40 protein-coding genes and 1 other annotated feature (2 of these 41 running past the window's edge) are annotated in these 57,671 nt (G+C 54.6%); of the genes, 10 read left to right on the forward strand and 30 right to left on the reverse strand.

Features of this window, described 5'->3' with window-relative positions; genetic code table 11:
- The 5 genes from mfd to spoVG all read right to left on the reverse strand — a co-directional run.
- Nucleotides 1-514 carry the start of a transcription-repair coupling factor gene (gene mfd, locus HMPREF0721_RS05335; RefSeq protein ID WP_006598583.1) on the reverse strand. It extends 2,921 nt beyond the left edge of the window, so the window shows 514 of its 3,435 coding nt (coding positions 1-514); the start codon lies at nt 512-514; its stop codon lies beyond the left edge, outside the window.
- Between the two features lie 25 nt (nt 515-539).
- Entirely contained in the window at nt 540-1,106 is a 567-nt protein-coding gene (pth, locus tag HMPREF0721_RS05340) for an aminoacyl-tRNA hydrolase (protein ID WP_006598584.1), read from the reverse strand.
- Complete coding sequence (locus HMPREF0721_RS05345) at nt 1,106-2,065, reverse strand: ribose-phosphate diphosphokinase (protein ID WP_040639934.1); 960 nt, start codon at nt 2,063-2,065, stop codon at nt 1,106-1,108. The genes pth and HMPREF0721_RS05345 overlap by 1 nt, the downstream gene beginning before the upstream one ends.
- Nucleotides 2,066-2,134: 69 nt before the next feature.
- Complete coding sequence (locus HMPREF0721_RS05350; RefSeq protein WP_050786966.1) at nt 2,135-3,136, reverse strand: bifunctional UDP-N-acetylglucosamine diphosphorylase/glucosamine-1-phosphate N-acetyltransferase GlmU; 1,002 nt, start codon at nt 3,134-3,136, stop codon at nt 2,135-2,137.
- Nucleotides 3,137-3,364: 228 nt separating this feature from the next.
- On the reverse strand, nt 3,365-3,697 hold the full coding sequence (gene spoVG, locus HMPREF0721_RS05355; protein WP_006598588.1) for a septation regulator SpoVG: 333 nt from the start codon (nt 3,695-3,697) through the stop codon (nt 3,365-3,367).
- A gap of 202 nt (nt 3,698-3,899) precedes the next feature.
- Here spoVG and murC point away from each other — a divergent pair, with 202 nt between their 5' ends.
- Both murC and HMPREF0721_RS05365 read left to right on the forward strand, forming a co-directional pair.
- Nucleotides 3,900-5,363, forward strand: coding sequence for a UDP-N-acetylmuramate--L-alanine ligase (gene murC / locus HMPREF0721_RS05360; RefSeq protein WP_242821856.1), 1,464 nt, complete (start codon nt 3,900-3,902; stop codon nt 5,361-5,363).
- The gene (locus HMPREF0721_RS05365) at nt 5,363-6,622 is read left to right on the forward strand and encodes a patatin-like phospholipase family protein (RefSeq protein WP_006598591.1); all 1,260 of its coding nucleotides are present in this window, start codon (nt 5,363-5,365) and stop codon (nt 6,620-6,622) included. Before murC ends, HMPREF0721_RS05365 begins: the two co-directional genes overlap by 1 nt.
- A gap of 95 nt (nt 6,623-6,717) precedes the next feature.
- Here the strand turns inward: HMPREF0721_RS05365 and addA are convergent, their stop codons facing one another.
- Nucleotides 6,718-10,254: a helicase-exonuclease AddAB subunit AddA gene (addA, locus tag HMPREF0721_RS05370; protein ID WP_006598592.1), complete on the reverse strand. Its 3,537-nt coding sequence runs from the start codon at nt 10,252-10,254 to the stop codon at nt 6,718-6,720.
- Nucleotides 10,238-13,597, reverse strand: a complete 3,360-nt coding sequence (locus HMPREF0721_RS05375) for a PD-(D/E)XK nuclease family protein (RefSeq protein ID WP_169310214.1) — start codon at nt 13,595-13,597, stop codon at nt 10,238-10,240. The genes addA and HMPREF0721_RS05375 overlap by 17 nt, the downstream gene beginning before the upstream one ends.
- Before the next feature lie 397 nt (nt 13,598-13,994).
- Here HMPREF0721_RS05375 and HMPREF0721_RS05380 point away from each other — a divergent pair, with 397 nt between their 5' ends.
- Nucleotides 13,995-14,708, forward strand: coding sequence for an MIP/aquaporin family protein (locus HMPREF0721_RS05380; protein WP_006598594.1), 714 nt, complete (start codon nt 13,995-13,997; stop codon nt 14,706-14,708).
- Nucleotides 14,709-14,987: 279 nt separating this feature from the next.
- Here the strand turns inward: HMPREF0721_RS05380 and HMPREF0721_RS05385 are convergent, their stop codons facing one another.
- The 4 genes from HMPREF0721_RS05385 to HMPREF0721_RS05400 form a co-directional block, all read right to left on the reverse strand.
- Nucleotides 14,988-15,854 carry a sugar phosphate isomerase/epimerase family protein gene (locus HMPREF0721_RS05385; protein ID WP_006598596.1) on the reverse strand — a complete coding sequence of 289 codons (867 nt, stop codon included), beginning with the start codon at nt 15,852-15,854 and terminating at the stop codon, nt 14,988-14,990.
- The gene (mtnA, locus tag HMPREF0721_RS05390; protein WP_006598597.1) at nt 15,844-16,872 is read right to left on the reverse strand and encodes an S-methyl-5-thioribose-1-phosphate isomerase; all 1,029 of its coding nucleotides are present in this window, start codon (nt 16,870-16,872) and stop codon (nt 15,844-15,846) included. Before mtnA ends, HMPREF0721_RS05385 begins: the two co-directional genes overlap by 11 nt.
- Nucleotides 16,872-17,630 carry an MTAP family purine nucleoside phosphorylase gene (locus HMPREF0721_RS05395; RefSeq protein ID WP_040639935.1) on the reverse strand — a complete coding sequence of 253 codons (759 nt, stop codon included), beginning with the start codon at nt 17,628-17,630 and terminating at the stop codon, nt 16,872-16,874. The genes mtnA and HMPREF0721_RS05395 overlap by 1 nt, the downstream gene beginning before the upstream one ends.
- An 82-nt stretch (nt 17,631-17,712) precedes the next feature.
- On the reverse strand, nt 17,713-19,632 hold the full coding sequence (locus HMPREF0721_RS05400) for a DUF2284 domain-containing protein (RefSeq protein WP_040639936.1): 1,920 nt from the start codon (nt 19,630-19,632) through the stop codon (nt 17,713-17,715).
- Between the two features lie 376 nt (nt 19,633-20,008).
- On the opposite strand from HMPREF0721_RS05400, the gene HMPREF0721_RS05405 reads away from it, so the two are divergent.
- Together HMPREF0721_RS05405 and HMPREF0721_RS05410 are read left to right on the forward strand one after the other, a co-directional pair.
- Nucleotides 20,009-20,701, forward strand: a complete 693-nt coding sequence (locus tag HMPREF0721_RS05405) for an iron-sulfur cluster assembly scaffold protein (RefSeq protein WP_006598600.1) — start codon at nt 20,009-20,011, stop codon at nt 20,699-20,701.
- Nucleotides 20,702-20,712: 11 nt separating this feature from the next.
- Nucleotides 20,713-21,711 carry a GGGtGRT protein gene (locus HMPREF0721_RS05410; RefSeq protein ID WP_006598601.1) on the forward strand — a complete coding sequence of 333 codons (999 nt, stop codon included), beginning with the start codon at nt 20,713-20,715 and terminating at the stop codon, nt 21,709-21,711.
- 164 nt (nt 21,712-21,875) lie between these two features.
- Here HMPREF0721_RS05410 and HMPREF0721_RS05420 read toward each other — a convergent pair whose 3' ends face one another.
- The 3 genes from HMPREF0721_RS05420 to HMPREF0721_RS05430 form a co-directional block, all read right to left on the reverse strand.
- Entirely contained in the window at nt 21,876-22,607 is a 732-nt protein-coding gene (locus tag HMPREF0721_RS05420) for a prolipoprotein diacylglyceryl transferase family protein (RefSeq protein ID WP_169310215.1), read from the reverse strand.
- 12 nt (nt 22,608-22,619) lie between these two features.
- Nucleotides 22,620-22,991: a hypothetical protein gene (locus tag HMPREF0721_RS05425; RefSeq protein ID WP_006598604.1), complete on the reverse strand. Its 372-nt coding sequence runs from the start codon at nt 22,989-22,991 to the stop codon at nt 22,620-22,622.
- A 464-nt stretch (nt 22,992-23,455) separates the two neighbouring features.
- Nucleotides 23,456-24,823, reverse strand: coding sequence for a B12-binding domain-containing radical SAM protein (locus tag HMPREF0721_RS05430; RefSeq protein ID WP_006598607.1), 1,368 nt, complete (start codon nt 24,821-24,823; stop codon nt 23,456-23,458).
- A gap of 133 nt (nt 24,824-24,956) precedes the next feature.
- Between HMPREF0721_RS05430 and HMPREF0721_RS05435 the strand changes: the two genes are divergently transcribed.
- Nucleotides 24,957-25,538 carry a TetR/AcrR family transcriptional regulator gene (locus tag HMPREF0721_RS05435; protein ID WP_006598608.1) on the forward strand — a complete coding sequence of 194 codons (582 nt, stop codon included), beginning with the start codon at nt 24,957-24,959 and terminating at the stop codon, nt 25,536-25,538.
- Between the two features lie 103 nt (nt 25,539-25,641).
- Here HMPREF0721_RS05435 and cysK read toward each other — a convergent pair whose 3' ends face one another.
- From cysK to rny, 8 genes are all read right to left on the reverse strand, one after another.
- Complete coding sequence (gene cysK / locus HMPREF0721_RS05440; protein ID WP_006598609.1) at nt 25,642-26,562, reverse strand: cysteine synthase A; 921 nt, start codon at nt 26,560-26,562, stop codon at nt 25,642-25,644.
- Nucleotides 26,563-26,612: 50 nt separating this feature from the next.
- The gene (locus tag HMPREF0721_RS05445) at nt 26,613-27,893 is read right to left on the reverse strand and encodes an O-acetylhomoserine aminocarboxypropyltransferase/cysteine synthase family protein (RefSeq protein WP_006598610.1); all 1,281 of its coding nucleotides are present in this window, start codon (nt 27,891-27,893) and stop codon (nt 26,613-26,615) included.
- 487 nt (nt 27,894-28,380) lie between these two features.
- On the reverse strand, nt 28,381-29,079 hold the full coding sequence (locus tag HMPREF0721_RS05450) for a flavodoxin family protein (protein ID WP_040639938.1): 699 nt from the start codon (nt 29,077-29,079) through the stop codon (nt 28,381-28,383).
- Nucleotides 29,080-29,169: 90 nt separating this feature from the next.
- On the reverse strand, nt 29,170-30,603 hold the full coding sequence (gene purB, locus HMPREF0721_RS05455) for an adenylosuccinate lyase (RefSeq protein WP_040639939.1): 1,434 nt from the start codon (nt 30,601-30,603) through the stop codon (nt 29,170-29,172).
- A gap of 22 nt (nt 30,604-30,625) precedes the next feature.
- Nucleotides 30,626-31,300, reverse strand: coding sequence for a uracil phosphoribosyltransferase (upp, locus tag HMPREF0721_RS05460; protein ID WP_156788702.1), 675 nt, complete (start codon nt 31,298-31,300; stop codon nt 30,626-30,628).
- 77 nt (nt 31,301-31,377) lie between these two features.
- The gene (locus HMPREF0721_RS05465; protein WP_006598615.1) at nt 31,378-32,586 is read right to left on the reverse strand and encodes a pyridoxal phosphate-dependent aminotransferase; all 1,209 of its coding nucleotides are present in this window, start codon (nt 32,584-32,586) and stop codon (nt 31,378-31,380) included.
- Complete coding sequence (locus HMPREF0721_RS05470) at nt 32,583-33,389, reverse strand: TIGR00282 family metallophosphoesterase (RefSeq protein ID WP_006598616.1); 807 nt, start codon at nt 33,387-33,389, stop codon at nt 32,583-32,585. Before HMPREF0721_RS05470 ends, HMPREF0721_RS05465 begins: the two co-directional genes overlap by 4 nt.
- Before the next feature lie 54 nt (nt 33,390-33,443).
- A complete protein-coding gene (rny, locus tag HMPREF0721_RS05475; protein ID WP_006598617.1) occupies nt 33,444-34,976 on the reverse strand; it encodes a ribonuclease Y in 1,533 nt (510 codons plus the stop codon).
- A gap of 426 nt (nt 34,977-35,402) precedes the next feature.
- Here rny and HMPREF0721_RS05480 point away from each other — a divergent pair, with 426 nt between their 5' ends.
- The gene (locus HMPREF0721_RS05480; RefSeq protein WP_006598619.1) at nt 35,403-36,320 is read left to right on the forward strand and encodes a DMT family transporter; all 918 of its coding nucleotides are present in this window, start codon (nt 35,403-35,405) and stop codon (nt 36,318-36,320) included.
- Between the two features lie 53 nt (nt 36,321-36,373).
- Nucleotides 36,374-37,021 carry a hypothetical protein gene (locus HMPREF0721_RS05485; protein ID WP_006598620.1) on the forward strand — a complete coding sequence of 216 codons (648 nt, stop codon included), beginning with the start codon at nt 36,374-36,376 and terminating at the stop codon, nt 37,019-37,021.
- Here HMPREF0721_RS05485 and HMPREF0721_RS05490 read toward each other — a convergent pair.
- The 3 genes from HMPREF0721_RS05490 to HMPREF0721_RS05500 are packed head-to-tail and all read right to left on the reverse strand — an operon-like array spanning nt 36,975 to nt 39,347.
- Nucleotides 36,975-37,430, reverse strand: coding sequence for an acyl-CoA thioesterase (locus HMPREF0721_RS05490; protein WP_006598621.1), 456 nt, complete (start codon nt 37,428-37,430; stop codon nt 36,975-36,977). The two genes, HMPREF0721_RS05485 and HMPREF0721_RS05490, sit on opposite strands and share 47 nt — an antisense overlap.
- On the reverse strand, nt 37,427-37,942 hold the full coding sequence (locus HMPREF0721_RS05495) for a pyridoxamine 5'-phosphate oxidase family protein (RefSeq protein ID WP_006598622.1): 516 nt from the start codon (nt 37,940-37,942) through the stop codon (nt 37,427-37,429). Before HMPREF0721_RS05495 ends, HMPREF0721_RS05490 begins: the two co-directional genes overlap by 4 nt.
- Nucleotide 37,943: 1 nt before the next feature.
- Nucleotides 37,944-39,347 carry an AMMECR1 domain-containing protein gene (locus HMPREF0721_RS05500; RefSeq protein WP_006598623.1) on the reverse strand — a complete coding sequence of 468 codons (1,404 nt, stop codon included), beginning with the start codon at nt 39,345-39,347 and terminating at the stop codon, nt 37,944-37,946.
- 172 nt (nt 39,348-39,519) lie between these two features.
- On the opposite strand from HMPREF0721_RS05500, the gene HMPREF0721_RS05505 reads away from it, so the two are divergent.
- Both HMPREF0721_RS05505 and msrB read left to right on the forward strand, forming a co-directional pair.
- Entirely contained in the window at nt 39,520-40,536 is a 1,017-nt protein-coding gene (locus HMPREF0721_RS05505) for a zinc dependent phospholipase C family protein (RefSeq protein ID WP_006598624.1), read from the forward strand.
- A 47-nt stretch (nt 40,537-40,583) separates the two neighbouring features.
- A complete protein-coding gene (msrB, locus tag HMPREF0721_RS05510) occupies nt 40,584-41,528 on the forward strand; it encodes a peptide-methionine (R)-S-oxide reductase MsrB (RefSeq protein WP_006598625.1) in 945 nt (314 codons plus the stop codon).
- Nucleotides 41,529-41,651: 123 nt separating this feature from the next.
- Here msrB and HMPREF0721_RS05515 read toward each other — a convergent pair whose 3' ends face one another.
- The 5 genes from HMPREF0721_RS05515 to HMPREF0721_RS05535 form a co-directional block, all read right to left on the reverse strand.
- Nucleotides 41,652-42,887 carry a phenylacetate--CoA ligase family protein gene (locus HMPREF0721_RS05515; RefSeq protein ID WP_040640308.1) on the reverse strand — a complete coding sequence of 412 codons (1,236 nt, stop codon included), beginning with the start codon at nt 42,885-42,887 and terminating at the stop codon, nt 41,652-41,654.
- Nucleotides 42,888-42,936: 49 nt separating this feature from the next.
- Nucleotides 42,937-43,161: a binding site (T-box leader), on the reverse strand.
- A gap of 310 nt (nt 43,162-43,471) precedes the next feature.
- Nucleotides 43,472-44,983 carry an AMP-binding protein gene (locus HMPREF0721_RS05520; protein WP_040639940.1) on the reverse strand — a complete coding sequence of 504 codons (1,512 nt, stop codon included), beginning with the start codon at nt 44,981-44,983 and terminating at the stop codon, nt 43,472-43,474.
- 60 nt (nt 44,984-45,043) lie between these two features.
- A complete protein-coding gene (locus HMPREF0721_RS05525) occupies nt 45,044-47,290 on the reverse strand; it encodes an ABC transporter permease (protein WP_006598630.1) in 2,247 nt (748 codons plus the stop codon).
- 18 nt (nt 47,291-47,308) lie between these two features.
- Nucleotides 47,309-48,007, reverse strand: coding sequence for an ABC transporter ATP-binding protein (locus HMPREF0721_RS05530; protein WP_006598631.1), 699 nt, complete (start codon nt 48,005-48,007; stop codon nt 47,309-47,311).
- Nucleotides 48,008-48,070: 63 nt separating this feature from the next.
- Nucleotides 48,071-57,671: the 3' portion of a non-ribosomal peptide synthetase gene (locus HMPREF0721_RS05535; RefSeq protein WP_006598632.1), read on the reverse strand. 77 nt of this gene lie beyond the right edge of the window; only the last 9,601 of its 9,678 coding nucleotides appear in the window; its start codon lies off the right edge, out of view; its stop codon occupies nt 48,071-48,073.

A 57,671-nucleotide genomic window follows, 5' to 3' on the forward strand; every position in this document is an offset into this window, starting at 1 on the left:
ATTGGCCGGCGCTTTCCACCTGGCTGACCCGGATATAGCCCCGATCCGACAGCTGCGCCGCCAAATCGTCGGGCTCCAGCGTCATCCCCGGTTTGAGCGTTAAAAACCGCTTCCTGAGCGCCCGGCTTGCCGGCATTTTTTTTAGCAGGTTGCTCACAGAGGTGCAAATCACGTATTTGCGGCGTCCCAGGAGCTGCTCGAGCACCTGCATCCGCTTTTCGGTGATCTCCCGGCTGTGCACGTCCGAAAAATAATCGTGAATCGGCTCCTCGGGAAAGTAGAGCACGTTATCCGGCGCCCATTGGGCCAGCCGCTCCGCCTTGGCCAGCGCCTCGCGGTCCGTCGCCGTGATATAAAGCAGATGGCCCTTGGTCGCTTCCCGCAAATACAACGCCAAAAAACCTTTCAAACCGTCCTTGACGTTTGAAAGGTTAACCGATGCCCCCGCGCGCAGCCGTTTGACGATGCGGTGACTTTTCGTGGTGTCAAAAAAATCAAAAATTTTGCGATTCATATTGGTTCCGTTCTTCTGCCGATGGTCATCTGCGCACGTTCATGCGGTTCATCGCGAGATCCACGCCGTCGCTGACGATCATCGCCGCGGCTTTGGCCGCCTGCCCGACCGCCGTCCTCACCGCCTCGCCGTCATCCCCGAAAAGATGGCCCAGCACATAATCGGCCAAATCCCATCCCCGGGGGCTTTCGCCGATGCCGATGCGCACCCGGGGAAAATCCGTCGTCCCCAGATGCCCGACCACCGAACGCATGCCGTTATGGGTGCCGGCACCGCCTTTTGGGCGAATCCGCAGCTGACCGGGCGCGAGGTCCACATCATCGTAAATCACAACGATCTGTTCGGAAGGCACTTTGTAGTAATCTGCCAGCGCGCGGACGCATCGCCCGCTCTCGTTCATAAAAGTCTGGGGCAAAACCAGCTTAATCCGCTCGGCGCCCTCGCGATAATCGCCCGTCAGTCCAAAATGCTCCGCCTTGTTCAGCAGCACCTGTTTGGCTTTGGCCAAAGCGTCAACCGCCATAAAGCCCACGTTATGCCTGGTGTCGGCATAGCGTGGGCCCGGATTTCCTAAACCAACGATTAAAAACATCAGGAGTAGCTCCCGGTGAACAGGCGGCTGAGCGGTCTGCCCAGATGGATATAGTCGATGGCCCGCCCGAAGGTTGCGCCGGTAGACAGAATCTTAAGCTTGCCAATGCGTTTTTTTTCGGGGATTTCAATGGTGTCCAGCGTCACCAGCTCTTCCAGAGCGGATTTCTCGATGCGCTCCATGGCCGGACCGGAGAACACCCCATGGGTGCAGCCGGCGCGCACCGATTTCGCGCCCAATTCCATAATGGCATTGGCCCCGGTGGTGATGGTTCCCGCCGTGTCGATCATATCGTCAATCATGATGCAGTTCTTGCCTTTGACATCCCCAATGACGCCCATAACCGCCGTTTCGTTCGGCTTGGGTCTTTCCTTATCGATGATGGCAAAAGGCACCCCCAGGGCCCTCGCCAGTTTGCGCGTCCGCTTAACAGAGCCGGCATCCGGCGCCACCACAGCCATATCGTCCAGATTCTTCGATGCAAAATAATCGGCAATAATGCTGCCGCCGGCCAGATGATCCAGCGGGATATCAAAAAATCCCTGAATCTGATTGGAGTGAAGATCCATGGTCAGCACCCGGTCTGCCCCCGCCGTGGTGATGAGATTGGCCACCAGTTTAGCGGTGATCGGATCTCGGGATTTGGCCTTGCGATCCTGTCTGGCATAGCCGAAATAGGGCATCACGGCTGTGATGCGCCCGGCGGAGGCCCGCTTCAGGGCATCGATTAAAATCAGCAGCTCCATCAAATTGTCGTTGCAGGGATTGCTGGTCGATTGAATCACAAAGACATCCGCCCCGCGAACCGATTCATGAATATTCAGACCGATCTCCCCGTCGCTGAAGTGCATCACTTCCGCGTTGCACAAGGACACTTCCAAATAGGCTGCAATATCCCGGGCCAACGGCTGATTGCCATTCCCCGTAATCACTTTAATGCCGCTAAAATTGCCGTCCATCTTCTTTTTTACCTCCAAAACAATTTGCTGTTTTTTACGTATTTCTAACGATTTGTATGCTTCCTCGCTTTATTCCCGGATCACTGCATAGGGGCCGATGTGTTCTCCCGGTGCAATCGCTGCGTGACTGACCGTCGACAGCATCACAACGGCGCCCTCGCCGATCACCGCTTCCGTCAGGCAGCTGCCGCTGCCAATCAGCGCATCCTCGCCGATGATCACCCTGCCCTCGGTGACCACGCCGGGCTCAATCACCGCGTCCCGTCCGATTTGGGTGTCGCAGCTCAAATAGGTGTTTGCCGGATCCACAATCAGCGCCCCGGCCGCCAGCCAATAGGCATTGATCCGCCGCCGCATGATGGCCGCCGCCTCTGCAAGCTGCCCTTTTGAATTGACGGCCACGATGTCCTCAAAATCCGGTGTCGGATAAGACCCCACGGTTTTGCCGGCCCGCCGCAGGATTTCGATGCTGTCCGTTAAATAATATTCACCCTGGGCGTTGTTCGGTTGAATCGCTGCCAGTGCTTCGCGCAGCGCCGCCGCGTCGAAGCAGTACATCCCCGAGTTGATCTCAGTGATGGCCCGCTCTGCCGCGGATGCGTCCCTTTCCTCCACAATTTTCCGGAGCGCACCGCCGTCTTTGACGATGCGGCCGTAGCCCGTCGGATCGTCAAAATGCGCCGTCAGCACCGTCGCGGCAAAGCCGCCGGCCTCGTGCGCCTCGATAAGTCCCCTCAGGGTTTCCGGGCGCACCAGGGGGGCGTCTCCCACCAAAATCAGCACATTGCCGTCAAAATCTTCGATAAACGGCAGGGCCTGCGCCACCGCGTGACCGGTGCCCAACTGCTCGGCCTGTTCAAACGTTTCAATTGCATCCGGCAGCGCATCCCGCACGGCCTGCGCCTGATAGCCGACAATCACGGCAATCGCTTCAATCCCCGCCTGATGATTGGCGCGAATCACATGGTCCACCAAAGATTTGCCGCAGATACGGTGCAGCACCTTCGCGTGCTTAGAGCGCATGCGCGTGCCCTTGCCCGCCGCGAGAATAATGGTTTTTGTCTCTTTCATTGCCACCGACCTTCTCCTGAATTTAACGCTCTTTCATATCGTAAAAACGTTTCGTCCATAGCATCATACCGTTAAATCGCGCTCCTGTCCATAGGGTGAAGATGCAATTTTTGTTTTATCCCCCAACTGAGCGATTGGATATCCGCGATAAAAAAGGGAAGAGCTTTTGCCCTTCCCTAAAATCAGACTTCTGATTTCTGATTGCACACCGCCATCGCCTTAACGTTCCTAAAATGACGAGGTGTCATCCTCATAATCCACTTCCAATTCGATATCGTCGTCTTCAACTTCCGCTGCTTCCTGGTCGCGTACCGCTTGTTGATAGGCTTCAAGCACCGCATCCTGCAATTCTTTTCGCATTTCGGATTTGATGGGATGGCAGATGTCTTTAAACTCCCCATCCGGCGTCTTCCGGCTTGGCATCGCAATAAAGAAACCGTTTTGTCCTTCAATCACCTTGATATCGTGCACAACAAACAGATCATCAAAGGTCACCGAGATGATACCACGCATTTTGCCATCTGGATAAATTTTTCGTACTCTAACGTCTGTAATCTCCATGATAATGTCTCCCCCTTTGGTCTTGGCAGTCTGTGATGCTGTTGAATATAGTTTAACATAAACCTTTACACTTTGAAATACTTTTCATCATTTTTTTGTGAATGATCGCCGCAGCCGACAGCAACTGCGATTTGCTTTCAACTTTTATCACTGCTATAATGATTTCATCCATTTATTTGAAACTTAAAGGAGCATTTTCAAGTTGGAACACAAAAAATTAGATATGAAAGCTCATTTGAAAGAAAAATTTGGCCGCCCGATCCAAAAAATTTATTTTATCGGCATTGGCGGCAGCAGCATGAGCGGGCTCGCGCTTATCGCCATCGATCAGGGATTTGATGTGGCCGGATCCGACATCGTCTCCTCGAAGTATACCGAAAAACTCGCCGGCAAGGGCGCGACCATCCACATTGGCCAAAGGGCGGAAAACATCGGCGACGACATCGACATGGCCGTCTTTACCGCCGCGGTTCACGAAGATAATCCGGAAATGATCCGCGCGAACGCACTCGATATTCCCCTCGTCGAACGCTCAGACTATCTGGGCCTGCTATCCCAGGTCTTTCCCAAAACCATCGGGGTTGCCGGCACCCACGGCAAAACCACGACATCATCCATGATCGCCACCCTGCTGCACTGCGCCGAAATGGATCCCTCCGTGAGCATCGGCGGCAATATCGGCGTCATCGGCGGCAACGCCACTTTGGGCAAGAGCGATTACCTGGTGATCGAATCCTGTGAATACGTCGATTCCTTCCTCAAAACGGAGCATTTCATCGGCGTTATCACCAACATTGAAGAAGACCATCTCGATTATTTCAAGGGCGGCCTCAAGCAGATCAAACACTCCTTCCACGATTTCGGCAGCATTTTGCCGCCCGACGGTCTGATGATCGCCTACGGGGATTCTGACGACGTATTGGATGTGGTCAGCGATCTGGCCTGTCAGGTGATCACCTACGGCCTCAGCGACAAAAACGAATGGGTCGCCAGAAACATCACCTATAACGACGAAGGCAATCCCTTCTTCGACGCTTATCACAACGGCACGCTTTACGGGCGCTTTGCCCTGCGCATTCCGGGGCAGCACAATGTGCTTAACGCCATGGCCTGCATCGCCTGTGCCGATTACTTAAATATTCAGAAAGAAACGGTCGAGGAGGCGCTCGATCACTTCGGCGGTGCCAAGCGTCGGTTCGAATTTCGCGGCGCCGTTGGCGGTATCAACGTCTACGAAGACTATGCCCACCATCCGACGGAATTAAAGGTTGTGATTGACGCCTGCCTCAACCACGCCCACAATAAGCTGTGGGTGGTTTATCAGCCCCATTCCTACTCCCGGATTTATTATCTTTTCGACGAATTTGTCAAGTCCTTTGAGAAAGTGGACAAACTCGTCATCAGCGAGATTTATTCCAACCGGGAAACCAACGACTGGGATATTTTCCCAGAAGACCTGGCCAAGCGCATCAAACAAAATTACCAGGTGCCCGCCGTGGTGATTTCCGAGTTTGCCGATATCGTCAAATTCCTGACCGACAATGTGGAAGCCGACGATCTGGTGTTGGTGGCCGGCGCCGGCGACATCAACAAAGTGGCTTATATGCTCGTCGATGCCCTGCGTGAAAAATATCCCGACGCACCCTATAAAGCGGCGCAATCCTGATGGCTGCCACTCCAGAGAAAGAGGCGATCTGCCTCGTGTTAAGCGGCGATGCCCAGGGACCCTACACCATGGGCGTCGCCCGGGCCATCCGCAGCAAAAATCTGCCTTTGGCCCGGGTCATCGGCTCGGGAGCCGGCACTTTGGCCGCGGCTTTTATCGCCCAGGGGAAAGAAGACCTGGCCCGGAATTTCTGGTGCAGCCCGCTGGCAGGAGCTATTATTCACGCGGCGGAGACCATGGCCAAACGCTATGTTCTGGAATGGGCGGCCCTTGATTTTGATGTGTTCCGCCAGGCCTATATCCGCGCCTGCCACAGCATCGAAATCAACACCCTGCGCCAGCAGCTGTCAATCTATCTTTCCGAAGAACGGCTGCGGCGGTCGCCGGTCGCGCTTTCCTTTGTCACCGTACATCCCGAAACCCTCCTGCCGGTGTCTTGTGAACTATCGGCTGTTCCCGAAGGGCAATTCCTTAACTACCTATGGGCCGGTTTATTGATCCCGGTTTTTAAAACGCTTCCCGACGGCCGCCGGACTTATCTTGAAGCCGGATTTTTGAGCGTCATGCCGGCAACGCTGGCCTTAAAAGCGCCCGAGCCCCACCTTGTCGCCGTTGACTTCGCAAACGCGGACTTTCGTCAGAATCCGCACCATCGGCTGACGCTGATTCAGCACTCGGTTTATCTGGCGCTTTCGCCTGATCATGACACCGAGCGCTTCGCCCAGCAGGAAAATTGGGGCAACACCGACGCGTTAAAGGCCCTCTATTATCTTCTCGGCAATTTTTACAGCATCGACGCGGCCGGCGACCATCGTTTTTTCGACGCACTCACGGCTTTTCTCGGAACCCTGCCCGAAGATCCGACTTTAAGGCGTGGCCTCATAGCGGTTTTATCCCCTGCGGGCGCCAGTCGGGAGGCTATCGTCGGCGCACTGATGGCTGAACTGAATCACTCTGCCCTGCGGCGCGCCCCTCAGAAGATGGTTGCCCTGCTTGAGCTCACCGCCCGGGTGCTCGCCGTGCCGACGGCGCCTATCTACGCACCGGACGCTTTGATCCTCGCGATTTTGAATGCTCTGAACACCGCCGTGCGCCGCGCAGCGGATTCCTTCGCAACTAAAAGCTTCGGCGCTTTTTACACCCGGCTTTTGCAGGCGCCGGATGCCATATCGGCCGGCGATCTCACCCCGGAGATGCGCATCGCCGCCGTCATGGCCCTTTCGATTCAGGCCACCGCCGACCGAATGCGTGCATCCTAAAACCACACCGTGCAAAGGCGTGGTTTTTTAATGCCCTTTTTCGCCCAAGCTTCCCACGCAAAAAAGCAGCCGTTTTTACGCGGCTGCTTTTTAATTTAAATTGTTTTTTCGGCCGGCGACAGCCTCACCGCCTCGCCCATGGTGATAAAAAGCAGGTATTTTTCGGCCACGGGCCGGCCGGTAATCGCCGCCAGCGCCTGCTCATAAAAATCAATCTGTATCTGATAACGGGCGATCAAACGATCGCGGGCTTCCTGAGAATGCCAGCGGTCGGTTTTGTAATCCAACAAAATCCATCGGTCGTCTTCGATAAAGCAGCAGTCGATCATCCCCTGAAGCAGCACCGTCTCTTCACCGTAGATCGGATTGATGCGCCGCCCCGGCACCGCGAGGTTAAAGGGCAGCTCCCGCCTGCAGGTGACCGCCTGGAGCAGCCGTTTGCCGATGGGCGAGCCCATCAGCCGCACCACCGGCCGCAGATCCAGCGCCTTAACGAGCGCCGCTTCCAAAATGCCAAGCTCGGCCAGCCGCGCCGCTTCTGCCCGCACCGCATCCGCGATTTGCGCCGTGTCGCCGCCACAGGCCCTGATCCCGTCCAGGTCGATGCGCTGCAACAGGGTGTGAATGCCCGAGCCCAATTCGCTGGGCTGCCAATGCCGGAGACCCGCCGCTTCCATAAAAGCCGGCTTAGCCATCCGCTCGGGAATTTCAATTAAGGCGTCAGCTCCACGGTCCGGATTTTCCCGAAGATGTTCCACCTGGGTAACGGAAAGTTTGGACGGCGCCGGACGCCCCGCCGATTGATAATGCCAGCTTAGCCGCCGCTTGATTTCTTGAAGCTGTTTGGATGAAAGCTCCAGCTGCTGAATCGGCCGTTCCTGAGTCACAGCTTCACGAGTTGTCTCTTCTTCAATTTTAATTTTTAACGCCGGCGAAACGCTATTTTGAGCTGCTCCCGGACGATAACACGCCATCATCAGCCAATCCAAATAAGAGACGCCAGAACCTTGCCTGCCTTTTTTGAGATTACCAACCATGCAGGGTTTTTCCCATCGTTCTTTTTCTTTTTCCAAATCGGTGACGCTTCCAACCATGATGAGTTTCGCCATGGCCCGGGTCATCGCCACATAAAGCAATCGTATCTCTTCCGAAAGGCTCTCAGTTTTGACCTGCTCCTGCACGAGGGTTGTCGCCAGGGTATCGTGATAAAGTTTCGCGCTGGGATCAATCCATTTGGGACAAATCCCAAGCTTTTGATGAAAATGCACTTTCCCTGTGGCGTTCTTCAAATTGGCGCCTTTGCCACAGTCGGCCAGAAAAACAACCGGAAATTCCAAACCCTTGCTTTTATGGATCGTCATGATCCGGACAACATCGTCATTCTCGCTGAGGATGCTCGGAGTCATCACATCCCCCTGACGACGCTTTGTTAAAGGCTGCGCATAATCTGGAAATTGAAATACGCCATGAAGTGTCGCCGTCTGATAATCAGAAGCTCTTTGAAGCAAAACCCGCAAATTTTTCTGACGCTGTTCCCCGCCGGGCAGAGCACCCACCGCCGTATAATAGCCCGTCTCCAGATAAAGCCGCCAAAGAAAATCCGCTACGGATTGGGTGTAGGCAAACTTGCGCCAGCGTTCCAGATGATCTAAAAACATCCGGGCCTTTTGACCCAATGCCGTTTTGGTTTCAGCTGCAGCTTCAAGGCTTTGATAGAAAGGACGATTTTTCGCTCCAATTCGAATCGCCGCCAACTCTTCATCACTGAAACGGCCGATCGGCGAACGCATCACCGATAGCAGCGGCAGATCTTGCTGATAATTATCAATAACCCGAATAAGATTCAAAAAGACAATGATCTCAATCGATTGATAATACGAGGCACCGGCATCAAAATAGGTGGGAATCCCCGCGTCGGCCAAAATCCGAGCCACGGTCTCTCCCTTGCTGCTGACGCTGCGCATCAGCACACCGATATCCCGATAACGCAGAGGGCGGCTGACGCCTTCTTTGGCGATCCATTGTTCCTTGCCGACCATTTCATGAATCCGACCGGCGATGTATCGCGCCTCAGCTTCAATATGATTCGATGCCGAAGCCTGAAGGACGTGGAGTTCCGCCGGTTCCGCAGGATGCGTTGAATCCGCCAGGCCGCAGATCAGCGCAGCCTCGTCGTCGTAGGCAATTTCTCCCAGTTCCGGAGACATGATCCGGGAAAACACGTCATTTACGCAATCGATAATTCCCTGATTGCTTCGAAAGTTTTGGCCAAGGGTGATGAGGCGATCCGCCGCCCTTCCCTGTTTTTGAAACCGCTGATATTTTTCGATAAAAATCGTCGGGTCGGCCTGTCGGAAACGGTAGATGCTCTGCTTCACGTCCCCGACCATAAAATAATTATCGGCCCGGCGCACCCGGGATAAAATCGCTTCCTGAACGGCGTTGGTGTCCTGATATTCGTCGATAAAAACCTGGATGTAGCGTTTTTGAAGGGTTACGGCGATGGTATCGTTCGCCAAGATCGCCTGCGCGTAGCGTTCGATGTCGTGAAAGTCGAGCATTTCCCGTTCTTTTTTGAGCCGTGCAAATTCGGTATCAAATGCTTTTGTCAGATCAATCAGCGCCGTCATAGGCGCCGCCATTGCTTGAAGATCTTCCAACATCTCAGGCAGTGGCCTTTTAAATTGTTTCACTAAATCTTTGATCGGTTTAATCGTGGCAGTGCGCAAATCTTTAATTTTATTGCTTGTCTCTTTATCCTCTTTGCTCCCACTGTAGCTGTCAAATTTAAAAGTTTGGAGCGCTTGCTGAAATACCTGCCACTCATCTGCGAGATGATTTTTTAAATCCAAAAGCTTATCCAGATCCTTTTGCAGGCTGCTCATTGGTTTTTCAAAACCCGGATAGTCTGCAATCATCGATTGTATTTGTGTGATCTCCTGGCAAACAGATTCAATGAGAGATCGAATTGATGCTTTTTGGGCTTCCCCCCAGGCTGACTCTTCAAAACTTTCCGGCGCCACTTTTAACTGGTCAATCGCCTTCTGGCACCAGCTGTCGGGATCTTTCAGTGTTCCCAGAAAACGCCATAGATCTAAAACGAGCGTTCTTAAATCTTCGTCTCCTTTACTGTCGCCATAGGCATCCACCAATTTTGAAAATGCCGTTTCCCCGTCTTCGGGAATTTCCAGGTAACGTTCTTCAAAAACCGCCGTCATCGCCTCGTCTTGAAGGCGATCCAACTCGACGTCATCCCCGATACGGTCATTCGGATCGGCGTCGACTTCCTGAAAAAATTCCCGGACCAAATCACCACAAAAAGCGTGAATGGTTTCGATTGAAGCGCCGGACAAACGCCGCAGCTGATTGGAAAGGCGGCGTCTTTTGTCCGCATCGGTGCAGGCCATCAACGCTTCGCTTAACGCTGTGCTTAGACGCTCCCGCATTTCGCCCGCAGCCGCCCGGGTGAAGGTCAGTACCAACAGGGAGTCCACATCGACGTCTTCATCAACCACCAACCGCCGAATCCGCTCAATCAACAGAGCGGTTTTGCCGGAACCGGCCGCAGCTGAGACCAAAAGATTTTGATGGCGGCTGCTGATCGCCGCTTCTTGTTCAGTCGTCCATTGCATTATCTTGCTCCTTTTGATCCTCTGCTGCTTCGGTTGTTAGGGCCGTCGCTTTTTCGATTAACGTTTCCCGTTTTACCTTCTCAAATTGACGACAGGCCTGGCGATCAATTTGGGCATCGTAACCGCAAATCCCCCGATAATCACAAAATGTGCAGGAAGAATCATTGCCCAGTTTGTAAGGCCGCACGCCAATATCGCCGGCCAGTATTGCTTTAGCGCCTTCTGTAACATGATGCTCCGCAAAATGAATCAAAGCTTCAAAATCCTGTTCTGAAAGTTTACGGTCGGCTCCCGAATTAAAAACTTGTGACGCCCTACCAATGTCATCGTCTAAGGCATTGATTACTCGTATATCATTTAAAAAATAGCCTTGCAGTTTCAATTCAGAAATTTGTTTCTTAAGGATTTCATCTTTACTTATTGAATTTTCTTCCACCATCGGGTCGTCCATTTTAAAATAAAAGGCGGCGCCCGGCAGGGCTGCTTTTTCCTTTTCGCCGCAAACCTTTAAACCGATTCCCATATAAATGAGGAGCTGAAGGGACAAGCCGTAATAAATTTCCGCCGCGTCCAAATCGTGAGCGCTGCTTTTATAGTCGATGACCTTGACAAAGGTATCCTCGCCGTCGGAAAAGCTATCGATGCGATCCACAAAGCCGCGAAGCTCAGCCGCCTTCCCATCGCCGCCGATCGTCAACGGCTCTTTGAAAAAGTGCTCACTGTCCCGATAGACAAAGGTTCCCTTGGCCAATTGTGCGCTGAGGGCGGCCAGAGTCGTTTCGCCAATGCGCCGCAGTTGTCTTCCCCGGTAGCGAAATTGTCCGCTGCTGTCAAAAACCGCATCGTGGGTGTTCTGAATCAAATCGTTAAGAAACGTTTGGATCAAAGCCCCCCGCTCTTCTGCGCTTAGAGTGTCCAGTGTTTGATCATAGGTCTCCGTCCATTTAAAAATGCGTTCAATCAGTGTGTGCATAATATTCCCCATATCCGGTGCCGTGACTTCGTAAGGAATCACAAGCTGGGGGCGCAGACCAAAGGCGACAAATTGTGCAAAGGGGCAGGCGTTAAACTTTTCAACCCGGGAGACACTCAAATGCAGGGGCTTTTCATAAAGGGTTGTCGCTGTCGCCGGCGATAAGGACGCGTCCGTTTCGAAAAACCCAGGCGTGCTCAAAGACGGATCCAAAACCGAGGCTACTGCCGCGCTCACTGGATCGTTATCTTTGGATCGCAAGCACAACGTATTAATCGTTGCCGGGGTGCCGGTGATCCAATCCAAATCCCATTCATCCTGGCGGACAGACGACCGCACCTCAAGATTCGGAAAAACTTTCATTAAAGTCCTCACCAAAGATGACCGGCGGATCGCCTTGCCATCCGCATCATTCATGCTATAAGAGCAATAAAGTCGTTCCGTCACCCGGGACACTTGCATATACAGCACGGTTAATTCGCGATTTTGCAAATAGGCACGATTGTTTTGCAGTGCCAGTCCGGCATCCTTGATTCGGGTTCGTTCCCAATCTGTCAGCACAGGAAATTGATTCTGTTCCGCCGGCAGAATACCTTCGTTGGCACCAAGAATCATAAGGATTTTCGTTCCATCGCTCCGGCTGCGAAGAGCATCGGTGATTGCCACCGTATCCCGCTGTTTTGGCAAAACACCGATATGATACGTTTCAATCCCGCTACGCAAAATATCAATAAAAGCAGGGAAATCATCGTCCGCTTCACCAAGTGCTATGTTGATTTGGTCAAACACGCCCATAAGGATATTCCAGATTTGATTATTAACCGCCGCCCGTTGATAGTCCCCGTTGTCCATCGCCTCCGCTGCCATCGTATCCAGTTGAACCGGAATATTCGTCATTTCCAAAAAATGCACCAAGGTTTCGATCCGCTCCCGATGACAGCCAGCTTCCTGCATTTCTTTTTTAAGGGACATCAGCGGCGAAAGTAATCGATCTTTTACCTGATTCAGGCTATCCAAATCCCAAAGATAACGCTTATCTTTTTGACCGTTTCGCCCGTCCCGAAAGCGATTTTTCTGAAAAGGTTTTTGCCAACGCCAGCCTTTAATCCCAAAAGTCTGGGCATAATTATCCAAAGCCATAACCTGTTCCGGCGTCAATCCCGAAAACGCAGTCTTGGCGTAAGCCATCACTGAATCGCCGCCCAAGTGGATGCGTACTGCATCTAAAGCCGCAAAAAGAAAAGCCACAAGGGGATGATTCATGACCGGCTCAAGTCGATCGACAAAACTGGGAATATTGTACATCGCCAACGCCCGGGCAATCTCACTTCCCATCGTTTCCGGGCTGCCAACCAGAATCATAAAATCCTCATATCGATAGCCTTCGTCTCTCGTTAACCGGATAATCGTCCGGGCCGCACACTCGGCCTCATCCCATAAATCACTGCAAACGTGAAGATCTATGTGCTCCGGCACTTTTTCCCAGGGCTGCGGCGTCAAAGAAAACCATTCGTATTCAAGCCAAGTCAGTTCAGGATCTAATGGCGACTCCGGATCAACCGCCATCATTTTCAGTTCACTTCCCGCGGCTTTAGTCCTTTCCGATAAATCGGCAAACGTCTGCCGAACAATTGCAAAGACGTCTTCATCCGCAGCGGTCGGGTCTTCATCCAGAGGCAATGTGATCGTCAGCTTTTGGGCGCGGTCGGCAATGGCACCGACAATTTCAAAATCATTTTTTGAAAAAGTATAAAATTGATCCATCCAGACCTGAGCATCTTTTAGAAAATTAGCCTGCCGAATTTTTTCACTCAAAAGCCGGGAGCGGTCGGTCTCGTCTAAACGATCGTTCCCCAATGATGCTTCGTAGGCATCCAAGATCAATTCCGTATCTTTCAGCTTTCGCGTCAGCAAACTGCCTTCAGGCATTTCAGACAAAACCGCCTGCAGATCATCGTGGGTAAAACCATTTTCCCGGAGTTCCCCAACAAAGGCCTCCATATCGTTAACGAACCCCCGCCGGCCGACACTCTTCCCGTAAATCTGCAGTTCGTCGCGACTGCTCAGAATGCTTTTGGTCAGCAGCATGCGCCGGCCGTGATCGTCGATAAAATGGGCGGTCGCCCCGCCGACCTCCGAAAAGACACGGGCGGCCAGCCGATCCAGGCTCATCACCTCCACGCCCATCAGGCCGCGCATGCCCGTCGCTTCGATCAGCCCGCGCTCCGCGCTGTAGGTAAAGGATTCCGGCACAATTAAAAAACAGCGGTCCGCGCCGGCTTTCAGCGCGTGGTAAATCTGCCGATAAACAATCTGCGTCTTTCGCCGGGCCGAACCGGCTCCCCGTCCCGTTATGAGTCGTATGGTCATCAAAACGCCCCCTATTTTTGTGCTTGTCAACATGCGCGCCGCCTTCTTAAACGAGGCGTCGCATCTTTGTCTCGTGTTTTTTATTTATTATAGCATAAGACGCCGATGGCCATCGGCTATCCGGCGCGCGTCAAACGGCCGGCGGAACGTCATTCTATCGCCTATGCGCCAAATCCGGCCTATACGATTCAACCCTGAAACGCTGGTTTTTTCCTGATTTGCGCCAAATTATTATCTCTATTTCAATTGAAAAGGCTTTACATTTACAAATGCTTAATGTATAATTAAGAGCGTGAAAGGGAATCGCAAACGACGTGCAACACGCCCTGGGAGGGAACGTGCTGCAGGGACAATGCAATTCTATTTTAACATCATTATTTTATAAGGGGGATGGACAATGATTCCATATTTATCCGAATTTATCGGTACCGCCATGCTCGTTCTCTTAGGGGACGGCGTTTGCTGCGGTCAAAATCTTGAAGGAACAAACTGGAAGGGCGCAGGCTCTGTTCATACGATCATCGGCTGGGGTCTCGCCGTTGGTCTGCCGGCTATGGCCTTTGGCGCACAGTCCGGTGCTCATTTCAACCCTGCTGTTACTCTCGGAATGGCCTGCATCGGCAACTTTGAATGGTCTATGGTTCCGGGTTACATCGTTTGCCAGATGCTCGGCGGCTTCGTCGGCGCCATCATCCTGTGGCTCTATTACAAACCGCAGTTCGATGCGACCACCGATCCGGGTACTATCAAGGGTTGCTTCTGCACAGCTCCGCACATCAAGAACACGTTCTTTAACTTCTTGTCCGAATTTATCGCGACGTTCTTCCTGCTGTTCTTCATCCTGACGATTCCTGCCTCTGTCGGCGCTGCCGGTGCTTCCGCTTTCGTCGTCGACCTGATCATCATGTGCGTCGGCTATTCGCTGGGGGCCACCACCGGGTTCTCCATGAACGCAGCGCGTGACTTTTCGCCGCGTCTGGCCCATGCCATTCTGCCGATTCCGAACAAAGGCGATTCCGATTTCAGTTATGCCTGGAACGCAGCCATCACCCCGATCCTCGGCGGTATCTGCGGCGCTTTTGTCGGCCAGATGGTCGTTGGCTGGCTCTAAAGCCAACCTGCTAGGTTTAATCGCTGTCTTATCGGCTTTCGGTAAAACTTTATTATTGCGACCTTTCACACGCAGAAAGCTGCTCGGTTTTCCGAGCAGCTTTTTTATTGGCGCCCTTTTTCCTATTCACCTTGATAGCCGTTATTTTGGCGCAGCAAAAAGCCGACAGTCACCTGCCGGCTAAAATAAGGAAAAGAAATGAAATGTTCGAAGCGCTGGCTTCAAACAATTGACGTTGCTATTATAACCAAAAGCCGGCGGCTCTGCAAGCCCCGGCTTTTATTTTTTCGCATTTTTCCGTCTCCTTATCCGAGACGGATTCTGTTTAAAATCCGCAATCAAACGGTTCACCTGATCGTGCACCGCAAGGCAGAAGTCCCGCGGATTCCGGTCCTGCCAAAAATGCGCCGCAATCAGCTCGCAGGAAAGGACGTGCCAGCCGACGGCATCCAGCTGCGCCATCACATCCGGCAGGGGCAAAAATCCCTCGCCGGGAATCCAATGTCGGTCCAGATGGCCATCATTATCTGAAAAATGCAGGGCCTTGAGGCGGCTGCCGTAGTCTTTCAGAATGCGCCCCCGCCCACATGGCAACATATAGTCGTGAGAGACATCGTAGCACAAGCCGAAATGCTCCGCATCGATAGCATCGAGCAGCCCTTTGAGCAAAAATTGCCGAGTCACATTTTCCACCGCGATGTCGACCCCGTATTTTTCACCGGCGTCGGCCAGTTCCGAGAAAAAAGCCCGTCCGTTATCAAAAGCGTAAGGGCCCAGCTCGAAATCGACGGTGTGCACCACGATCGCCGGCACAGCAAAACGGGCGCAATCCGCCACATAGCCGATAAGACGGTCAAGGTATGCACGGTTTTCGGCCGGGGGGTTCTCCCAAATGCGGCTGTATCCCATATAGGGCGCGTGAAAATTGGTAATGCCGAGATGATGGCGCGCCGCGAGCTCCGGAAAACGCTCCTTGGGAATGCGCACCGGGGCCGTCTCGTCCTCCCAGGAAAGCATCACTTCATCGAAGCCGGCATCGCGGATGGCCGCCAGCCGCTCCTCAAGGGGCATAAAATAGCCGAACCAGGCAAACATGCTGGTGGTCCAGTCCTGCGCCGGTTCGGTTTTCTTTGATTTAACCTTCATTTTTGAGTTTGGGAATGTGTTGGATATAGGGCGGATAGAGCACGCCCTTTTCCGTAATGATGGCCGAAACATTTTGATGCGGCGTCACGTCGAAGGCCGAATTTTCGAAGCGGATGCCCTCTGGCGCCGTCTGCACCCCGGCGAAATGCCCAACTTCATTGGGCTCGCGCTCCTCGATGACGATATCGTCCCCGGTCATCATCTCGAAATCGATGGTCGAGGTCGGCGCCGCCACATAAAAGGGAATGCCGTTCTCCCTGGCAAGTACCGATACCGAATAGGTCCCGATTTTATTGGCCACATCACCATTTCGGGTGATACGGTCCGCTCCGACAATCACTGCGTCGATTTTACCCTGGCGCATCATCCAGCCCGCCATATTATCGGTGATCAGGGTGACGGGAATGCCATCCTTGTGGAGCTCGTAGGCGGTGAGCCGCGCGCCCTGCAAAAGCGGACGGGTTTCGTCGGCATAAACGGAAATCTGTTTCCCGGCTTCGCAGGCCGCGCGAATCACCCCGAGGGCCGTGCCGTAATCCGCCGTGGCCAAAGCGCCGGCATTGCAATGGGTCAGCACCGTATCCCCCAGGTGAAGCAGCGCCGCTCCGGCTCGGCCCATGGCGCGGCACATGGCGATATCCTCGGCGCAAATCGCGTCGGCTTCGGCCCTAAGCGCCACATAGGCATCCTGCCCGGCAGTAAGGGCCGCCTTCAGGCAGGCCTCCTGCCGGTCGACGGCCCAGAAAAGGTTGACCGCCGTCGGCCGTGTCCCCCGCAGATCGTCGCAGGCCTGCTGCATGCGTTCGGCAAAATCCGGGCGGCCGGCAAATTCCCGGGCGGCCAAAGCCACCGCATAACCCGCCGTCACGCCGATGGCCGGCGCCCCGCGCACCACCATGGTCACAATGGCGTCGCACACGTCCCGGTAATCGGTGTAGCTGCGGATGACTTCCCGGGTGGGCAGCAGGGTCTGGTCGATCAGTTTTAACGCTTCGTCTTCGAAATAAACCGGCCGCATTATTTTCTCCCAATTCTTTCAATCATCCGGAAGATAAGGGCCTTCATTTTCTCCGTGTTTTCGGTCAGCACCTTCATCACCATTTCGTTTGTGACCGGCGGAATGTCCGGGTTGTCCTTAAGTCCGGCGTCGTAATCCGTCACCAAAGCGATATTGACCACCGGCAGATTTTTTTCCTGGCAGAGATAGGCCTCGGGATATTGGGTCATGTTCACGAGATCGCCGCCGATCGTCGCAAAAAATTTACTTTCCGCCTTGGTGGAGAAGCGCGGCCCGTTAATCACCACGGTGGTGCCGCCGTCGCGCATGGTGTGCCCCATGCGCGCCCCTTCTTCCAGAGCATACTGACGCAGCCTTTCGTCATAGGGCTCGGCAGAACTCAAATGCTCAACTTTCGGGCTTTCATAAAAGGTGTCTTTGCGGCCGGCCGTCATATTGATGTACTGATCGGTGACGACAAAATCGCCGGGCTTGTAATCTTCTCGCAACGAGCCGACACAATTCGCCGAGATCACCGCTTTAACGCCGAGCTGAGCCATCGCGTCCACATTGGCACGGTAATTCACTTCGGCGGGGCTATAGATATGCCCCTTGCCATGGCGCGGCATAAAGGCGACCTTCTTGCCGTTCACCTCCAAAAGGCTGACGGCCTCTGACGGTTTGCCATAGGGCGTGTCCGCGTCGACCCGGCGGTATTCATCACCAAGCTCATACAGTCCGGAACCGCCGAACACACCAATATCTGCTGAATAATACATGTCGTTCTCCTTTTCTCTCTTTAAAAAACAACGGCGGCGACGTATAAGCGCCGCCGCTGTTCGCTGCCATTTAACGACAAAATTAATAATTCTTTTTCCTGCGCCAGGCGCCCTTTTCATACTGGTCACCTTCGCCGATATCGGCTTTAAAGCCCAGCCATTTATAGCGGGTGTCGTCATCCCCTTTCAGATCGTTGGGGTCCGCCGGCGCTTCAGAATCCGGTGCCTGCGCTGCCGATGCCGCCGGGGCTTCAGACGCGGCCGCTTCAGTGCTCGGCGCCGCCTCCGAAGGCTCCGGAATGTCTTCGCAAATCACGTCCTGGGCGGTTTCAAAAGCATCGTCTTCATAGGATTCGGCCGCCTCGTAATCCTCGACCGCTGGCTCTTCCGTTTCGGATACCACGGCCTGGGCAATGGCCAGTGCCGCCCCCAGCACATCCTGGGAGGCCTTTGGTTTGAGGCGTCCCTTTTTCCTCGCCGGCTTGGGCTTCGCCACACGGCGTACTTTCCTGCGGACCTGCTGTTTTGGGGAAGATTTTTCCTCCGGCTGAGACACCGGTGAAACCGCCTCGGCAGCCGGCTCTGAGGTCTGCACCGCCGGCGCAGGTGCCGGTTGCGGCGGAGCCTGAGCCGGTATCGGCGGTTCCGGCGGCGCAGAATGGCTGCCCGGCGGATCGGACAACACCGTCGCACCCTCACTGCCCGGAGCCACATGCTCCTGATGCTGCCGTTTGGTCACAGCTCCCTGCAGGGTTTCCGCCAGCAGCTGCATCACCTGGGCATCTGAAGCCTCCGGCATGGCCTTGCGAATGGTGCGCTCGAGCTCCTGGCGAATCGTCGCCAGCCGGTCAAACTGGATGTTATTCCCCTGGCTCTCATCATCCGGCGCTGTGGCACAGGCTGGCTGGGGTGACGGTTCTTCCGATGCGGCGGCTTCTTCCGTCACGTTAAACTTGGGAATAGGCCGCTCGCGCATCAGGGCTTCCGCTTCCTCCACCGGCCGTTTAAAGCCGAGCCATTTGTATTTGGGCTCGCCGTTTTCATCCAATGCTTCGGCATTTTCTTCCACCGGCTGCGGTTTCAATGCCGCTTCCGGCGCGCTGGGCTGCGGCGACGGGGCGACGCGGTCGCCCTCGGGCTGCGCATCCGCCGCGTATTCCGGCGGCGGCCCGGGAAATTCAGCATCGCCCTGAGCCCAGGACCGGCTTTTCACAAAATCCCCGGAGCTCAGCGAATTGTCTTTAAAGCCCAGCCAGCTGCCGTGATCGCCTTGCACGGCTTCCTTGGCCGAAAGCTCCTGAGCCTGATGATCCAGCCAGCTGTCGAGCCGCTTGGCCTGGGGCGCGTCTTCTCCGCCTAAAATGGTCTGCCCCGCTTTGAGATAGCTCTTCTTCGCATCGGGAAAATAACTTTTAAGCTGCTGCATCGGAATCTTTTCGTTGGTCATCACCCCCATCAGGCAGGCGATTTTTTCCGGCAGATGATTGTCGGACGGCCACGAAAGCAACATCCCCACTTCAAACTTCGCAATGGAATCCGCGTCGAGCCCCAGCGATTCCATCGAAAAGCGCATTAACTCCGAATGACGGCAGCGTTCGTGATTTTGCTTCGCACATTTGATCCCCGCCGCTTCGCAGATGTTGCAATTCCCGGGGCGCAGGGTCATCGCGTTGGAATAATCCTTCTCGATTTCGAGCAGGTCCCGCCAGCTTTCGGTGTTCATGCGCGCCTGCACCTCTTCGATATAGTTTTTCGTGCGCACCACCCCGGTAATGGTCTGCTTGTGCTCCTTGGGCACGGCGTATTCCCGCCCGACGACATAAAGGTATTGGAATTGCTCGAGCAGCAGTTTCTCGTTAAAGCCAAACTCGGGGCAGGACCAGAATTTATTATATTTGGAACATCTCAGGCATTTCCCCCGGGCTTTGCGCAGGGAAAAATAATTCTCAATGATATCGTCCATCAAGAGCGGACCTGATGAAAATTTATGGGTGTATTCCATGGACTCACCTCTGGAATAGTCGGCCGCAGCCGCATTCAGCGTTCTTTGATGACGGAGCGATTTTATCGCCCACTTTAACCAACTTATATTATAGTGAATTGTGCGCCCGGACTCAACACAAGATTTTGTTCTTTAAGGGTAAGTTTTACGCGTGCTCCGTTCGCTTTTACAATTATAACTTTTCTTGACGCGGATCACATCCCCTTGCCGCATTTTTCCCGATCCGAACGGGCCCGGACGCGCGTTTGGGAGAGCTCGCATTATACGCGTAAAAAATGCAAATTTTATCTGAATTTCGATCCGTTTCAGGTATAATAAAGACGATGTTTTAACATCCATTGCACACTGCACTAAGAAGCTGAAAGGAGTCTTGTGAATGGAATATTCTATTGAAGTCAAAAACATGTGTCCCGTCGCCAGCAACGGCAACCACGGACCCGCGCCCATCCCCGAAGAGGGCCAATGGGTTCGGGCGAAAGAAATTAAAGATATTGCTGGCCTGACCCACGGGATCGGCTGGTGCGCCCCCCAGCAGGGCTGCTGTAAATTAACGCTGAACGTGAAGGAAGGCGTGATTCAGGAGGCGCTGGTCGAAACCATCGGCTGCTCCGGCATGACGCACTCCGCCGCGATGGCCTCCGAAATTCTGCCGGGCAAGACCATTCTGGAAGCCCTGAACACAGACCTCGTCTGCGACGCGATCAACACGGCGATGCGCGAACTCTTCCTGCAGATCGTCTACGGCCGCACCCAGACCGCCTTCTCAGAAAACGGCATGCCCGTCGGCGCCGGCCTCGAAGACCTCGGCAAGGGGCTGCGCTCCCAGGTAGGCACGATGTACGGCACGCTTCCCAAGGGGCCCCGCTATCTCGAAATGGCCGAAGGCTATGTCACCCGTCTCGCGCTTAACGACCGCGACGAAATTGTCGGCTATGCCTACATCAATCTGGGCGTGATGATGGCGGCGATTAAAAAAGGCGTCGATGCCAACGAAGCCCTCAAGCAGGCTTCGGGCCAGTATGGTCAGTTTGACAATGCTGCGAAAACCATCGACCCGCGGGAAGCGTAAGGAGGCACAACATGGCTTTATTTGAAAGTTACGAAAGAAGAATCGACAAAATCAACCAAGTGCTCGCGGATAACGGCATTGCTTCCCTGGAGGATGCCAAGAAAATCTGCAACGATAAGGGCGTCGATGTCGCCGGCATTGTCCGCGGCATCCAGACCATCTGTTTCGACAATGCCTGTTGGGCCTACACGATGGGCGCGGCGCTGGCCTTTAAACGCGGGGTGACCACCGCCGAGGAAGCCGCCGCCGTGATCGGCGAAGGGCTGCAGGCCTTCACCATTCCCGGCTCCGTCGCCGAACAGCGCAGGGTCGGCCTGGGCCACGGCAATCTGGGCGCCATGCTTTTAAACGAAGACACCGAATGCTTCGCCTTCCTCGCCGGGCACGAGTCCTTCGCCGCAGCAGAAGGGGCCATCGGCATCGCTCGCTCGGCCAACAAAGTCCGTCAAAAACCTCTGCGCGTCATCCTAAACGGCCTGGGCAAAGATGCAGCGCTCATCATCTCCCGCATCAACGGCTTTACCTATGTGAAGACAGACTACGATTACTTCACCGGCGAGCTGCATGAAGTTGCCCGCACGGCCTATTCCGACGGGGAACGCGCCGCCGTCAACTGCTACGGTGCCAACGACGTGCGTGAAGGCGTCGCCATCATGCACAAAGAGGGTGTGGATGTCTCCATCACCGGCAACTCCACCAACCCGACCCGCTTCCAGCACCCGGTGGCCGGCACTTATAAAAAGGAATGCCTCGAACAGGGCAAGCGATACTTCTCGGTCGCTTCCGGCGGCGGCACCGGCCGGACCCTCCATCCGGACAACATGGCCGCCGGCCCCGCGTCCTACGGCATGACCGACACCATGGGCCGCATGCACTCCGACGCGCAGTTTGCCGGCTCGTCCTCCGTGCCGGCCCACGTCGAAATGATGGGCCTGATCGGCATGGGCAACAACCCGATGGTCGGCGCCACCGTAGCCGTGGCGGTTGCCGTCGAAGAAGCGCAGAAATAAATCAAAGTTCTCGGCCGGAATCTCTGATTCCGGCTTTCTTAACGGCGCCGTTTTCGGCGTCTTTTTTGTTTTTCTTTTCCTCCCAATAAAAAACGCCCTTTGGGAGCAACAAGCTTTTTATTACTTTGCCTGTCATCCCCCGAAGGGAGCTTTTCATATTTTCTTCATATGTCGAATCGCTCATCCTGTCCGTTTGAGCGGACGCAACACCCTAAAAAAATACAGGCAGACAACAAGACTAAACAGCCTGCCTGATTGACCGTCACCCACGGGCGATGGGCATAGCCTCTCAGATAATCCAACAGAAATTTTAATACCGCGTATGCGCCGACCGTTAACGTCGGAGCGGGCGCCTTACTGTGAGCCATTCGCCGATCCAAAACCATAAACAATGCCAGAAAAGAGAGTGCCTCAACTGCCTGTATCGGAAACAGCCAATCTGTCACCGGCTTCCCTGCGTCCATATAGCGGATTTTCCCCGGTCCGCCATACGCGATGCCGCGGCAGCATCCGGCGAACAGACACCCAAATTTCGACAGGCCATATAACAGACCGAGGGATACCGCATACAGCTCGAAGGACTGGTCCCGTTTTTCAGGAACGATCATCGTAAAAATAACAGTTCCCAACAGCATGCCCATCGCCCCGCCAAGTCCGGTAAAACCGGCTTCTGAAAAAGAGAGCGCCTTTCCTTCCGCCGTCGCCTCCAGGAAGGCGAACAATTTTCCCCCATATAAAACACAGCCAAGATTCAGCAAAAGCGAATAGCCGGTTTGCCTCCGGACCATCCCCAAACGGCCGGCTTTGAAGAAAACATATGCGCCCCAGAAACAAAAGGCCGTCAACAGGCAAATCGCGTAGGGAGCCACAAACCAGTGCCGGATCTGAATACTCACAGCCGCCACCCTTTATCCCATCTGCGAGAACATTTTTAAAGCGCCGCCACAGGAGACGATCGTAACGGCCAAAGTCAGCAGCGCCATGGCATACAAAATCACCATCAGCCACATCAGAACTTTGCCGAAGAGATTGGCCGGATAGCGCACCCGGACATAAATGATCACCGCAAGACCGGTTATCCCCGCCAATGTGCTTGCCGCATCCAGGCGTGACACAAGCTGCGTATAGAATAAATCAGAAGCAGACCAAAACAATCTGGGAAGACGCTGCAGCATCACCGCAAAAACATCCAGCAAAACAGCCCCCACACACAGGTGGTTTGCCCGTTTGTCCTCGGCTGTGTCGTGACGGTTTTTTTGTTCGTTTTGATTCATTGCCATTATGGTTTTTTCTCCTTGCAATCCACCGCTGTGATCAACTCGCCCGCCTTCGGGCAAACAAAAAAATCATTTTTCATCGATTCAGCGCCATCTCCGCGAAGGGCCCACTTCAAAAAGCAAGGAACAAAAGGCATTCAAGCCCCCCTTCTCTTTCGCACGTCAGCTTTCCTACGGCCGGCTGGATTCTGTTTTTGTCAGTATACCATTATTCAAAAATCTTAACAACTGATTTTTATCTCCCGGCACCCTCTGCATCGCCGCGGCGTTTTGCAGGGCTTCTTTTTAAAACCGAGGCGCCATCCCCGTCGGCTTCAGCACGCCCGCGTATCGGCCCCGGCGCCGGGGCCTTAAACCCGGCCATTAAAAGCGCCCGAAGGGATGATCCCTTCGGGCGCTTTTGCCGTCGGCCGCCGACTCCGAAGCATTGACAAAAATCCGACCCGCGACCTGCTTTTATCCACCGCTCAACATGCCGGATGAAAATGCCTTAGCCGGTAATATACGCTTGACTTAGCCACCTTTGACGCTGCGTGCGCGCCGAAGGCCCCGAGCCTGGCCAGCACCGCCAGGCCGAACCGGCGAAAGCTATACGCATTCCCGAAAAGTTTTCCGATTTCCCCGCAAGACTTGAAATCATAAAACATCTTCGAAACCTGATAAAAAGCTTCCTGCAATGCCCACGGCGTCTCGTGCTTCGGCAAAAAAGTCACATTCATCATGTCGTAATCGCTCCAGCTTTGACTGATCAGCCGTCCTTCCCGCCGAAACTGCTCATAAACCGGCGTCCCCGGATAGGGCGTCAGAATCGCGGGCTGAAGCTGATAAGCCCGTATATCCTTTGCAAATTGCACCCCGGCCTGCATATCCGCCAGCGTATCCTCGTCAAGCCCCAGGACGAGACTGACGATCAGGCGGATCCGGTGTCTTGCGCAGGCCGCTGCTGCCCTTCGGATATTTTCAATGCTCTGCCCCTTGTGAATCCGGTCCAGCGCCTTTTGATTCAGCGATTCGATGCCGATCAGCACCCGTGTCAAATGCGCGTCGTGCAGCAGCGTCAAAAGTTCTTCATCCTCCGCCAGGTCGGTCCGCCCGAAAAAGAAACTTTCCCGGAAAGTGAGCCCTTCCCGGATCATGCGCCGGCAGATTTCCTTAGCCCGCTCCTTATCCGCCGTGAAATTATCGTCCTCAAAGTTCATATAGCGAAATCCCATTCGTTTGTACATGCGGATCTCCGCCATCACATTATCGATGCTCCGCCTGCGGTAAGGAGCGAACATGCGCGACGTCGTGCAGAACGTGCATCGAAAAGGACAGCCGCGGCTCGAAATCACATTGGCCGCTTCACAGGGTGTCCTCAAAATGCTGTAATCCGGAAAGGGCACCGCGTCCAGATCTTCAATCGGAATGCCCTGCACCAACCGCTCGGTCCGGCGCCCTTCCACCACATCCAATATGACCTTTTCGCCTTCGCCGACAATCACCTGATCCGCATGCTGCAAAGCTTCTTCCGGAAGCGCCGTCGGATGCATGCCGCCCAGGATTACCCTCGCCCGCGTCCTCCGGTGAATTTGATCGGCAAGCGCATATCCGCGGGGGGCGGTGGATGTCATCAGAGAAAAGCAGAAAACGTCCGTATCCTTCAGCAGCCGTCTGAACGGAACCCGCCCGTTTAATTCTTCATACACCGCCACATTGTGTCCCGCGTGCTTCAAAATGCCGCCCAGAATCAACGGCCCGGTGATGGCATTGCTCTGCCCGTAAATCTTTCCGCCCCACCGATAAGCCGGCATTCTTCGCAAGGCCGTCGTCGGAGTAATAAATACAATTTTCATTTTTATCCCCCCACAGGAACTGTTTTGCGCATACACTTGTATTAATTACATTATAGCTGTATAATTTTTTAAAACAAGGAACAGTATTGTTGCCAATGTATCGTTATGATGACAGAAAGGAAGATTTTGTACGATGGACCGCAGAATTTTAAAGACCAAAAAATGTCTGAAAGACGCTTTGCACACGCTGCTGGCACAAAAGCCACTTGAAAAGATTACCGTAACCGAAATTTGCGATGCGGCCAATACCGGCCGGCTGACCTTTTACAAACACTATACCGATAAAACCAATCTTTTGGAGGACTGCTTTCACGACATGCAAGCGGAAACCAAGCGGCGTTACGACGTTCTTCAAAAAAATAACGCGGGCAAATCGTTTCATCAAAGCTTTCTCAATTTGATGGATGCCATCATGGACGTGGCCAGCCGGGACGCCTCCACGATCGGCAAATTGTTTGCCAACGCCAATACTTTGCATATGTATTATCAATTTGTGATGGACAATCTCGAGCACTTTGAAATGAGCAGCGGCCAAAAAATCCATACCAAATACGATATGAAGGCGCTGAATTCCTTTTTAATCATGGGGCTCTGGGGATTTGTTTATGCAAACGGTCCTGATTTTGACGAAAAAACCACGCGGCGCAAAGCCCGAATGCTAATTGGCGATCTGATTAAAAGCGATCTTTTCAAATCGCCTCCCCGCCTCCGCTGATCAACCCGACCGCGCGTCAAACGCGTGGTTTTTTCTTTATGCAGCAAAAAAGACCACCCATCGGGCGGCCTTTGAGCCTTGGAATATGAATCGACTTTGAATCTTAGAGCATCGAGAGATAGCGGTCGCCGGTATCCGGAAGCAGGGCGACGATGATCTTGCCCGCGTTTTCCGGCCGCTTGGCCAGCTGCAGTGCTGCCCAGACCGCGGCCCCGGCGGAGATGCCGACCAGAATGCCCTCGCTCTTGGCGATTTGGCGCGTGGTGTCAAAGGCGTCGTCGTTCTCGACGGCGATAATTTCGTCGTAGATATCCGTGTTCAGGGTGTCCGGCACAAAGCCGGCGCCGATGCCCTGGATCTTGTGCGGGCCGCCGTGGCCTTTGGTCAGCACCGGAGAGCCCGTCGGTTCGACGCCGACGATTTTCACGCCGGGCTTCTGGGCTTTCAGGTATTCGCCGACGCCGGTCAAGGTGCCGCCGGTGCCGATGCCCGCGACAAAAATATCCACGGCGCCATCGGTGTCTTCCCAGATCTCCGGCCCGGTGGTTTCGCGGTGGGCCTTGGGGTTGGCCGGGTTGATAAACTGGCCGGGGATAAAGCTGTCCGGGGTGGCTTTCGCCAGTTCGTCCGCTTTGGCAATGGCGCCCTTCATCCCGGCTGCCCCGTCGGTGAGCACCAGCTCCGCGCCGTAATCCTTGAGCAGATTGCGGCGCTCGACAGACATGGTTTCCGGCATGGTGAGGATAACTTTATAGCCCTTGGCCGCCGCGACGGCCGCGAGGCCGATCCCGGTATTGCCGGAAGTCGGTTCGATGATGGTGGCGCCGGGCTTCAGCTGGCCCTTGGCTTCCGCGTCTTCGATCATCGCCTTGGCGATGCGGTCTTTCACGGAGCCGGCCGGATTGAAGTATTCCAATTTGGCAAGCACCCTGGCGCCGGTGCCCTCCGCTGCTTCAACGCGGGTCAGTTCGAGCAGCGGCGTTTTGCCGACGAGTTCTGTGAAGCTTTTGTAGATTTTAGACATGATTTTCCTCCTGAATTTAAATCGTTCGTTTAATCGGATCGGCCTGACCGTCAGCGAACGGCGGCAAAGGCCGTGTCGAGAGCCTCGAGCAGGTCGTTGCTGTTTTCGATGCCGATGGACAGCCGGACGGTGTTCGGATGGATGCCCTGATCTTCGAGCTCCGCATCGGTGAGCTGGGAGTGGGTGGTGGATGCAGGATGGATCACCAGGGATTTCACGTCGGCCACGTTGGCCAGCAGCGAGAAAATCGGCAGATTGTCGATGAATTTCTGCGCCGTCGCCGCATCCCCCTTGATGTCAAAGGTAAAGATGGAATCGCCGCCGTTCGGGAAATATTTATCATAATATTCGTGGCCCGGTTCGCCTTCGATCGACGGATGGTGCACCGCCGCCACCTGGGGATGCCTGTCGAGGTAGTCCACGATTTTCAGGGCATTTTCGACGTGGCGCTCCACGCGAATCGACAGGGTTTCGAGCCCTTGCAGGAAGAGAAAAGCGTGGAAGGGCGACAGAGTCGCCCCCTCATCCCGGAGCAAAATCGCGCGGATATAGGTCACAAAAGCCGCCGGCGCGGTGGCCTGGGCAAAGCTGATGCCGTGGTAGGACGGATTGGGATCGGAAATCCAGGGATATCTGCCGGACGCCGCCCAGTCGAACTTGCCGCCCTCGACAACGACGCCGCCAATGGCCGTGCCATGGCCGCCGATGAACTTGGTCGCCGAGTGAACAACAATATCCGCCCCCCATTCAAAGGGCCGAACCAGATACGGGGTGGCAAAGGTATTGTCCACCACCAGCGGCAGGCCGTGCCGGTGGGCCAGCTTTGCCCAGGCCTCAATATCCACGACGTTGCCGTTGGGATTGCCCAGGCTTTCGACGAACAGCGCTTTGGTGCTACCGTCAATAGCCGCCGCCACCGCGTCGAGATCATAAGGATCAAGCCATTTTCCGGTGATGCCGTAGTGCGGCAGGGTGTGGGCAAGCAAATTGTAGGTGCCGCCGTAAATGGTTTTGGCGGCGACGATGTTCTCGCCCTGCTGAGCCAGCGCCTGAAGGGTGTAGGTGATGGCCGCGGCGCCGGATGCGGTGGCAATGGCGCCGGTGCCGCCTTCCAGGGCCGCGATGCGTTTTTCAAAGACATCTTGGGTGGAGTTGGTGAGCCGGCCGTAAATATTGCCGGCATCCTTCAGACCGAAGCGATCCGCCGCGTGCTGTGAATCGCGGAAAACATAAGAGGTGGTGGCGTAAATCGGTACCGCGCGGGCGTCCGATGCCGGATCGGCCTGCTCCTGTCCGACGTGTAACTGCAAAGTTTCAAAACGATAAGGCATTTGATTGCTCTCTTTCTTAGTGGCTTCATTGCGAAACGCTGTAACTTCGCGCTTCGCTGATTTCTGATTTTAATGGGGATGATCGCTGCTGCTTAAAAAGAGCTGTCAGGAGCGGCGACATCGCCGCCCCTGCCCGCTCATGGTGATCGAACACATTCGGCCGCTGTAAATATTTTTCAAGTCACGTTCCATCCGAAACCTCCAAACGTTTATTACCTATCAAACTGATATTTGATGTTGCATTTATGTTAAACCTATCTCTCTGCTATGTCAAGTATAAATTTGATTTTTTGAAAATTTTTTGAATGGCATCTGCGTCCATAAAAAATTCCTCCCGTGTCGACACTTTCTTTTGATATTAACGCAAGCGATGCCCATTCGCCATCTTCACGCCGCCCGAACCTGCCGGCTGCATCGGGCACCGCCTCACCTTTTCGCCATTTAACCCATCAAAAAAGCACGGGACTTTTCCCGTGCTTTTGCGCGATCAGCGCCATGGCCGGGCCTTGCCGTCCCAGCCGCGGTCGTGCCAATAGATCTGATCCGCTTCGTTCCATCCCCGGCGCTGCAAAAACCGCATCAGGTTAAAAAACGCCTTGGTTTTAATCCCCGGGCGCAGATGCTTATGGTTTTGTTTGATTTTTTGCGCCAGCCCGGTGACCCTGCGGTCGATAGCCGCCTTGCGCCCGCCGTCGACCTCGGCCCATTTCGTTGCCCGCACGTTCAGGCCGAAACGGTAGGTTTTCGCCACGCCCCAAAAGAACGTGCTGTGCGCCATATCCTGCAGCGTGCTTTTCGTTCCGGCACCCGCCGCCGTGGCGATGCACACCGCCTGCTTATAAAACATCGCGGCCTCAGGCCGGTGCACCATCCACCGCCAGCCGTAATGGTCCAAAAAGGCCTTCATCGCGCCGGTCACGTGATAAACATAAACCGGGCTCGCGAGAATGATCACATCCGCCGCGTCCATCGCCGCCGTGATCGGAGCAAGCTTCTCGTAGTGCGGGCACAGCGTCTCCGAGCGCATAAAACACGCCGTGCACCCGGTGCAAAAATCGCCGAAATCCCGGGGCAGAAAAAATTCGGTGACCGCACCGTCCGTTCCGGCCAGTTTTTTGGCCAGCATCCACGCAATATGACAAGTCGACCCCCGATGGCTTTGCCCGTGGATCATTGTTATTTTCAACGGCTTTCCCTCCTTCATCCTTGATAAACCGATGATCATGCGCCATGCAAAAAGGCCCTGCGCCGGGCAAGGCCTTCAAACCATCGACCGTCACACTTTCAAATCCACCTCGGATAAATCGATGGCGTCCGCGTTGGCGTCCAGCACCGGCTGAACTTCCTCCGCGAGAAAATCGGCGACCTGTTGGGGCGCCCGACCGATATAAAGCGCCGGATTGAGGATGCCGGGAACCTCCTCCGCGGTGATTCCGAAGGAGCCGTCCGCCACGATGCGCGCCATCAGATCGTTGGGCTTCCCTTCTTCTTTCACGACGGCGCCCGCCTGCATCGAAAGCACGCGAATCTTTTCGTGCAGTTCCTGACGGTCGCCCCCGCGCTTCACCCCCTCCATGATGATGTTTTCCGTCGCCATGAAGGGCAGCTCGTTCATGATGTGCTGATGAATCACCTTTGGATAAACCACCAGCCCGCCGGCCACATTGTTGGCAATGCCGATGATGGCATCCACCGCGAGAAACGCTTCCGGAATGGCGATGCGCTTGTTGGCCGAGTCGTCCAGCGTACGTTCAAACCACTGGGTCGCCTGGGTAACGGCCGGGTTGAGGCTGTTCACCATCACGTAGCGCGCCAAAGAGCAGATGCGCTCGCTGCGCATGGGATTGCGTTTGTAGGCCATGGCACTCGAGCCGATCTGGGTCTTTTCGAATGGTTCTTCCACTTCCTTCAGATGCTGCAGCAGCCGGACGTCTGTCGCGAACTTGGACAGACTCTGGGCGATGCCGGAGAGCACCGCCAGCACCCGGGCGTCAAATTTGCGCGGATACGTCTGGCCGGTCACGGCATACGTCTTCTCAAAACCCATTTTTTCCGCAACCCGCTGATCGAGCTGCCTGACCTTGTCGGCATCGTTGTCGAACAAATCCATGAAGCTCGCCTGGGTCCCGGTGGTGCCCTTGGCCCCGCGCAGGCGCACCGTCGAAATCAGATATTCCAGATCCGCATAATCCATCAGAAGATCCTGCAGCCAGAGGGTGGCCCGCTTGCCCACCGTCGTCAGCTGGGCCGGCTGGAAGTGGGTGAAGCCCAAAGTCGGCAGCGATTTATAGGTATCGGCAAACCGCGCCAGCCTGGCGATGAGATTTACCAAAATCCTGCGGGTGTGCACCAACCCCTGACGGTACTGGATGATGTCGGTGTTGTCCCCCACATAGGCCGAGGTCGCCCCGAGATGGATGATGCCCCGGGCGCCCGGGCACTGATCGCCATAGGTATGCACATGAGCCATCACGTCGTGGCGCAGCTTCTTTTCGTATTTCGCCGCCAATGCATAGTCGATGTCGTCCACTTTGGCTTTTAATTCGGCAATCTGCTCGTCGCTGATGCGAAGGCCCAGCTCCTGCTCGGTCTCGGCCAGGGCCACCCAGAGGCGGCGCCAGGTCGAAAATTTGTTGTCGGCCGAAAAAATACGGCCGATTTCCTCGGATGCATAACGTTCAATCAGCGGATTTTCATAAGTTGCTTTCATCATCGCTCCTTAAAATCAAAAATCAGTCCAGCGTGCCGAAGATGCGGTCCCCCGCATCCCCAAGCCCCGGAACAATGTATTTATGCTCGTCCAGATGGCTGTCGACGGCGCAGCAGTAAATCGGCACGTCCGGATATTTGTCCGACAGGCGCGCAATGCCCTCCGGTGCCGTGAGAATTGCCGCCACCACAATATCCTCGCAGCCCTGCCGGTGCAGCAGATCGATGGTGTAGTCGATCGAGCCGCCGGTGGCCAGCATCGGATCAATAATGATGCACTTGTGCCGGTGGATATCGCTGGGAAATTTCTGATAATAGGCGATCGGCGCATGGGTCGTTTCATCCCGCTGGACGCCGACGTTCAGGATCTGCACGTCCGGATACACATCGGTAAAGCCGGAAACCATGCCGATGCCCGCCCGCAGAATCGGAACGATCGCCAAAGGCTGCTGCAAATCGATACGCTTTTGCAGCGTGCGGCACAGCGGGGTTTCGATTTCAACCGTTTTGGTCGGCAGGGTCGCCCCGATTTCATACGCGATAAAACCGCTGATTTCCTTCACGATTTCCCGGAATTTGCGATTGCCGGTCTTGGTCATGCGCAGCACGGTCAGCCGGTCGGTTACCAGCGGATTGTCGATGACGTGAACGTTCTCCGGAAGGATGAAAGTCTTGCCGGAATCATCTGAATTTGCCATAAACGCCTCCATTTCGAATTCTTGAATGCATTTTCTAATTATTATACTCGGGATATCGGCCGCATTGCAACCGCCTTTTATCTTCCAGCGGCAAACCCGTTCAAAAACGCTTCAATGCGGTCAAAGCCCTTGTCGATGGTCGCGCGGTCCACCGTATAGGCAAAGCGCACAAAGCCGTCGGCGCCGAACGCCTCCCCGGGAATCGTCACCACCTGCTTCGCCTCGAGCAGCTGCATCGAAAAGGCGGTGGCCGTTTCAAAGGGTGTGGCCGGATCGGCCAACAGCGGGCGCACGTCCACAAAAATATAAAAGGTGCCGTCCGGCGGCAGGTAGGAAAGCCCCAGCGCGTCCAGCCGGGCCGTCATGGTTTTGCGGCGCGCCGCGTATTCGGCGATCATCGGCGCGATCCTGCCCGCCCGCCCCCGCAGCGCCGCAATCCCCGCATGTTGGGAGATGGTGGACGGATGGGAGAGGGTGTGCCCCTGGATTTTGTTCATCCCGGCGGCAATCCAGGCCGGCGCCGCCGCCCAGCCCAGCCGCCAGCCGGTCATCGCGAAGGTTTTGCTAAAGCCGTTGACGACAATCGTCCGCGCTTTAATCGCCTCGCCCAACGCGGCGATGCTCACCGCCGCCGCATCGGGATCATACACAAAGGCTTCATAAATCTCGTCGGAGATCACCACGAGATCCTCCGCCACAATCACCTCCGCCAGCGCTGTTAGCTCCTCTTTGCGGTACACCTGACCGGTGGGATTCACCGGCGTGTTGAGCATAACGACCTTGGTTCGCCCGGTCACCGCTGCCGCGAGCGCCTGCGCCGTCATTTTAAAACCGTCTGCCGGATCGGTGTCCACAATCACCGGAACGCCTCCGGCGAGTTTAACCATTTCGGTGTAGCTCACCCAATAGGGCCGGGGTATGATGACCTCGTCCCCCGGATCAAGCAAAGTCTGCAGACTCACCGCCAGCGCACTTTTCGCACCGCTGGTCACCACGATGTTTGCCGGCGTGTAATGCAGGTGATTTTCTCCTTCAAGCTTGTCGCAGATGGCTTCCCGCAGGGCATAAACCCCGGCCACCGCGTCGTATTTGGTATAGCCCGCATCGATGGCAGCCTTGGCCCCATCACCGATATAAGCGGGCGTGTCAAAATCCGGCTCGCCGGTGCCGAAGCGCACCACATCCGCGCCGGCGTCGGTCAGCGCCGCGGCCTTTTCAGCCAGGGCCAGCGTCAGCGAATCGCTGCAGCGGTCAATCTTTTCGGAACATTTTAATCGGGTGGTCATGCTTTCGCCTTTCTTTCGTCGTCTTCGTAAATTTCGTAAATGCGTTCGATGCGGCTTGCCCGGCCGGTGACCGAATCCACGTCGATCACCACACCGCCGAGCTGCCAGGGTTTTTCCTTCTCGACTTCGTAGCGCGCCGGCATTTTAGCGATCATCTGGTGCAGAATGATGTCTTTTTTCACGCCGATCACCCCGTTTAACGGACCGGTCATGCCCAGATCGGTGATATAAGCCGTGCCGCCGGGCAAAACCCGCGCGTCCGCCGTCTGCACATGGGTGTGGGTGCCGACCACCGCGCTCGCTTTTCCGTCGAGGTAATAACCCATGGCGATCTTTTCGCTGGTAGTCTCCGCGTGAAAATCCACCAGAAAAATATCGCTGTTCGCCCGGATTTCGGCCATCGCGGCGTCAATGGCCGCAAAGGGCGAGTCCAGCGCCTCCATAAAGGTCTGCCCCGACGCGTTGAGCACGCAGGCCCGCACCCCGTCCCAGTCGTAAAAGGCGTAGCCCCGGCCCGGCGCGTTCTTCGGATAATTCAGCGGCCGCACAATCTGCGGATAGCCGCCGATATAATCCGCGGTCTCCCGCTGCTTCCACACATGGTTGCCCATGGTCAGCACGTCGATGTCCAGGGCGAGCAGCTGCCTGGCGTTTTTTTCCGTCAGGCCGTTGCCGCCGGAGGCGTTCTCGCCGTTGACTACGACTCGGTCCGCCCGAAAACGTTTCTTCAAATCGGCCAGATGCTCGCGAAGAACCGTTCGGCCCGGTCGCCCCACCACATCGCCGATCATCATAATTCTCATGCACTTCTCCTCGTCTTATCAAAAAAGGAAGGGTCTCCCCTTCCTCGTTGCAATTTATTTAGCGTAATCCACCGCGCGGATTTCCCGGATCAGGTTGACCTTGACGTTGCCGGGATATTCCATTTCAGACTCGATCTTCTTGGCGATATCCTTGGCCAAAAGATTCATCCCCTCGTCGTTGACATCTTCCGGCTTCACCATGACCCGCACCTCGCGGCCGGCCTGAATGGCAAAGGACTTCTCGACGCCTTCAAAGGAAGTCGCGATCTTTTCGAGGTCCTGCAGCCGCTGCACATAGGAGCCCAGGGTTTCTCTGCGGGCGCCCGGTCTTGCCGCCGAGATGGCGTCGGCCGCCTGCACCAGCACGGCCTCGATGGTCTGTGCCTCCACATCGCCGTGGTGCGCTTCCACCGCGTGAATCACGGCCTTGCTTTCTTTATGCTTTTTCAGCACGTTCACGCCGATTTCCACGTGATTGCCTTCGACTTCGTGGTCGATGGATTTGCCGATGTCGTGAAGCAGGCCGGCGCGCTTGGCGATTTTCACGTTGGCGTCGAGCTCTGCGGCCATCATGCCTGCGAGATAGGACACTTCGACGGAATGCCTGAGCACGTTCTGGCCGTAGCTGGTTCGGAATTTAAGCCGGCCCAGCAGCCTGACAATTTCCGGATGCACGTTGTGAATCCCGGTGTCAAAGCAGGCCCGTTCGCCCACCTCTTTAATCTGGGCATCCAATTCCTTGCGGCATTTATTCACGACTTCTTCGATGCGGGCCGGGTGGATGCGCCCGTCGACAATCAGCCGTTCAAGCGCCATGCGGGCCACTTCCCGGCGAATCGGATCGAAGCCGGAGAGCACCACCGCTTCCGGCGTGTCGTCAATGATCAGATCGATCCCCGTCATCTTTTCGAGGGCACGGATGTTGCGGCCCTCCCGGCCGATGATGCGCCCCTTCATTTCGTCGCTGGGCAGATTGACGACGGAAACCGTCGATTCCGCCACATGATCCGCCGCGTAACGCTGGATGGACTGAGCGACAATTTCGTTGGCTCTTTTATTGGCGTCGGCTTTGGCCTCGTCCTCGATGCGCTTGGCAAGAACCGCCGCGTCGGCCCGGGCTTCCCGGCTGACCTCTTCCATCAGCACATCCCTGGCTTCGTCCCGGGACATGCCGGCCACCCGTTCGAGCTCCGCCATTTTTTCGTCCATCATGCCGGCGAGCTTTTTCTGCTTCTGATCGAGCTCTTTGCCGCGTCGGTCGAGCTTTTCCCGGCTTTTGTCTAAACTGGCATTTTTCCGATCCAGGTTTTCTTCTTTTTTCATCAGGCGATTTTCCATTTTCTGGAGCTCGCTGCGGCGTTCGCGATTCTCCGCTTCGTGGGTTTCCTTGATCTGAATCACTTCTTCTTTCGCATTGAACAGCATTTCTTTTTTCTGGGTTTCGCCTTCTCTAACCGCGTCTTCGACAATGCGCTTGGCCTCAGCCTCTGCCGAGCCGAGCTTGGCCTCCGACGTCATTTTTCGAATCATATAACCGGCGATCAGGGCAATCACAATGCCGACCGCCAAAATGATATTCACGATCATTGGTCGATGCCACCTCCTGTATTAAATTTTGTGTTGATTTATGCATTGATTTTTTTACACAACTTCTGTTTTATTTTACCCTTAAATGTTGCAAAGGTCAATAAAAGCAGCGGCGCCGGCGAAAACTTTTCCATATGTTTTGCGCGATGTTTTGCGCGCAGGCACACCGCGGTTTTCGGCCGGTGAGCCGTCGGGCACATTGGCATTCGGCCGGCACTCGGCGCGCGCCCTGAGCGCCGGCGGCGGGTAAAACTCTTTTCTTAAACGGTCATTTTTCCTGCGGCCATTTTTCTTGAATCATCCCGGCGCCGCTTGCAAACGGCCGGGGCTTCTGATAGAATAATCAGCGTTTTAGCCGGCGGCCTCTGCGCCGCTGCCCACGACCCCTCGTGATTTCACACCCCTTTCGAAAGAAGATGATTAACCATGTTGTTTCAGCGCTTCACCGCGCGCATCCGACAAAATGAACACGCGCTCGGCATCATTTATATTGTCGCTTCTGCTTTCTGCTTTTCACTGATGAGCTTTTTTATCCGCCGCGCCGGCAATCTGCCCACCATGCAAAAGGCCTTTTTCCGCAATTTCGTCGCTCTGCTTGTGGCCACGATCATGCTTTTGCGCACCCCGGAAAAATTTCACATGCAAAAGGGCAGCGCCCCCGATCTGCTCATGCGCGCGTTATTTGGCACCTGCGGCCTGATCGCCAATTTCTACGCCATCGACCGGCTCGGCCTCGCCGATGCGAACGTGCTCAACAAGATGGCGCCGTTCTTCGCCATCCTCGCCTCGGCCCTCATCCTGAACGAAAAGCCCAACCGCATCGAGATCTTCTCGGTGATCATCGCCTTTACGGGTGCGCTTTTCGTGGTCAAGCCCACCGCGGGTCTGGCGAGCCTGCCGGCCCTGATCGGACTTTTCGGCGGCTTCGGCGCCGGCACCGCCTACACCTTTGTGCGCAAGCTCGGCATGCACGGCGAGCGCGGCCCGCTGATCGTCTTTTGCTTTTCGGCCTTTTCGGTGCTGATATGCACCCCGACGATCATTTTTCACTATGTGCCCATGACCCCGGGTCAGCTGGGCACTCTGCTGATCGGCGGGATCGCGGCGGCCGGCGGTCAGCTGACCGTCACCGCGGCCTACACCCACGCGCCGGCCCGGGAAATCTCAGTTTTTGACTATGCGCAGGTGCTTTTCGCCGCTCTTTGGGGATTTCTCTTTTTCGGGGAAGTCTCCGATATTTACAGCATCATTGGCTACGTGCTGATCATCGGCACCGCAGTCGCCAAATGGCTTGTCGCCGTCCATTTGGCGCCGCAAAAAAAAGCGCAGCAAAAAACGGCGTAACCGCTTGGGGGCTTCGGCCCCTTTTTTGTTACGCCGCCGAATGGAGGTTGCTTATGACTTTGTTATCCCAATGCGTTGCAAATTATACCGCCCTGACCGCCCAAAATCACCAAATTGCCGTCGCCGCGGTGAACACGATCGTTTTTCTCGCGGGATTCGTCGGCTTCGGGCTGCTGATCCGGCTCGTCGCCGACGGCCTCACGGCGCTTCTCGGTCTGGCCATCGGCCGCGCACCGGCTTTTACCGTCCGCAACTATCTCACCTATCCAGGCGTTGTCCACCACGAGCTGGCCCACGCCCTGTTCGCCTGGATCGCCGGCGCCCGCGTCGAACGCATCACCCTGCGCCCCGCCGGCGACACGCTGGGCTCTGTGCAGTTCACGCCCCGGGGCGCCGCGCTTCGCCAATCGCTGCAGCTCACCCTGTCGGCCATTGCACCGGTGGTTTGCGGCACATTAACGCTCACTCTCTTGATGCCGCGGCTGCTCCCCTGGTGTCAGACGCTTTGGCAGCGCGCGCTCTGGGGCTATTTTGCCGTATCGGTCTTCTTTCACATGGATTTAAGCCCTCAGGATGTCCGCGTCGCGCTGCGGGGGCTGCCGCTTTGCGCGCTTTTGTTTTTTCTCATCACGCTGGCGCTGCTGCTTTTCGGCATCAACGATCTGACACTGATCCTTTCGGCGCTTCAGACAGGCTTTTAAGCAGGGCGTAAAAATCCGGCGCCGCCCGGTCGAGACGCACCGGCCGCCCCTCGGCGTCCACAAAACAATGCTCTGTCTCCCCGGCGAATACCCGGTGGCCATTGGCCGCCTTCACCACGTCATAGCGCAGCCAAAAGCGCAGGCCCTTCAGCCGCGACAGCCGCACGGTGATCGCCACCTCGTCGGGAAACGTCGTGCTCTCTTTGTATTCTCCGCTTAACGCCAGCACCGGCGCGTCGAGCCCCGCTGCTGTCAGTCTGTCATAGGGCCAGCCCAGCTGGGCCAGCCAATCGATGCGGGCTTCCTCCAGCCAGCGCACAACATTCGCGTGGTGGGTGATGCCCATGCCGTCCGTTTCGTAATAATGCACCCGCCGGCGGTAGGCCTTCATTTCGCGTTCCACCCTCATGATTTCACCGCCAAACGCTGACGGCTGTCGTAGCCTGCCCTTTTAAATTCAGAGAACAGCAGCTCGGCCTGCGCCAATCGGATCTCCAGCAGATACAGGGGCGTCGGCAATGCTTTAAGCGCCGCCTCATCGATGCCCCGCACAGCACAAAGCGCTTGATAGGTCGCCGTATTCGGGGCGATCACCGATGCCGTCCCCGCAATCTGCACGCCGGCGAGCCTGTTCATGCCGGCATCCGGCTCGTACACCGCCGCCGCCACCTTAGCATTATGCGCCAGGCCGTCAAATTTGTGACCGCCTTCTGTAAAAATATAAATTTTGCCTTCATGCCAAAGGTATTCAAGCGGCGTGCATCGAAGCCGATCGCCGCTTCCCGTAGCCAGTGCCAACGTTTGATGCGCCGCTAAAAACGCATCCAATTTCGCTTCGAGCGCAGCTCGGGGCATTTTTTGTTCCGGCGGCGCTGCCGCGGCTTTTTCATCCCAAAAACGGGCTGCCCTTTCAAAATCCATCTCACACCTCTTCCTCAAATGCTTCGAATCGGTGGGTTTCCACCGTAAAACGCTGCAAAAACAATTTATCGCCGCCGTCAGCACGCTCGTCATCCGCTTCGTACCCGGGAATGCCGGCCCGGGCTTTCACGGCCGCCACCTGCTCCGGCGCCGTGGCGATGTTTTCCATCCCCGGCAACACCCATCCCCGGCGCAGTCCCTTTTCCGCCACCAGCCCATCGTGCGACGGGTCCAACGCGGAGGGATCGTCTACATCTTCCGGCGCGCCCAACACGCTAACTGTCACCGCGAGCTGCGGCAATTCCCGGCTTTCCACCGGGAAAAACCTCGGATCCTCACGTACCGCCGCGATGGCCTGGCGCGTGATCTCTTCCGCTAAGGTGGGCACGGTGGGGCGCAGGGCACCGGCTTCCCCGCGCAGCTCGCCGTCCTTATCGACGTGAACCATCACACCGGCCATCTCCGTCAGCAGCCGCTCTTTGGCCCCGCCCGGCCCCAGCGTATCCAGATACGCCCGCGCATCCAACTGTCTTCCCTCTCGCACCCAAGCCTCGATGGCCGCCATCGCCAGGGACACAAAGGGATCCCCCGTTTGAAGCAGCCGCCGATGCCGCTCGGCCGTCGCCTGTTCATAGCGGCGCAACAAACTTTCATAGGTCGGGTCTGCCGCGCTTAAATCGTAATCGATCCAGCCGCCGAACTGCACCCGGCCGCTGGCCGTTTCCCGGGAGAAGACCGCGGTTTTGGTGCAAATGCCGTCCAGCGCGCCCAGGGCCGCCACCCAGGCCGTAAGCCCGGAGACCTTGTGCTCATAGGCCCGGCGCGGCTGCCCCAGCAAGGCGTAAAAATCCTGCGCCGCCACCGCATCGGTCAATTGTCCGGCCAGCGCCAGACCGCCGCGATCGTCTCCGAGCTGCAGCGGGGTGCACACCAAAATCACCGTGTCCCGCGCCGTCGTCTCGACGGCCTGGCGCAGGGCGCGCCCCACCTGATATTGGGTGTAAAGGCCCGCGTCCCCCACTTCCGCCGCCGCCAGACGATAATCCGGATAAACCCGGTCGACCGCCGCGAGCACCGCCGCCATCGACCCGGGCAGCGCCGGGTCAAGCTGCCAGCGCTTCACCGCCGTGTCGTTTAAATACAGCGGCTCGCAGGCCAATTCGCTCAGGCGGTCCCGCCAGGCATCCATCAATGCGAGATCGCCCTGCCTGGCCGGCCCTGCCGCATCCGCTGCCGTCAGCTTCGGGCGGTAATAGATCGTCAGCGCGCCGCCGGCGCCCCCCGCCGAAAGGCACGCGATGGTCTTCGGCCGAATCCGCGCAATCTGCCGCGCCAAAGCTTTGAGTCCCTGTTGACCGACTTCGCCGCCGTCGGCGGCCGCCAGCCCCACACCCTTTAAATACATCGCATTCTCCTGTCGATTTTTATGCAAGCATTCGCTTTTTTATGCTACACTGATTATGAACGAATAAACAAATTCTGTGAATTTTGTTCTTTCATCCGCCCTTCACGCTTATTATACACAAGATGCGCCCATTTTAAAACGATGGCCGCGCGCACCCCGAAAGGAGTTTCCCATGTCTGAAATGCTCTCTCATTATTTTTGTGCCCAGGACGCCAAAGCCGCCCTGCCCGACACCTCAGCGCTCAAGGCCGCGATCGCCGCCCATCCGGATGCCTATAACCTCGGCGCCCAGGGGCCGGACTTTTTCTTTTATGATCTGCTGCCCGTGCCGGGGCGCCACAATTTTCACATCAAATACGGCAGCCTGATTCACGGCAACGCCGTCGACGCGTTCTTTACCGCCGGCTGGCGTGCCTGCCGGGCGCTGGCCGGCCACGCCCGGGAAATCGCCGCGGCGTATCTCGCCGGCTTCACCGTGCATCACTGCCTCGACAGCCAGGCTCATCCCTTTATTTATTACCACACCGGCCAGTATCAGCACGACAAAGCCACGCGCATCTTCGCCTATCTGCACAAATATTTTGAGGTGCTTCTCGACACCGCCTATCTGCAAAACGAATACCAGATGCTCGCCGTCGACTGCGACTTTAAAAAATGCTTTGCCGCGACCCGGGAAGCGCTGGCCGTGCTCGAGCCCCTTATCATCCGAATCATGCGCGAAACCTTCGGCGTCCCGCTCCATCCCGGCGATGTGGCGCTGGCCGTTCGCGGCGCGTGCGCCGTTGCATCCCTCCTCGCGGACCCGAATGACCGCAAGAAAAAATGCCTGCGCCCCATCGAACACCTTGTCCGCGAGGATCTGGCGCTTTCCCGCGCGCTTTATCCCCAGTACACCAACGAACCGCTGGTGCTCAACCTCGCCCATAATCCCTGGCGCCATCCGGTTACCGGGGAGGTCCGCAGCGAAAGCTACGTCGATTTGATGCACAGCGCCAAAAAACGCGCCGTCGCCCGCTTCGAAAATCTGGAGGCCATCGCCGCCGGAGACGCGCCCGTCACCACCGAGGCCATCCACAAACTTTACGGCAACGCGTCCTACCTCACCGGTCTCGACCTCGATATGGATCAGACCATGCAGTATTTCGATATTATTTTCCTGAAGCACGCGCATCTGCTGAACGGGTTTTAAACTGTCGAATCCCGATGCGCCGCGTTTCGATTTAACGGAGGCAAATCATGCAACAAATTTATTTTGCCGGCGGCTGTTTCTGGGGTGTCCAGAAGTTCTTCGATCAGTTTGACGGGGTGATCGCCACCGAAGCGGGCTACGCCAACGGCCCGAACGCTGCCCCCAGCTATCAGGATGTTTGTGCGGGAAGCGGCCACGCCGAAACGGTGCGCGTCAGCTATGATCCGCAAAAGATCAGCCTGACCGCCCTGCTGACCGACTATTTTAAAATCATCGATCCGCTGGCCGTGAACCGGCAGGGGGCCGACGTCGGCGTGCAGTACCGCACCGGCATCTACACCGCCGACCCTGCGCAGCTGCCCGAGATTCGGGCCGTGCTGGCCCGCGAGGCGCAAAAGGCCGGCGCGCCGCTGGCCGTGGAGGTGCGCCCCCTGACCAATTTCTTTCCCGCCGAGGCCGCCCATCAAAATTACCTGGAGAAAAACCCGAAGGGCTACTGCCATATCCCCCGCGCGCTGTTTCGCCTCGGCAAAGAAAAACAGAACAAAAAACAGGATGAAAGCGAGGCCGCCCTGCGGGCGCGCATCGGCGACCTGGCCTTTGACGTCACCCAAAACGCCGCCACCGAACGGCCCTTTACCGGCGCCTACGACGATTTTTTTGAGCCGGGGCTTTATGTGGATGTGGTGAGCGGCGAACCCCTGTTCACCTCGCTGGATAAATACGATGCCGGCTGCGGCTGGCCGGCCTTCAGCCGCCCCATCGCCCAGGACGCCGTCACCGAACGAGCGGACACCAGCCACGGCCTGGTGCGCACCGAAGTGCGCAGCCGCGGCGCCGATTCCCACCTGGGCCATGTATTTAGCGACGGGCCGGCCGAAAGGGGCGGGCTGCGCTACTGTATCAACGCCGCCGCCCTGCGTTTCGTTCCCTATGATGCGCTGGACGCCGAGGGCTACGCTGCCTACAAAAAATGGTTTGAAAAGGCATAGACCGCCATCGTCCCGCCATTCGCAAAATGGCCGATGCTTTCACACCGCGGTCTATCCAACAAAAAAATCCTCCGCAGGGGATAAAACCCTGCGGGGATTTTTGCGTCTGTTGCCACCTCATTCTTATTCATTACGCTCGTCGATGACCCGGGCCGTCTTTTTGGTGGAGCGGGGCAGCGAACCGATATACCCGGCTTGGGGCTTCACCGAGATGCCGATCATTGCGCGAAACTTTCCCGCCACGGCAGCTTCCGCCGCGGAAAGGCTCGCGCCGTCCTCCACCTCAAAGCGCAGATACACCGTGTCGTGGCCGGCCTCGTTCGTAATGCGCACCTGATATTCCGAACTCACCCCGGGCACGGTCCTCAGCAAATCCTCCACCTGCCGGGGATACATGTTCACCGCCTTCACCTTGAACATATCGTCGGTGCGCCCGAGGATCCGGTCGTGCCGCGGGAAGGGCGAACCGCAGGGGCAGGGCCCGGGAATCAGCCGGCTGATGTCGTGGGTGCGGTAGCGCAGCAGCGGCGCGCCCTCCTTGTGCATCGTGGTGATCACCACCTCGCCGTATTCCCCGTCAGGCACGGGCTTCAGCGTCTCCGGATCGATAATTTCCATATAGATGAAGTCGTCCCAATAGTGCAGGCCCACATGGTGATCGCAGTCGATGGCGATGCCCGGGCCATAGACCTCCGTCAAACCGTACACATCGTAAATCTCGATGCCCAGATCCGCTTTGATGCGGCTGCGCATCTTGTCGCCCCAGCGCTCGCTGCCGATGATGCCCTTCTTCAGCGCGATCTTGTCCCGCAGGCCGCGCCGGCCGATTTCCTCGCCCAAAAGCAGCGCGTAGGACGAGGTGCTCGCCAGCACCGTCGTCTGCAGATCCACCATCATCTTGAGCTGTTTTTCGGTATTGCCCGGTCCCATGGGCACCACCATGGCGCCGAATTTTTCGGCTCCGGCCTGAAAACCGATACCCGCCGTCCACAGGCCGTAGCCCGGGGTGATCTGGATGCGGTCCCTCGCCGTCATGCCCATCATCTGGTAGCAACGGGCGAACATCGTCGCCCAGTCGGCCACGTCCTTCGCCGTGTAGGGAATGATCACCGGATCGCCCGTCGTCCCCGAGGATGAATGAATGCGCACCACCCGCTCGTCGGGCACCGCCTGAAGGCCCAAAGGATAAACCCGGCGCAGGTCGTCCTTCTCGCTGAAGGGCAGGGCTTCAAAATCGGCCATGGTTTTCACGTCTTCGGCCGCAACGCCGTGTTCTTCAAATATTTTCTGATAAAAGGGGCTGCACTCGGCCACCCGCTGCACGCAATCGATCAATTGCCGTACCGGTTTTGCTCTCATCAAAATCTCCTTTGCTTCGCTTTTTCGTCCATCAAAAAACAGGCCCTGTCCATGGGACAAAAGCCTGACTTCTGCGGTACCACCCAAATTAACGCGCACGCGTTCCCTCGCTTTTGCGTGGTAACGGGCATTGCCGGCGGCGCCTACTGCCGGCATGCCGGATTCGGGCCGCGTTCTCAGGGCCATTCGCCCGCGGGGCCTGCGCCGGCTTTCACCTATCCCGGCTCGCTGAGGCACCCCTTCGCGGACTACTCTTCCTGATCATCACTTTTGATTTGGACTCAGCCTATCACGCTTGACCGCGAAAGTCAAGCAGCGAAAAAAATCTGCGCGCTATGAACTGGCCGTCGGCGATTTTTTAAAGATGCATCATCCGTATCCGTCACATCGAAGCAATGCTTTATCGACAACCCTGCGCAAAGGCCGCGTTTTTTATCCGCCTGATTTTTGAATTGCGAATCTGTCCTTTGCGCGCTGCCCATAATCCGAAATTCGGCAAAGCCCGCATGCCGTTTAAAAATAACGCATCGTCAGAAAATGCGTCCGTGCAAAGAACCCATACTAAAGTCCGAGGCGCCTTCATTTTATCTGTCCCTCAAGATTTTGTTGGTCGCCGTTTTGGGAAAAGGCGTCTTTCTGATAATATGCCGGCAAAGCAGACGGCTGGGCGGAAGCGTCAAATTCAGTTCGCGAATACATTTTTCAATCATGGCTAAAGCAGTGGCACTGTCAAATACCGGCGCCGGATAAATCTCAGCGGTCAGTTGATTGTTCTGGCTGAACACAATGACTTCCTCAACCGCGTCGCATGCCATCAGGCTGTTTTCATAATGTTCCGGCGAAATATTAACGCCGTTATCCATAATGATCAGGTTCTTTTTTCTCCCCGTCAGATATAAAAACCCGTCTGAATCCACATATCCAAGATCGCCGGTTTTAAACCATCCGTCAGGCGAAAAAGCCTCTGCATTGGCTTTGTCGTCCTTATAATACCCTTTCATGACGTTTGGCCCTTTAATCCAGATTTCGTTGTTTTCAATGCGAATCTGTTCACCGCGGATGATTTTCCCGACCGAATACTTCTTAACATCTGCAATCGCGTTGGTGGCAATTTGCGGCGCGCACTCCGTCATGCCATAACCCACTCGAACCGTCACACCCATTTCTGAAAATATATCGATATAATCGGGCGGCAGATGAGCCCCGCCACAGATAATCTGTCTAAGATTTCCGCCTGTAACCAATTGCATGGCTTCTTTTTCAGAAATGTTCTTTTTTCTGGCCGTACTGGCGATCCAAAGCCGCAGCATTTTAACGATAATCGGCACGCAGGCAATGTGGGTGGGGTGCACAAGGGCCAGATGCTCTGTCAAATGGGTGATCGTATCATTCAAATACAGGTTGCAGTGCAGATATAACGGGATCAGAAGTTCCACGACACATCCATACGCGTGATAAAAAGGCAGCATGGAGAACATCGTCGCATTATACCATCGAAACTGACAATCTTCGCCGATGATGGCGGTGTTTGAAATCAAGTTGCGATGTGTAAGCATGACCGCTTTGGGTTCGCCGGAGGTGCCGGATGTAAAAAAAATACTGCACACATCCGCCTCTACCGGCTTCTCAAAAATATCGGCATCGCATCCATCAGCGATCGGGCTGCCCTTTTCAAAATCCGCCATGCCCATCTTGAATTTAAACGCATATCCCTGCTCCGCCATCGTCTGGATTTTTTCAATTGCTGTGCTGTCATAAATAACCGCATCGACATCCGCTTTGCGAAAAAGCTTTTGAAGATACGATGCGGGCAGAGCAGGATCTGTCAACACGGTCACATTCTTTGTCATGGCTGCCGCGAGATAGGCAACGCACCAGCCAAAGGTTTTTTCTCCAACGAGGGCAATATGATGTCCGTTGCCGCAGGCGGCGATCCGCGCGGCATTTTTCTGTACCAGCTGTGTAAACTCGGCTGACGTGTGCCGCATACACCGGCCTGAGCGCAGTTCTACGATTTCATGTTCCTGTCCGCAGACTTTCGATTGCTCTGTGGCGAACTTTGCCAATTCGCCGACTATTTTGATTTTTTCACTCATCATTCTTTCCTTATGTGCGGCAAAAACGCCGCCTGCAATCAGCGATGCAATTTTATCTGGTCAGTCGCGATCGCGAATGATATCCGCCATCGGAATCCGGTTCACTCTTCTGCGCAGGCAAAGCTGAATGACCCCAAAAATTACAAGCATGAACAGAAGGATCTCAATCTGTGTCGACAGGGCGAGATATTCCGGAATATGAACGTCGACGCCGGAAACCAGAAACGGGAAGATCCGCTTGACCACAAACGTGCCGATCCAAAGTGACAAAATCAGGGATACGATCACGGTTGCCGCGGCACTGCCAAAATAGATCTGACGAATCTCATGTTTGTTGTAGCCAAAAATCTTCAGTAAAGATATATCCATGGACGAGCGGTCGATCATCATCTTGAGAACGAGGTAGACCACGATCACAAAGATCAGCATTGCGACAAAATTGATAATTCCGATTATCGTCGCAGTATTATCAAGCTGTGCTTGGGCGGCGCCAATGACATCATCCTTTGTGATGGTATTGAGCAGGCGGTTTTCCGGAATCGCAAGCTTCTGTTTTGAAAGGATTGTATTGTAAGCATCCGCATCGAGGTTAAAGCGTTTCACCATGGCCGTTCGATCCATATAGGCCGTAAGCGCGCTCTTGTCGCCGGCAATATCGATGATTTTAAATGGATAGCGCTTCCCGCTCAACGAATCGGTCAGCGTTATTTTATCCCCCCGCTGCAGATGGAATTTATCGGCAGCACCCGGTGACAAAACAAGCTCATCCTTCGCCGTTTTCGGAAAGAAATCATAATACGGATGATTGTCCCTGTCCACACCCGAAACGACAACGGATAACGCGGGGGTCTCACCCGCGCTGTATTTCAGGGTTTTGGAAACCATGCGCTGGGTGTCTTTGGGCAAATCATCCGGAAGAGCGGTGACGAGGTACGTATTGTTATACGGCATCTGATCGGCCACGTGATCAATGTAATGCTGAAAGCTGTCATTCAGTGTAAATCCTATGACAAGAAACGATACGGCCAGAAGAATGCCAAAAAACATAATCAAATTCATCGACCGCTCCTTAAGAAAATGCCGGATCCGGAAGGTATTGATATCGCCCAGCTTTTCCACGTTCAGAGGATAATCATGTCCTTTTTCGTTCGGCCCGGCTGACAGCAGGACATTCGGCGATGCTTTCAGCCGTCTCGTGATAACGATAAAGTTAACAACAAAGGTGATGGTCAGCGGAATCAATAAAGCATAAAGCATGACATAAAGCGGATAGCCGACTTTGATGCCCGGCATGGAATACAGCGCAATCGAATCCGCCGAAAGCAAATCAAAAAAAACCGCATATCCGATCAGGATGCTTAAAACACTACCGATCGCCGTGATCACAAGCGGCAGGATGATATAATGCCTGCGAAGCTCGCCGACAGAAAATCCCGACGCGTAAAAAGTCCCGATGACCTTTTTCTCTTTGTCGATCGTATGGGCTGTAAAAGTTGCCAGCACATAGGCCAAAAGAATCGTGAACAAAGCCCCGCAGACAAGCGACGCTTTACTCATCACGCCGCAGTCTTCCCGGTAAGCGTTGATCCTGCTGTTGTCGGATCTTTGCGTATACGCCGTCAACGTCACCCCGAGCGCATTCAGCCGATCCTTAAAATCGCGCTGCGTCTTCGCGCCGTTTAACCTAAAACCGTAACAATAAACCGGCGGTGAGCAGTCCTCGTCAAGATGATGACTGAAATAATCGAAAGCTGCATCATTTAAAAAGGCAACGCTGAATTTCTGATGATCCGCACCGATATCCGAAACATTTTTCTTGACGTAAGTATAATCCGGCACGCTGCCAATCCCGGAAATCGTGTAACTTTTCCCCGCCAGGGTTAGTTTGTCGCCAACTTGATAACCGTTCTGCTTGGCATAATGCTGTTCGAGGACAAGTTCATCCGATGTCGCCGGCAAGCTTCCGGCGTCGAGCGTCAGCCGGTCGATATGCTTTCGGACACGAAACACCCTTAATTGACGATGACGGCTGACCTTGACATCCGAATAAGCCATTTTTTCGATGGTCACCCCGTCTTTTCTAATTTCGGCCATATCGGCTTTGCCAAGCGGGGATAAAGTGGAGAACGAACCGTCTTCCAGCTTCGACGTTTTAAAATGATCTTCTATCGTTCTAACAATGCACTCGTTGGATGCGCTGGCGCCCACGACAAAGGCAAAGCCAAAGACGATGAGCAATAAGAGCGCTGTATATCGCAGCCAGTTGGTTCTAAATTCTCTGATAATGCGTCGATTCATTATTTTCATGCTGATGATCCTTCCCGATTACCATTCGACGGCTTTTGCCGGCAGCCGGTTGTCAACCGTATAATCCGCTTCGACCGCGCCGTCGCGCAGTTCAATCACCTGGCTGCACATCCGCTTAAAGGCAAGATTGTGGGTGACAAGCAAGATCGTCGTCCCATATGTTTGATTGATCTGTTCCAACAGTTCCAGCAGTTCTTTTGAATTATGATAATCCAAAGCACCCGTCGGCTCGTCACACAGCAGAAGGCCGGGGTTTTTGATCAGTGCCCGCGCGATGGCACAGCGCTGCTGCTGCCCGCCTGAAACCTGATGCGGAAATTTTTTCTGATGTTCGGCAATGCCAAGCTGGACCATTAACTTCTCGGTGCTTAGCGGTTCTTTTGAAAGATATTTGCAAACCGCGATATTTTCACGAATCGTCAAATTGGAGACCAGATTATAGTATTGGAAAATAAATCCCAGTTTATCCCTTCGGTAGCGAGCGAGCCTTTTGTCAGAAAATCCGGCAATATCTTCATTTTCGATCATCAGACTGCCGCTGTCGGCCCGCTCGATACCGCCAATCAGGTTGAGCAGGGTTGACTTGCCGGATCCGCTTGGACCGACAATGCCGCAGATCGCGCCCTTTTCAACTTTTAAAGATACATTTTTTAAAACCTGCGTTCTGTTTTTCTTGTCGCCATAAAATTTACAGACATCTTTTAATTCTAAAAACATCGTATTGCTCCCTTGTTATTGCTTAAAATTGTGAATGCGCAGCGCCAGGCCGACCCGAAAAATTTAAATATAGGCTGCTTTTTCAGCATAATGCATTGCCCGGGCAATCATCTCGTCCGAAACCGGGCGCCAATTAAAGCCTAATTTTTCAAGCAGCCGTTCCGTTCTCCGCGTTGTAAGCTGCTTGGCATGCCGGTTCAATAAGGCGATCATTTCGCAGTTATACAGGACATCCTGAATATACGGACGATAGGTCTCGTCTTCAAAATGCCTTTCAAAAAATTCGCATACCTCTGAAAAGTTCATCGGGCGAAGGTTCTTCGCGACCAGTCCGTGGCGAAATACTTCGCTCAGGTTGGCGCGGTTCGGATTAACCATATGATAAACATCGTTTAGCGACACCCCCGACAAAATGATGCGGGTCATGGCATCGGCAAGCTGGTCCACAAAGGTGATGTCGAACGAAAAATCGAGATCCGCCGGAGCAATGCCCATCTTTTTGAAGGCTCGGAAGAACATATAAGCCGTATTTTCAGCCATATTCCGTTGGAAATGCCCGCTGCTTGAATCAAACATGATTGATCCCGCACGATAAATATTGATATTCATTCCCTGCGTCTGACGTGCCTGCATGATTATTTTTTCCGCTTCAAATTTTGACCGCAGGTAATAATTTGTAAAAGTCTGCCCCCTATCACAATCATATTCGGTAAAAAGCATTCTGTTATCCCCGTCGGGATAAGCGCCAAACATGATGCCATTGGAGGAAACATGGTGCACGGTCTTCGGGATCCCGGTCGAAGCGAATTGAATGATGTTGGCAACCGAGCGGACATTCGTCTGATAAAACGCTTCGTAGACGCCCTGATGTTTAACCATGGCGGCCGTATTAATCACACAGGTAATCGTATTTGCGAGCTTGTCATACCGCTCCGGCTTTAACCCGAAACGCGGTTGTGTGAAGTCGCCCGAAACCGCATGGATTCTTTGCGCCGCGGCCTTCGACTGCGCATCCCCGAAATAAAAACGATACCCTTCGGCAACGCGTTTTGCAGCTGCCGCATCATTCGCCGAACGCACAATAACCGTTATATCCCGAGGGACATTTTTCAGCAGCGATCTTAACAGGTAGCATCCGAGATAACCCGTTGCCCCAAACAGCAGAATATTCTCATTTGATCCGGCAGCGTTCTTAAGTTTTAAATGCGCCATATCCTCCGATATTTTCTTTTCGTATTGCGCCCATTCGTCTGCGGCATCGACTGGCGGCGTCACAGCCTGGCCGTTCATCCTGCCGTACAGCGCCGACAACTTTTCCCGAATGACACGGCCATCCGATTGCATCTTGGCCGCGATATGCCGGATGTCTGGAGATTCAAAAAACGCCGTCATCTCAAGGCTGTAACGTTCGTTAATTTCGGCGATGGTTTTGATCGCTTTCAAAGAATCACCGCCGACAAGAAAGAAATCATCTGTCACGCCGAAATGCGTATGCCCAAGCTGTCTGCGCCAAAGTTCCCAGAGAAATTTTTCTTCCTGCGTTTCGGGCTGCGCGAATGCCTCGCTCTTTTTCTCTGGTTGGCTTGGCTGCGGCAAGGCCTTTAGATCGACTTTCTGATTGTAAGTCAGCGGGAATGCCCGAAGCTGCATCCAGGCCGACGGCATCATATAGGCCGGCAGTTTATCCCTGATTCGCTTTGTCTCGTCCTGAAGCTGAGCCTTATTGAGGTAACAGCTTACGGCTGGTTTCCCCGCAAAGATAATGTGCTCGCCAAACAGATCGCTTTCTATTTTGGCATCTGGAAAACAGAATACGGTCTCAAATCCGGCCGCTTTCAAAACCGATGCCCATTCTTTCGCATCAAGGATCGGTGAATTTTTTTCAAGTCGGAAATCGTTAAAATCCGAATAACCTTCAATCATTCGCGTCGATACCAACTGAATGAGGCTGGTTCTCGTCATTTCCTGAAGAACGAGAACGCCGCCTGGCTTAATCATACTCGCTGCATATTCAAGCGATTTTTTGACATCCACCGCATCGTGCATGACATTGGCCGCGAGAATCACGTCATGCTGCTCATAGGGATACCCCTGTTCGCACGGCGAACGATTAATGTCATAGTTCTGGTATTTCATAAACGAATAAGTCTTGAATTTCTCCCTGGCCGCATCCGTGAAGAAATCCGAAACGTCCGTGAACAGATATTCCCTGCAGCTTTCCTGTATCTTTTCAATCACACCGGCGCTTGTGGCGCCCGTGCCAGCTCCCATCTCCATCACGCTGGCCGGTTCCCCCACCGCACCAACGTAACGCCCGATGACATCAGCAGTCAGCTTGTTATAATGGGCCGAAATCTGATTTGATTTGTAGAGTTCCTCGGCGGCCGCCATTTTCCCATCCGGGAACAGCAGCTGCAGAACATCCACCTTGCCAAGAAGAATCTCTTTCAGATTTTCGCGGCATTGGCTGATGAATGTTATATCTCCAATGGCCGTCTGGACAGCCCCAAGGCCGACACGCCAGTCCTTAAGTGAAGATGCGTCATAACGAAGGGAATAGCGCTGCCCGTCGCAGTCCATAAAGCCTTCCCGTATCAATATGGCAAACCACTGACGCATCAGCTTTTCGTATATCTTACGCACACCCGTTTGATCAAAGAAGGATGCCAATGTGAACGGCTGGGCGACACGGCCCTCGGCAATCAACTCATAAATGACCTGTTTCATCTGATTGATGACCGACTGATTCGCCCTGCGCATATGGGCCTCGTCGCTGCCCGTCATCAGGGCGCGAATCCTATCGTTGCTTGCCATGCGCATTTCATCAAATAATGATTCCGCCCGCCAGATTTCCGGAGCGTTAACCGGCCGCACGGCGGGCTTGATGTATCCGGTCAGGCTGTTTTGCCCTTTGTCATACACGACGACTGCCCGCTCGATTCGGCGGCTTTCCTCAAGCACATGCTCAATCTCTCCTGTTTCCACACGAAAACCATTGATCTTGATTTGATGGTCTTTGCGTCCAAGAATATGAATGCAGCCATCGGCATCCGCTTTCCCCAGATCCCCCGTGCGGTAGATTCTGCCGAAACGCGGATGCATGCGAAAGGCTGTCTTCGTCAGCTCCGGGGCATTGCGATAGCCAAGCGCCACCCCTCTGCCGCCTATGCAGATTTCGCCAGTCACCCCCTGCGGACAAAGCCGCATCATCTCATCCAGCACGTAACAGGTCTGATTGGTCAAAGGGTACCCATAGGGGATATGCTGCGATCTGTCGTAATCCCTTGTGATCGGATATGCGATCGACCAAACCGCCGCTTCAGTCGCCCCTCCGAGGCTCCACACTTTCGCATTTGGCATTTTCTTCATGATTTTTTCCGGAAGCCCAGGCGGAATAAAATCCCCGCTTAACAAGACGGTTCGCACGGTATGATTCTGTTCTGTCATATGATCCACGATCAGTTCGGCCGTTGCGGGAACACAGTTGATGACCGTAACGCCTTGTTCTGTCAGCATTCGCGCCGTTTGACGAATATTTCTGGAATCTAAAATCACAACCAGATGCGCGTGTAGCAGAATCGATTCAAACAGATCAAACACTGAAAGGTCAAAACAAAACGAGGTGATCACCGCAAAGACATCACGACTTGTCAGCTCCATGCGTTCACGCATATCAAGCAGCGTGTTGATAATGGCGCTTTGTGAAATTTCCACTCCCTTCGGCGTGCCTGTGCTGCCGGACGTATAGATAACATAGGCGAGATCCTCCGACGCCTCCTGCCCGGCTTTATCCGCAACTGCGACGATATCGTCTGTGCCAGCCCGCATGATGAGCCTGCATCCGCTTTGATCGATGATGGTCTGCTTTCGCTGCATCGGGTAATCTTGATCGAGCGGCACATAGGCTGCGCCGCTTCGGGCGACGGCAAGCAGGCGGACAACCGTCTCGAGATCCTTTCTGCATTCAACGGCAACCAAAGCGCCGGGTCCCGCGCCGCATCTTTGCAGTTTTGCCGCTAACTGTCCGGTTCTTTCGTCCAGTTCACGGTAAGTCATGCTTCCGGTGTCGTCAGAAATGGCAACAAGATCCGGCGCCTGTTTCAGCCCTGCCTCTATAAGCGCTTTCAGCGTTAATGCCCCGGTCGCCGATTCTGTTGAATTATATTGATCGATCGCTTCGATAAATTCAGGGAGCGGCTGTAAAATCCCATCGTCGGGCACGCCGTCTGCGCCGCTGCAAATCAGCGCTTCAAACTGCGCGAACATGCTTTTTATTTTTTCTGGCTCGAACAGCTCGTCCACAAAGTCCCAGGTGACGCTAAGCCCCTCGGCATTTTCCATAACCTGACAATCAAGATGCACCTGCGGGGTCTGGCTGACGCTGTAGCAGACCTTGCCAGGCGTCTTCTCGAAGCTTTTGCCGTGATCGCTGAAAAGCATGCTGGTAAAAACGACCGGCATCTTCGCTTTCTCCGGATCGGCCACGCGTTCCCTATAGTCGCGCATAACCCGGATGCCGTCATACCTGGCATGCCCGATGCTTTGAAGGATCTGCCGCTGGACACGACGCACCTGATCCCAAAGCGATGCCTTCTCTAAAACAACGGGAACCAGCACAAGCGTGGTAAAGTCGCCAATAATGCGGTTGACATTGTCGCTTAGCGGCATTCTGTCGAACGTCGTAACATTGATGGTCATCGCCTGCGTCCCGGACCAATAGCCAAGCACCTTGCTGTACATCGTCAGCAGATAGGATGCTGCCGTCGTCTGATTTTCAGCGATCTGCGATAAAATCCACTGCCATTTTGTTTTCGGGATCAGCGTTCGCAGCCGCCTGAAATGCGGATTGATGATCTCTGTTTCCGGTTTATCCGCAATGGGCGGTGCCGGCGCGAGATCCGGCATGATATTACGCCAGTATTCGGCGTCTTCGCGGTCAATCCCTTCCTTAAGGAGATTACTGCGGCAGCAGACATAGTCACGGAATGTAAATGCGTCATGATCCACGCACATCTTATTGCCGTAATACGCATCATAAAGCTGTCGTATCATAATCTGCATGCTCATGCCGTCTGCAATCAGCAGATTAAAGTGCAGGAAAAGATAATGATCGCCGTCCGGCAGCGCCATGGATTCCATTTCAAACATCGGATAACGATGCGGATCGATCGGCCTGCCCTCAAGCCTTTTCCGAATTGCGACAACATCATCATCGGAATGATATTGATGTCTTCGAATAACAAATTCAGGATAATCGGCAAGAATCCGCTGTGTTCCGTTTTCACTAACCACAGCGTGAAGCATCGGCTGCTGTTTTATCACCTGATTCACGGCTCTTTGGAGCTGATCGATATCCCAGCTGGTCTTTAGTTCGTAATACGCCTGCGTCGTGATGCTTTCCATTCCCTGATTCTGTGAGCCGCCTACCAAATAGGCAAGCTGTACCGATGTCAGCGGAAATGGGGCGTATGCGTTTGCTTCATCATGGGCATAGCTTTGCGCTGTATCGGCCGAATCCGAGCTATCGATCAGTTCGGCAAGCGCTTTGACGGTGGCATGGGTCAGAAAATCGTTCAGCGACAGCTTATAACCATATTGCTTCTCCAGAATCGCGGTCATTCTGACCATCATGATGGAATCGCCGCCGATGGCAAACAGATTGTCGGTGATGCCAAAATTCTCTGTGCCGAGCATTTCTTGCCACACGCTAAAAATACGCTGCTCTGTTTGGGTCTTAGGATGTTTATGCTCGTTCTGGCCTTTCGCATGAGTCGAGGCGGCCGGCAGCATAGACTTGTTCACTTTCCCATTGACGGTCAGCGGAAGCTCGCCAAGCTGAATCAAATGGGCCGGCAGCATATAGGGCGGCAGCTTTCCGTTTATATCCTCCTTGAGTTGTGCCAATTCCGTCTCTGTCAGAAAATTTCGCTTTGACCCGCGCATCCCCAAAATCAAATGCTCGCCAAAAACGGATGCCGCCGCGTCTCTTTGCGGAAAAGCCGCCGTCTGTGCATAACCGGAACGCTTCATCACCTGCTCCCATTCATCGGCAGCAATTAACGGCGCACACGCCGCCACACGGAAATCCTCATAATGGTTGTAGCCCTCGATCATATGCGTAGAAACCATCTGAATGCGCGAATCCGTCGTCGTCTCAAGCATCACCATCACGCCGCCGGGCGCAAGCAGTTGGGTGGTCAGGGTCATGGCATGATCGACATCGCGGGCATCATGCATGACATTCGCCGCAATAACCACATCAAATGATTCATATCCAAAGCGCTGTTCCGGAATCGCCTTGTCAATATCAAAAAGTCGATACTGCATAAACGGATACGATGAAAAATGCTTCTTGGCTTCGCTCAGAAAATATTGGGAAAGATCGGTAAAGGTATAGGCGATTCTCTCTTCCGGCAATCCGGCAAGCAATTCGACGATGCGCTGCGTGGTGCCGCCGACCCCCGCGCCAATTTCCAAAATGCGGACAGCGCCGTCCGAGCGGCTCAACATGCTTTTAACCAGTTCAAAAACAGCCTCTGCCGCCAGCTCATTGAAATAGCGCGAAATGTCATTGCCGCGATAAATGGCTTCTGCCGCGCCGAAATCGCCGTCGGGAAACAAATAGGTCAATGCCTCTTTTTCCCCCTTGAGAATATCGATTCCGTACTTTATCGTATTAAGAAAAAAGGCGGGGTTTCCGGCTACGGATGCGGCCTCGCGAATAAGGGCGTCCATTTCCGCATCGGAAACGCTCTGAAGCCGTGCCACACAGTAGCAATCGTGATCCGCATCAATGCTGCCGTCTTCTGCCAAATTTTTAAGCCATTGACGCATCAGCTTCGTATAGCCGGGCTTGACAGCGCTGCGTCTGACCAATAATTCAGGCGTAAAAAAATCGTCTCCCAGTCCGCTTTCTTTACATAACTGCAAAATGATCCGTTTCATGTGCGCTGTCGCCGTTTTTTCTGCCAGCGCGGCAAATTGATTAAATTCAGCCACATCCGGCGCTTCGACTTCACGACACCTATCGCATAGAAGCTGTAAGGTCTGGCCTGCTTCCTCCGGCAGAGCGGTATGATTTTGCACGTGCGGCACAATATAACCTATCAGCTGTTTATGCAGGGCCGCTCCGCTGGCGATCACTGCGGCGGAGTTGACCTTGTCCGAATCCATCAGTGTTTTTTCTATCTCACCCGTTTCCACGCGAAAGCCGTTGACTTTCACCTGGCCGTCCTTGCGCCCCAGAATACGAATAAAACCCTCGGAGGTAAAAACGCCCAGATCCCCGGTGTTATACAGCCTGCCATATTGATGATGCTGAATAAAGGCCGCCCTGGTCCTTTCATCGTCACGATGATAACCCTTTGCAACACCTCGACCGCCGATGAATATCGTTCCTTTGACGCCCGCCGGGCATAATTGGAGGTTTTTGTCCAGCACATAGCAAGTCTGATTCGCCAGCGGATAGCCGTAGGGAATACTTTCGCTATATCGAACGCTTGCATCAATGGGATAGGCAATCGACCATATCGTTGCCTCCGTTGCGCCGCCAAGACTGAGCAGTTCGGCATTCGGGCAAATTTTGGCAAGCGCTTCCGGCAATGTCAGCGGAATAAAATCCCCGCTCATCAGCACATAACGTAGCGACCGATAGGTTTCCTCTTCACTTTGCTCTGTGATCAACTGAACAACGGAAGGAACGCCATTGAGAATCGTAACCTGCTCTGCGTGAAGGACAGATTTAAGCGTGCGGATATCCCGGGCATCGTCAGCAATATAGACACAAGCGCCGGAGGTGATCCCTGAAAATACGTCAAACACCGACAGATCAAAGCTAAACGCCGATACGTTGAGCAGAACATCGTCGCTTTCAAGCCCGAGCCGCGCATTCATATCAAAGATCGTATTACAAAGCTGCCCGTGGGTGATCTCAACCCCCTTGGGCAGACCCGTGCTGCCTGAGGTATAGATGATATATGCGCTGCTGTCTTCCGCCACCGGCGCTGTGCCCTCATGCGCCGACACGGGCGCGCCGTATAACTTTCCATCAAAAAAATCACAATCAAAATAAAGGCCGCACGCGCATGCGTCGCAAATATAGCTTACTCTGTCGGCCGGATAATCCGGGTGAATCGGAATATAGACACAGCCCGCGCGGATGACGCCGACGATATAGATCACTGTGCTGATCGAACGGTTTCCCTTGATCGCGATATGGCTTCCCGCCGGATATTCGGCAAGGATTGCATTTTTAACGACCTCTGAATAAATATCCAGCTCCTGAAAGGTTATGCTGCGGCGGCTGTCTTTAAATGCCGTTTTATTTGCGAATTTTTTCAATGCATTTTCTATGATAGGGATCATTGAAACGTGCGGAAGCTCGGGCTGTTTCGTGGCGTTATAGGCCCTCACGGCTTCGGCTGTTTTCGCATCCGGCGACAGGACAAGCCTTTGCCCGGATACCGCAAGCCGCTCAATCATTTTGATATATTGTGAAAAGGCCAGCGTCATATTTTCTTCGCGGTAATAGCCGTCAAGATAATCCCACGTGATCTCAAGTTTGTTCTCAATTTCAAGCAGCTGGCAGTCAAGGCGCACCTGCGGCGTCTGACTGATGCTGTTCATCAGCCGGCCGATGCGCATCGGCATCCCATTGGCATCGGATTCGTCGAGCATGCTTGTAAAAACAATATCAAAATGGTTTTCATGCTGCTGCTTGCGTTGACGGCTGATGATCCGCTCCACCTCGAAGCCGTCACAGCCGCTATGGCGATAGGCCGCCATCAGTTCCTTCGTCACCTGATGCGCGCGGGAATAGATATTGGTTTGCGCAGTATTTTCATAAGGCAGAAGCATCAGGGACGTGAAATCGCCGACCACATCGAGGTATCTGCCGCGCTTCGCACCACGGTTAGACATTGTCAGCGCAATCGTAAAGCGTTCGTCGCCGCTCCAGTATGCAAGGACCTCACCGTAAAGCTCAAACAGCACCGATGTCAGGATTTCGTTATTTTTTCTGATCTGTTGCTTGATGATTTCCCATTGCTTCGGCAAAATCTGATGGATCAGCCTTTTATACTGTTTCTTCTTTGGGACTGCCTCCGTATGGAGCAGATCTGGAGCAAAGCACAAATCCTCCGCTCTCGATTCCCAGTATTTTCTGTCGCGCCGATATTTTTCGCTCTGTTTTATCTCATTTTGCCACATCGCATATTCGGCAAAACGCAAGTCGGGCTGAACAGACGGCAACTCGCCCCGTTCAATTGCGTCATAATAGTCCATGATGCTGCGGAAAACGAGAATCAGACTGCTCCCGTCCGCAATCAACAGATCAAAACTAAAAAAAAGATAGGTCGAGCCATCCGGCGTCTTCGCTGCCTCCACACGAAACAGCGGCCACTGTTCAGGATCCATTTTCTCATGCGAAAGCACTGCACGCTTCCGACTGACAAACGTTTCCCATGCGGCATCGTCAGACGCCGATAAATCATACCTTTGAATATGATAAGGCGCTGTTTCCTCGAGAATCTGCTGCATGCCGTTATCATGGAATACGGTTCTGAGCATCGCGTGCCTGCGGATGGCGAAGTTTAACGCCCGCTCCAGCAGATCTGCATCCAGATTATTCTTAAATTCATAATACACATGTGCTGCCGTATCACCG

Source organism: Pseudoramibacter alactolyticus ATCC 23263, from assembly GCF_000185505.1.
Taxonomy (GTDB): Bacteria; Bacillota; Clostridia; order Eubacteriales; family Eubacteriaceae; genus Pseudoramibacter; species Pseudoramibacter alactolyticus.

Coding starts and splice junctions, on each gene's coding strand:
- pth (WP_006598584.1), bottom strand. CDS start 1,106: ATGTTTTTAATCGTTGGTTTAGGAAATCCGGGCCCACGCTATGCCGAC.
- HMPREF0721_RS05345 (WP_040639934.1), bottom strand. CDS start 2,065: ATGGACGGCAATTTTAGCGGCATTAAAGTGATTACGGGGAATGGCAAT.
- HMPREF0721_RS05350 (WP_050786966.1), bottom strand. CDS start 3,136: ATGAAAGAGACAAAAACCATTATTCTCGCGGCGGGCAAGGGCACGCGC.
- spoVG (WP_006598588.1), bottom strand. CDS start 3,697: ATGGAGATTACAGACGTTAGAGTACGAAAAATTTATCCAGATGGCAAA.
- HMPREF0721_RS05365 (WP_006598591.1), top strand. CDS start 5,363: ATGGCTGCCACTCCAGAGAAAGAGGCGATCTGCCTCGTGTTAAGCGGC.
- addA (WP_006598592.1), bottom strand. CDS start 10,254: ATGCAATGGACGACTGAACAAGAAGCGGCGATCAGCAGCCGCCATCAA.
- HMPREF0721_RS05375 (WP_169310214.1), bottom strand. CDS start 13,597: ATGACCATACGACTCATAACGGGACGGGGAGCCGGTTCGGCCCGGCGA.
- HMPREF0721_RS05380 (WP_006598594.1), top strand. CDS start 13,995: ATGATTCCATATTTATCCGAATTTATCGGTACCGCCATGCTCGTTCTC.
- HMPREF0721_RS05385 (WP_006598596.1), bottom strand. CDS start 15,854: ATGAAGGTTAAATCAAAGAAAACCGAACCGGCGCAGGACTGGACCACC.
- mtnA (WP_006598597.1), bottom strand. CDS start 16,872: ATGCGGCCGGTTTATTTCGAAGACGAAGCGTTAAAACTGATCGACCAG.
- HMPREF0721_RS05395 (WP_040639935.1), bottom strand. CDS start 17,630: ATGTATTATTCAGCAGATATTGGTGTGTTCGGCGGTTCCGGACTGTAT.
- HMPREF0721_RS05400 (WP_040639936.1), bottom strand. CDS start 19,632: ATGGAATACACCCATAAATTTTCATCAGGTCCGCTCTTGATGGACGAT.
- HMPREF0721_RS05405 (WP_006598600.1), top strand. CDS start 20,009: ATGGAATATTCTATTGAAGTCAAAAACATGTGTCCCGTCGCCAGCAAC.
- HMPREF0721_RS05410 (WP_006598601.1), top strand. CDS start 20,713: ATGGCTTTATTTGAAAGTTACGAAAGAAGAATCGACAAAATCAACCAA.
- HMPREF0721_RS05425 (WP_006598604.1), bottom strand. CDS start 22,991: ATGGCAATGAATCAAAACGAACAAAAAAACCGTCACGACACAGCCGAG.
- HMPREF0721_RS05430 (WP_006598607.1), bottom strand. CDS start 24,823: ATGAAAATTGTATTTATTACTCCGACGACGGCCTTGCGAAGAATGCCG.
- HMPREF0721_RS05435 (WP_006598608.1), top strand. CDS start 24,957: ATGGACCGCAGAATTTTAAAGACCAAAAAATGTCTGAAAGACGCTTTG.
- cysK (WP_006598609.1), bottom strand. CDS start 26,562: ATGTCTAAAATCTACAAAAGCTTCACAGAACTCGTCGGCAAAACGCCG.
- HMPREF0721_RS05445 (WP_006598610.1), bottom strand. CDS start 27,893: ATGCCTTATCGTTTTGAAACTTTGCAGTTACACGTCGGACAGGAGCAG.
- purB (WP_040639939.1), bottom strand. CDS start 30,603: ATGAAAGCAACTTATGAAAATCCGCTGATTGAACGTTATGCATCCGAG.
- upp (WP_156788702.1), bottom strand. CDS start 31,300: ATGGCAAATTCAGATGATTCCGGCAAGACTTTCATCCTTCCGGAGAAC.
- HMPREF0721_RS05465 (WP_006598615.1), bottom strand. CDS start 32,586: ATGACCACCCGATTAAAATGTTCCGAAAAGATTGACCGCTGCAGCGAT.
- HMPREF0721_RS05470 (WP_006598616.1), bottom strand. CDS start 33,389: ATGAGAATTATGATGATCGGCGATGTGGTGGGGCGACCGGGCCGAACG.
- rny (WP_006598617.1), bottom strand. CDS start 34,976: ATGATCGTGAATATCATTTTGGCGGTCGGCATTGTGATTGCCCTGATC.
- HMPREF0721_RS05480 (WP_006598619.1), top strand. CDS start 35,403: ATGTTGTTTCAGCGCTTCACCGCGCGCATCCGACAAAATGAACACGCG.
- HMPREF0721_RS05485 (WP_006598620.1), top strand. CDS start 36,374: ATGACTTTGTTATCCCAATGCGTTGCAAATTATACCGCCCTGACCGCC.
- HMPREF0721_RS05490 (WP_006598621.1), bottom strand. CDS start 37,430: ATGAGGGTGGAACGCGAAATGAAGGCCTACCGCCGGCGGGTGCATTAT.
- HMPREF0721_RS05495 (WP_006598622.1), bottom strand. CDS start 37,942: ATGGATTTTGAAAGGGCAGCCCGTTTTTGGGATGAAAAAGCCGCGGCA.
- HMPREF0721_RS05500 (WP_006598623.1), bottom strand. CDS start 39,347: ATGTATTTAAAGGGTGTGGGGCTGGCGGCCGCCGACGGCGGCGAAGTC.
- HMPREF0721_RS05505 (WP_006598624.1), top strand. CDS start 39,520: ATGTCTGAAATGCTCTCTCATTATTTTTGTGCCCAGGACGCCAAAGCC.
- msrB (WP_006598625.1), top strand. CDS start 40,584: ATGCAACAAATTTATTTTGCCGGCGGCTGTTTCTGGGGTGTCCAGAAG.
- HMPREF0721_RS05515 (WP_040640308.1), bottom strand. CDS start 42,887: ATGAGAGCAAAACCGGTACGGCAATTGATCGATTGCGTGCAGCGGGTG.
- HMPREF0721_RS05520 (WP_040639940.1), bottom strand. CDS start 44,983: ATGAGTGAAAAAATCAAAATAGTCGGCGAATTGGCAAAGTTCGCCACA.
- HMPREF0721_RS05525 (WP_006598630.1), bottom strand. CDS start 47,290: ATGAAAATAATGAATCGACGCATTATCAGAGAATTTAGAACCAACTGG.
- HMPREF0721_RS05530 (WP_006598631.1), bottom strand. CDS start 48,007: ATGTTTTTAGAATTAAAAGATGTCTGTAAATTTTATGGCGACAAGAAA.